Here is a 56,614-nt window from a genome sequence, read left to right as displayed (position 1 = left end):
GAAGATCAGCAAGGCCGTGCGGCGCCGCGGCTGATGCGGTAACCCCGACCACCATCGTCGAGTCGCAGGCCAGCCGCTTCGAGGCGCTGCATCATCGCGCGCCCGCCGCGCTGTTCCGTGCGTGCGCGGCGGCGGGCGTCGCACGCGTGATACAGGTCTCGGCGCTCGGCGCGGCCACCGGCACCACGCCGTACTTCCGCAGCAAGCATGCCGCCGATGAGGTGTTGCGCGGATTGCCGGTGCCGTGGCAAATCCTCTATCCATCGCTCATCTATGCCGACGATGGCGACTCGGCCGCGATGTTCCGCAGCCTGGTCACGCTGCCCGTCATTCCCGTCCCCGACCTTGGCGACGCGCAGTTCCAGCCCGTGCATATCGACGACGTCGCCGATGCGGTGGTCGCGGCCATCGATCCCGCCACGCCGGCCGGGCAATCGTTCGAGCTCGTCGGCACGCGCCGCGTATCGTATCGGGCGATGCTTGCGGCCTACCGCCGCGCCATGGGGCTCTCCCGCGGGGTCTGGGTCACCATCCCGTCCCCGGCGATGTCCATCGCCGCCCGCATGGCGGGACGGATTTCCGGCTCGACGCTCACCCCCGACAACTGGCGCATGCTGCGTGCCGGCAGCAGCGGCGATCCCCGCGCGATCACCGCACTGCTCGGCCGCGCACCGTTGCCGATCGAACGGTTCATCGCGCCCGCCGACGCCGCCGACCTGCGCCAGCGTGCGCTGGCCACGTGGCGCACGCCACTGCTGCGCGCCGTGCTCGCGATCGTCTGGCTGGCCACCGCGCTCACGCTGTTCGCGTATCCGCGCGATGCCAGCCTCGCCCTGCTCGCGGCGGTCGGGTTGCAGGGCGATGCGGCCAACGTCGCCCTCTACGGTGCCATTGGCGTGGATGCCGCCATCGGCATCGCGTGCCTGGTCTGGCCGCGTCGCGCGGGATGAAGCCCACGTCGCGGTGAGGGCATTGATAGGGACGAAACTGGCTCTGATAGTATACCCCCCTACCCTATTTTCGATGCCCCATGAGCCACACGATCCACGACAAGCAGAAGCTGCTCAATCGCGTCCGCCGCATCCGCGGACAGATCGATGCCATCGAGCGTGCGCTCGAGGAGGAGAAGGGCTGCATGGACGTGCTGCAGCAGATCACGAGCTGCCGCGGGGCGATGAATGGGCTGCTGACGGTGGTGCTCGAGGACCATATCCGCACGCATCTGACCGATGCCGAGCCCGCCGAAGACGGTGAGGCCAACGCGCGCGAGCAACTGATCGAAGTCGTTCGCAGCTACTTCAGGTAAGCAGGATTTCGCCATGCATACGCACGACCTTTCCCCCTGGACGCACACGCACGTCTTCGACGCCGGCAACCGCGCGGCCGAGCGCGGCACACGGCTCGTCATGGTCATTACCGCGGTCACGATGTTCGTCGAGATCGCCGCGGGCCTGTGGTTCAACTCCATGGCGCTGCTCGCCGACGGCTGGCATATGAGCTCGCATGCGCTGGCCATCGGCCTCAGCGCGTTCGCGTATGCGGCCGCCCGCCGTTATGCCGGCGACGCGCGCTTCACGTTCGGCACGTGGAAGATCGAAGTGCTGGCCGGCTTTGCGAGCGCCATCTTCCTGCTGGGCATTGCCGCGCTCATGGTGTTCGGCTCCGTCGAGCGCATGATCAGTCCGCAGGCCATCCACTACAAGGAAGCGATGGCCGTGACCGCCATTGGCCTCGTCGTCAATCTGGCGTGCGCGATGATCCTTGGCGGCGCCCATGGCCACGATCACGGGCACGCTCATGGCCACAACCATGGCCACGGGCACCATCACGACCACGCGCACGACCTGAACCTTCGCTCGGCCTACGTCCACGTGCTGGCCGACGCGGCCACGTCGGTGCTCGCCATCCTTGCCCTCGCGGGCGGCTGGCTGTTCGGGTGGGGCTGGCTCGATCCGGTCATGGGCATCGTCGGCGCCGTGCTGGTCGGCGTGTGGGCCTTCGGCCTGCTGCGGCAGACCGGCGTGGTGCTGCTCGACCGCGAAATGGATCATCCCGTCGTCGCCGAGATCCGCGAGGTGCTGGCGTCGTTCAACGTCGGCCCCGAAGGCACGCAGGTCGCCGACCTCCATGTGTGGCGCGTGGGCAAGGACAAGTTCTCCTGCGCGATCAGCCTCGTGACCCATGACGCCGACCTGTCGCCGGCGCGCGTGCGGAACGCCCTGCGCATCCACGAAGAGATCGTCCACGTGACCGTGGAGATCCATCGCTGCGCCGACTGACGCAAGAAAAAATGGCCCGTCGCGGATGACGGGCCATCTTTACTACCCCTGCGTGACGTCCGCAGTTACTTCCTCAGATCGAACCGGTCCAGGTCCATCACCTTGGCCCACGCGGCAACAAAGTCCTTGACGAGCTTGTCCGCCCCATCCTCGCTCGCATAGACCTCGCTCAACGCGCGCAACTGCGCATGCGAACCGAATACGAGGTCCACGCGCGAGGCCGTCCATTTGACCGCGCCGGTCTTCCGATCCTTCCCTTCGTACACATCGCGCGACACGGGTTTCCATTCCACGTTCATGTCGAGCAGGTTGCGGAAGAAGTCGTTGGTCAGCGTACCCGGACGATCGGTGAACACACCGTGCTTGTCGCGTCCCACATGCACATCGAGCACACGCAGGCCGCCGATCAGCGCCGTCATCTCCGGCGCGGTGAGCGTCAGCAGCTGCGCCTTGTCGATCATCATGTGCTCGGCCTCGACACGCACCCGCGGATTGATGTAGTTGCGGAACGCATCGGCCAGGGGTTCCAGCGCGCCCATCGAATGCGTGTCGGTCTTGTCCTGCGACGCATCCATGCGGCCCGGCGAGAACGGCACGGTCACCTTGGTACCCGCGCTTTCCGCGGCCTTCTCGATACCCGCCGCGCCCGCGAGGACGATGAGGTCGGCCAGCGAGACCTTCTTGCCGCCCGACTGCGCGCCATTGAAGTCCCGTTGCACACCTTCGAGCGCCTGCAGCACCTTGCCGAGTTCGTCGGGCTCGTTGGCGATCCAGTCCTTCTGGGGTGCCAGACGAATGCGCGCGCCATTGGCACCGCCGCGCTTGTCGGAGCCGCGGAACGTCGAGGCCGAGGCCCACGCGGTCTTCACGAGCTGCGAGACCGACAGGCCCGTCGCGAGGATCTTCTGCTTGAGTGCCGCCACGTCGCCGTCATTGACGAGCGGATGATCGACCGCGGGAATCGGGTCCTGCCACAGCATTTCCTCGGCGGGGACTTCCGGACCGAGGTACCGCGCGCGCGGCCCCATGTCGCGATGCGTCAGTTTGAACCACGCCCGGGCAAACGCATCGGCAAAGGCCGCCGGATCGTCCTTGAACTTGCGCGAGATCGGCTCGTAGACCGGATCGAAGCGCAGCGACAGGTCGGTCGTCAGCATCGTCGGCTTGAGCTTCTTCGACGGATCGTAGGCATGCGGCACGGTTTCGGGGCCGTCCTTCGCGACCCACTGGTGGGCACCCGCCGGGCTCTTGGTGAGTTCGTACTCGTAGCCGAACAGGTTCTCGAAGAAGCCACCGCCCCACTTGGTCGGTGTGGTCGTCCACGTGACTTCGAGCCCGCTGGTGATGGTGTCGGCGCCCTTGCCCGTGCCGAACGAACTCTGCCAGCCAAGCCCCTGCAACTCGAGCGGCGCGCCCGCGGGTTCGGCTCCGACGTTACTGGCCGGGCCGGCACCGTGCGTCTTGCCGAATGTATGGCCGCCGGCGATCAGCGCCACGGTCTCCTCGTCGTCCATCGCCATGCGGCCGAACGTCTCGCGGATATCGTACGCGGCTGCCAGGGGGTCCGGATTGCCGTCGGGTCCTTCCGGGTTCACGTAGATCAGGCCCATCTGCACCGCGGCGAGCGGATTCTCGAGATGGCGTCCCGGATCGTTACGGCTGACTTCCTGCCCGTGCATGTCCTTGTCGGCCACGAGCACGGCCGCGTCGTCGTACTTGCCCGCCGCGCCCTTGCCATAGCGCACGTCACCGCCGAGCCACGTCTTCTCGTCGCCCCAGTTGACGTCCTGATCGGGTTCCCACGTATCCTCGCGGCCGCCGGCAAACCCGAGCGTCTTGAAGCCCATCGACTCGAGCGCGACGTTGCCGGTCAGGATCATCAGATCGGCCCACGAAATCTTCTGCCCGTACTTCTGCTTGATCGGCCATAGCAGGCGCCGTGCCTTGTCCAGGCTGACGTTGTCCGGCCAGCTGTTGAGCGGCGCAAAGCGCTGCTGCCCGCGTCCGCCGCCTCCCCGGCCGTCACCGATCCGATAGGTACCGGCGCTATGCCAGGCCATGCGAATAAACAACCCGCCGTAGTGGCCGAAATCCGCCGGCCACCAGTCCTGCGAATCGGTCATCAGCGCGGTCAGGTCTTTCTTGACCGCCGCGAGGTCGAGGCTCTTGAACGCCTCGGCGTAATTGAAATCCTTGCCCAGGGGATTGGACTTGTCGGAATGCTGGCTCAGCAGGTCCAGCCGCAATTGTTTTGGCCACCAGTCCTTGTTGGTGGTGCCGCCACCGGCGGCATGGTTGAAGGGACACTTTTCGTCAGACATGCTCTCTCCTTTGGGGGACTACCGCACGTAGTTCTGATGATTCCGCGTCAACGCAAAATATAGGTGAGATGCCGCGTCAACAACATGTGAGGATAGCAATCGCCTCGATAGCGCATTGCTATGACGCCTGTTTGAATGCGTGCCCGTGGTGGGGTTAGTCCCCACCGAATGCTGCGCGGCACCTGACCTATAGTGGGCTTACGCAAGACAACTGCAGCGATCACGCTCGGAGGTTGCGTCATGACCATGGCCACCACGCTGGCGCGGAGCCTTACCCGCAAGCAGGTCCGCTTTGAAACCGTGCGCCGCGCCCGCGGCCCGGATCCCGTGCAAGACACGCATATTCCGGGCGATCGGCTGGCCCGGGCCGTACTGCTGGAGGACGATCGCGGCTACGTCATCGCGGTGCTGCCCTCCACGCATCGATTGCGATTGTCGGAAATCTGCGCGCAGAGCGGCCGCGCGCTCCGGCGTGTGCATGGCGACGGCGTGCGCGAGGTGTTCCGCGACTGCGCGTTCAATGCCCTGCCCCCGATCGGCATGCTGCATCGCACACCGACGTGGGTCGACGACAGCCTGCTGCTGCATGGCGACGTCTACTTCGAGTCCGGCGACCGGGAAGAAGTCGTGCATATGACCACCGCGGAGTTCGGCGCGCTGCTGGCCGATGCGCGGCACGGGCATTTCTCGCATCGGTCGATGTAGACCGCGCCGCACTCCGTAACTTTCAATAAAACACGTTGAAGGTTACGTTGGCGGCGAACGGGAATACAATGGTGCGCTCTTCCTGGAGGCACCATGGCATCTCACGCCCCCCACGCCCATCCCGCGCCGCACGCCGATGACGTGCACACGCTTCCGCGCGTGCTCGCGGACCACGTCGCCCTCGACCTCATCAACACGGTGGGACTCGTCGATGGCGCACCCGTCGACTATTGGCAATCCGATGCCGATGTCATGCACTGGCTCGGCCGCACGGGCCTGCTGCCGGAAGGCGCGCCCGCCAGGACGCCACCCAGGGGCCTGCTGGACGCCGCGCGCGCATTGCGCGAACCGCTGCGGCAGGCAATCGCGCGCCGCAAGGCAGGCAAGAAGCTCGACCTTGCCTGGCTCAACGGCGCCCTTTCCGCCGGGGGCAGTCACCTCGCCACGCAGATCGACGCGGACGGCAGCGTGATCATGACGCGCGTCTATCCGATGGAAACCGCCGGTCACTATCTCGTCCCGCTCGCCGAGGCCATTGCCGACCTGTTTGTCCATGGCGATTTCGACCTCGTCAGAAAATGCGAAAGCGACAACTGCATCCTCTGGTTCTATGACCGCACGCGCTCGCATCGTCGACGTTGGTGCAGCATGGCGCTCTGCGGCAATCGCCACAAGGTGGCCGCCTTCAGACGCCGCGAGGCGGGCGACGCCGAGGGCTGATCCAGTGTAACCTTCTAAAAATGATTTGACAGGTTACGCAAAGTCTCTAGAATTCGTTCCCAAGCGGCAACGACGCCGTCCCACGAACCCATTCCGGAGCGAGCCATGCGCACGAACGTACAACCCGATTCGACCGTGCAGTATCGATTTGCCGACGCCGACGGCGTCCGCGTGTTCTATCGCGAGGCCGGCGACGCCAGCCTGCCCACGATGCTGCTGCTGCACGGCTACCCGAGCTCGTCGCACCAGTTCCGCCACCTGATTCCGCAGCTTGCGCAGCGCTTCCACGTGATTGCGCCGGACCTGCCCGGCTTTGGCTTCACCGAAGTGCCGGCGTCGCGCGGCTATCGCTATACGTTCGACGATCTGGCAAAGACGCTGGAAGCGTTCGTGGACGCCGTTGGCCTGCAGCGCTATGCAATGTATGTGTTCGACTACGGCGCGCCGACGGGCCTGCGGCTGGCGGTTGCGCATCCGGAGCGCGTGACGGGCCTCGTGTCGCAGAACGGCAATGCGTATCTGGAAGGGCTGGGCGATGCATGGGCACCGATCCGCAACTACTGGGCGGACCCGAGCGCGCCAACCGCAAGATCGTGGCCGACGCGGTGCTGCATTTCGAAGGGACCAGGTGGCAGTACGTGCACGGCGTGGCAAACCCGGACAGCGTCGCGCCCGAGTCCTATGCGCTGGACGCGGCGCTGCTGGAGCGCCCCGGCAACAAGGATATCCAGCTCGACCTGTTCCTCGATTACGCGAACAACCTCAAGCAATACCCGGCCTTCCAGGCATTCTTCCGCGACGCACAAATTCCGACGCTGGTGATCTGGGGCAAGAACGATCCGTTCTTCATCCCGCCCGGCGCGGAAGCCTATCGGCGCGACAATCCCAATGCCGTGGTCGAATTGCTCGACACGGGCCACTTCGCGCTGGAGACGCACGGCGAGTACATCGGCCGGCGCATCATCGACGTGCTAGGCAAGTAAGCTCAGGCGCCGTCGCGTGCCATTCGCGCGCGCCGTGCGAGCTCCTTCTCGCTCGGCGCGACGGTCTCGAACGTTCCGACCTTCACGCCGCCGGACGGTTCGTAGGTGCTCATCACCACGCCGGTCGTGGATGCCAGCGAATGCACGAGCCGCAGGCCGGCGGGCGTCGCGGTGGATTCGAACAGCCGTTTGCCTCGGCCGAGCACGACCGGAAACGTCCACACGTTGTACTCGTCGATGAGGTTGGCCGCCTGCAGGGTCTGGATCAGGTTGCCGCTGCCGATGATCTGGAGGTCCTGCCCCGCCTGCGCCTTGAGCGCGGCCACGGCCGTCGCGACGTCGCCGCGCAGCAGCGTCGAGTTATTCCAGCCGACTTCGGAGAGCGTGTGGGATGCCACGTACTTGCGCGCGGCGTTGAGCGTCCGCGCGATCGGGTCATCCGCCGATTGATACGGCCAGTAGCCGTCGAAGATTTCGTAGGTCTTGCGGCCCAGGAGCAGTTCGCGGTCCTTGCCGTCGAAGCCGCGCATGTCGCGGCCCATGACCTCGTCCCAGAACGGGAAGGTCCAGCCGCCGTGGGCAAACCCGCCGGTGGGATCTTCCTCGGGGCCGCCCGGCGCCTGCATGACGCCGTCCAGCGAGACGAAAGTGGATGCGATGAGTCTTCTCATGGTGCAACTCCGCTTCGATCGAAGAGCGCACCATTCTACATGCCGTCTATTGGAGCAACGCGAGCAGTCCGTCGGGCCTCCTTCCCGCGATGGTCGCCTCCGCGGACATCGTCGTCTTCCCCGTGGACTGCATCGACCACGATTCGGTCGGCATGCTCAAGCGCATCTGCCAGAAGCAGGGCATCGACTACCACCCGGTGCGCAGCGCCAGCGTGGCCAGCTTCGTGGAGTTGCTCGCGCGATTGCCGTGAGCTGGCGGGACCGTTGCGGGTCTCTGTCACAATGTTTCCACTCGGCCGCGATGCAGCGTTTCGAGGCGCGCGCGCGGACCAATCTGCGGCGGGGCATCGCGGCGCTGGAAACCCTTTCGGAATAGTCGGGCACTCTCAATGTCCCGGAACAATTGAATTGCGACGGACCCCGATGATCATTGGCGGTCCGTTGACCAGAATGACAGGCATCCCATCTCGCTCCAGGAGCCTGTCATGCTGACCGCCGCCGCTGAAAGACCGCCGCAATCGAACCCCGGGTTCTCGCGCATGTTCGCCCCGGGCCAACTGACGCTCGGCGTGCTGTTCGCGATCGAGTCGTATCCCGGCGATGCGCCCACGATGAAGAACCAGATTCGCCTTGCGCGTCTTGCCGAGTCGGCCGGCTTTGCATCGCTCGGCGTGCGCGACGTGCCGTTGCGCGATCCGTCGTTCGGCGACCTCGGGCAGATCTACGATCCGTTCTCGTGGCTGGGTTATGTGGCAGGACAGACCTCGTCGATTGCGCTGTTCACCGCGGCCATCGTGCTGCCGCTGCGCCATCCGCTGCATACGGCCAAGTTCGCGGCGAGCATCGACCGGCTATCCGATGGCCGCCTCGTGCTCGGTATCGCCTCGGGCGACCGCGCCATCGAGTTCCCGGCGTTCGGCGTCGATCATGCGAACCGCGGCGCGCTGTTCCGCGAACAGGTGGCGTTCCTCGAGACCGCGTGGGGCCAGAACTTTCCGCGCATCAGCAGCCCGTATGGTCTGCTCGACGGCGCCGATCCCGTGCCCAAGCCCGTGGCACGGCGTGTGCCGCTGATCGTGACCGGCAACAGCCAGCAATCGGTGGATTGGATCGCGCGCAAGGCCGATGGATGGATCACCTATCCACGCCGGCTCGATATGCAGACCGAACTCATCCGCAACTGGCACGATACGGTGGAGACGGTCGCCCCCGGCGCGTTCAAGCCCTTTGCGCAGCCCTATCACATCGACCTCGTCGCCGACCCCGACGTGTCGCCCACGCCGATCCACGGCGGACACCGGCTCGGGCGCAGCTGGTTGATGCGCCATCTGGAAGCGCTCGAACGCGCGGGCGCCAATCACGTGCTGTTCAACCTCAAGTACGGCAGCCGTCCCGCCGAAGCGGTACTCGAGGAGATCGCGACGCACGTGGTGCCGCGATTCCCCGCGCTGGCCGATGTCAGCCAGCCTTGACCTGCGCGATCACGACCAGGATCACGGCGGCGTTGCCGGGCTGTTGCGTCTGCGAGTACGCGGCGCGCGCATGCCCCGCCTTCTCGCCAAGCACATCGGCGAACAGGTCGGATGCGCCGTCGAGCACGGCCGGCTGATCGAACGAGCCCGGCGCGCTGGTCACGTGCCCCTCGAGGCGAACGATATGGTCCAGCCGATCGAAGCCGCCGAGATGCGCGTGGATCTGCGCAAGGACATTCAGCGCCGCCAGTTCCGCGGCCTGCTTTCCCTGCTCGACGGTCAGATCCCTGCCGACCTGCCCCTGCCAGACCACCTTGCCATCGCGCAACGGCAGCTGGCCGGAGACGAACAACAGATCGCCGGCACGGCTGACGGCGGTATAGCTGCCAAGTGGCTGCGGCGGGGCGGGCAGCGCCAGTCCGCGCGCCGCGAGTTTCGATTCGACCGACATGATGTTGCTCCTCGATGATGGTTGGCTTTCGCCTTGTCACGAACTATAGAAGGAGCGCCCGGTGCCGATAAATGGGAAAGCGCGCACAGGAATTGATACATCGCGGAACAACTCCGGCGCGCCGTCGTGTTGGGCAGGCAGGCCGACCCATACCAAAGTGTGTGCGGTATGCCCCGCAGAGATCATTTCGCGGCGGCCGCCAATGGCCTACATTGGCAGTAACGCGCGGTGACGGCGCGGGCGTCTATATTTGTCGAGGATCACCATGCAGGAGCTTGCAAACATCGGAACCCGCCGCGTGCGCGCGGGTGCCACCGCCAATATCCAGGACGCGGCGCTCTGGCGCTGGTATGCGGACCTGATGGAGGACAACCGCGTGGCCTGCGTGCGCAAGGAAGGGACGTGGTCGGTATGGGTCGATGGCCGGCTGCTGGCGTCCGATCGGTCGTACGATCTGACGCTGCGCACCGCCTTCGTCATGCAGCGCGCGCTCAAGGCGATCTGACCCTCGCCTGGCCGGTCGGGAACCCACCTATTCTCCGCCCGGCGCTTTGCTGATATGTTCTGAACGTCCCGCCGCGCCTCCGCGCGACGCATTGCGTGCGCGCCGCAGAAGGGCGCTTCCATCACGCGAGACGAACAGAACATGTCGAGACAGATCCCTCCCCTGAATCCCCTGCGGGCCTTCGAGGTCGCCGCCCGGCATCTAAGCTTCACGCGCGCCGCGGAAGAACTGTTCGTCACGCCGTCCGCGGTCAGCCATCAGGTGAAGACGCTCGAGGAAAACCTCGGCGTCCAGCTGTTTATCCGCGAGGCCAAGGCGCTCGTGCTCACGCCGGCCGGCACGGCCTACCTGCCGAGCGTCCAGCTGGCATTCAGGCAACTGGCCGAGGCCACCCAGCGCCTCCAGAGCAAGGACCGGCCTTCCCTGAAGATCAACATGCCACCGACCTTCGCGGTCAAATGGCTGATTCCGCGCATGGACAGCTTTATGCGCGCGCACCCGGACATCGATCTGAAAGTCTCGACGTCGAACCATCGCATCGATTTCGAGCGCGACGACTTCGACATGGCGATTCGCTATGGGCGCGGCGACTATCCCGGCCTGCATGCCGAGCTGTGCCTGCCGGTCGAGGTCATTCCGGTGTGTGCGCCGTCGCTGCTCAACGGCGACCGGCCACTGGAGACGCCGTCGGACCTGCGCCATCACACGCTGCTGCACGACGACAGCACGTATACCGACGTCAGCAATCCCGACTGGTCGATGTGGCTCGAACACGCGGGCGTGACCGACGTCGATGCCACGCGCGGCCCCTCGTTCTGGCCGAGCCACCTCGTCATCAACGCGGCCATCAGCGGACTGGGCGTCGCGCTGATCAAGAAGAACTGGATCGAGCAGGATCTGGCCGAGGGCCGCCTCGTGCGGCTGTTCGAGTCGATCCGCCTGCCGGTGGAGTTCTCCTATTTCGTGGTCTTTCCGACCGACCGGCTCGACGACCGCCGCGTCCGCTGCTTCACGGAGTGGATCCGCGCGGAAACGGCGGCAACGCGTCAGCCTGCCGCGCCCGCCGCCACGCCAGCCTGAGCGTTACGACACGGCTAGGCCGCCGCGCGCACCGCGTCGGTCTTCTTCTGCACGCGCGCCGCCAGCTTGCCGATATCGACGACAAAGCGCTTGTGCGTGCCGGTGCAGATCGTCTCCACACGGTCCGCCGCGCTGACGCGAAACGTCACGCTACGCCCATCGATGGCCGTGATCTCCGCGTCGATGCGCACATCGCCGCCCAGCGGCGTGGCGCCGGTATGGGCGATCGACACCTCGGTGCCTACCGAACTCTCGCCTTCGCCGAGGAAAGCCTGCAGATGATCGAGACACGTCTGCTCGATATCGCGTACGAGTTCCGGCGTCGCGTAGATACGCAGCGCTTCGCCAAGAAAGTCGATGGTCCGCGCGCGATCCACGTTCAGCGTGCGGGAAAAGGCGGTGCCGGTCTTGAGTGCGTCCACGTGTCGTTCTCCGAAAGAAGTTGTCATGCCATGCGATAGATGCGCACGGCGTTGTCATGCAGGAGGCCGCGCCGTTGCGGCGCGCCATAGATGTCGATCGCCGCGACGAAGCCGGCAAGAATCGCCTCGTAGGGAGCCACGAGGCTGTCCACCGGATAGTTGCTCGCGAACATGCAGCGTTCGGGGCCGAAGATATCGATCGCGTCGCGGATCACCGGCACGTTGTCCGCCTGCGTCCACGCACGCCCCGGCAACCCGAGCCCCGAGATCTTGACGGCCACATTGGGCTCGCGCGCCAGACGCGCCATCGCCTCGCGCCAGGCCTGCAGCCCCGCCTCGCTCCGGTCGGACGGCAGCCCCGTGTGATTGAGCACGAGCTGGATACGCGGAAAATCGCGCGCGAGATCGGCGGCCTGGTCGAGGTTCCACCACGGCGCCTGCAGGTCGAACGACATGCCATGGCGCTCCAGCAGCGCATAGCCCCGGCGCCAGCGCTCGTCGTCCATCGACCCCGGCGCCCCACGCCGTGCGTCGTCCCGGCGCGCGGCGGTCGCCGGCTTGTTGCGGATGCCCCGCATCCGCGGCGATGCCGCGTGCCCGGCCAGCACCGCCTCCACCTCGGCCAAATCGCCGCGGTCGAGCTGCGCATGGCCCACGATCACGGTCGGCCGGCCGTGGGCGTCGGCCACGTCCATCAGCCAGCGCGTCTCGGCGACGGGATCGTCGCGTGCCCATTCGGCCTCGACGTGCACCGTCAGCGCTGGCGCACAGGCCGCCGTGTCCCGCGTGTAGTCCTCAGGCAGATAGTTGCGGCGCAGCGCGCTGTAGTCGCCGTAGCGGAAGTTGGGCACCGTCTCGCCCTGGAGCCACGGATAGGGATTCACGTCGAGGTTCCAGAAATGCTGGTGCGCGTCGACGAACGGCTCGTTGAGCATATGACTCATGGCATGTCATGCATGGCGGGGCGGCTCACTGCTGCGCGGCAATGCGGGTGGCGAGCTGCCGGAACTGCGCGGACTCGCGCACCATCTGCGCCTGCAGCGCCGCGTCATCGGCGTACGTGTCCGTGCTGAAGTGCAGCTTCTCCAGCGTCTGCACCATGATCGGCTCGCGCACCGACTTCGCGATGGCGGTCTTGAGCACGGCCAGCACCTCGGGCGGCGTGCCCTTGGGCGCCGAGATGCCGCGCCAGATGCCGATGGACAGATCGATATTGCGCTCCTTGAGCGTCGGCACCTTGTCGTAGCCCGGCACGCGCTGGTCCGCCATGACCGCGAGCACCTTGAGCTTGCCCGCTTCCACATACGTGGCCACTTCGGCGGTGCTGACGGTCACCGCGTCGATATGGCCGCCGAGCAGCGCGAGCGTGGCCGGAGCGCCGCCCGCAAAGGGGATGTAGTTGAAGCGCGCGCCGGTCTTCTCCGCGAGCGCGGTGGAGGCCATATGCCACGTCGAGCCCTGCCCCGCGTTCCCGACGCGGATATTGCTGTCCGGCTTGCGCGCGTCCGCGATGAACTCCTCGATGGTCTTCCATGGCGCATCCGCGCGGACCGCCACCGCGGCGGGGTCGGCATTGAGTCGCGCGATCGGCACGAGGTCCTGGTACGTGAACTTGGCGAGCCCCATGTAGTTGAGGAAGGTCAGTTCGCTCGACGACAGCACGAGCTTGTAGCCATCGGGCTTGGCGTGCACGACTTCGCCGAGGCCCACGGCGCCTGTGGCGCCCGGCTTGTTGATCACGACGATGGGCTGCGGAAGATGCTTTGCCGCCGCGGCGGACAGCGCGCGCGCCACCACGTCGGCGCCGCCGCCCGCCTGCCACGGCACGACCAGTTCGATGCGCTTGCTGGGATAGGTGTCGGCCGCCACGGCCTGCTGCGCGCATGGCATCAGCGCGAGCGCCGCGAGCCCCATCGACGCGGCGAGGGTTCGCCACGTCATCGGTACGTAGTTCATGGTTGTCTCCTGCTTTTTTCTTTCTGGTGCCGCTTAACTTGTCACGCGGTCTTGCGCTGCGGCACGGGCGCGGTCTGCTCGGGCGGCCGGCCGAATGCGCCCTGCCCGCGCAGCCGGGCAATGGTCGCCGCATCGAAGCCGAACTCGCCAAGCACCTGATCGGTATGCTGCCCGAGCAGCGGCGCCGGATGGCGAACCTGCTGCGGCGTGCCGTGCAGCTTCACCGGGAAGCCGAGCACCTTCACCGGGCCCTCCACCGGATGCTCGATATCGAGCACCATCTCGCGCGCCACGGCCTGTTCGCTGACCAGCGCCTCGTCGTAGGTATAGATCGGTGCCGCGGGCACGCCGGCCGCCAGCAACGCCTCGACCCACTCGTCGGCCGGCTTCCGCGCGAACTCGGCTTCGATCGCCTCGATCAGCGCATCACGATGCCTGATGCGCGCCGCGTTGTCGACAAAGCGCGGATCGGCAACGAGGTCCGGCCGGCCGATGACGTCGCACAGCGCGGTCCACAGTTTCGGATTCGCGGCGCCGATCACGAAATGGCGGTCCGACGCGCGCACGGCCTGATACGGCGCGCTCATGCGGTTGGCGCTGCCAATCGGCACCGGCACCTGCCCCGTGCCCCAGTATTCGGCGGACTCCCACACCGACAGCCCGAGCGCGGTCTCGAACAGCGACGCGTCGACATACTGGCCCTGCCCCGAGTGCTCGCGGCCCATCAGCGCGCTGAGCACACCGTACGCGGTGAACAGCCCCGCGCCCAGATCGGCGATCGGCACGCTGGACTTCACCGGCGGCGCGCCGGGATGCCCCATCACGCTCATCACGCCCGACATCGCCTGCGCAATCAGGTCCAGCCCCGGCCGGCGCGACCATGGGCCGGTCTGCCCGAACCCCGAGATGCTCGCGTACACGAGCCGCGGATTGATCTCGCGCAGCGTGGCGTAATCGATCTTGAGCCGCGCGGCCACGCCGGGGCGATTGTTCTCGACCAGCACGTCCGCGCCGCGCACGAGTTCGTAGAACGCTTCGAGCCCGGCAGGATTCTTGAGGTCGATCTCGACGCTGCGCTTGTTGCGGTTGAGCGCCAGAAAGCCGCCACTATCGTCGCCCTTGAGCCGGAAGCCCATCGCCTTGCGGGTCTGGTCGCCGACGCCCGGCGTCTCTACCTTGATGACGTCGGCGCCCATGTCGCCCAGCAGCATGCAGCAGAACGGGCCGGCCATGATCTGGCTGACATCGAGCACCTTGATTTTCGACAACGGCAAAGTCATGAGTACACCTTTGAGTAAGCGCCCGGAGGGATCAGCGTCCGGAAAATTGCGGCTTCGTCTTGCCGACGAAGGCTTCGAAGCCGATATGGAAGTCCTGGGTATCGAAGCACGCATAGGCTTCGTCGGCTTCCTCGGGACGCAGCGGCGTCGGGTCCAGCAGACGGCGCACGAACTGCTTGTGCCAGCGCGCGACCAGCGGCGCGCCTTGTGCAATGCGGCGAGCGGCCGCGTAGGCCTCCTCAGGCACATCGGCATCGGCCACGATGCGCGTCACGAGCCCCTTCTCGCGTGCCTCGGCGGCATCGAACACCCGGCCTTCCAGCACGATCTCGATCGCGGCCGCCGGCCCGGTCAGCGCCATCAGCCCGCCGAGCTCGCCATACGACATCACCAGGCCCAGGCGGTTGACGGGCACGCCAAAGCGGCTCGACTGCCCGCAAATGCGCAGGTCGCACATCGATGCGATTTCCAGCCCGCCTCCCACGCACGCGCCCTGAATCAGCGCGATGGTCGGATGCCGGCAGTCCTGGATCGCACGCATCGTGGCGTGGGTGATCTCGCCGTACTCGCGCGCCTGGTCCCGGGTAAAGCGCCGCGTGCGGAATTCCTCGATATCGGCGCCGGCCGCAAAGGCCTTGTCGCCCGCGCCGCGCAGCACCACGCAGCGGACCGAGTCGTCGGCGGAAAGCGCCCTCATGGTCTCGGTCAGGCCTTGCCACATGCCGAGGTCCAGCGCATTGAGCTTCTCGGGGTTGTTCAGCGTGACGGTGGCGATCTGCCCCTCGCGCTCGGTCAGGATCGGTTGTCTCATGGTTGTCATAGGTATCGGTGTTCGGGTCCCGGCGACGTGCCGTCCGGCCATCCAGAGTCTAGGGCCCGCGCCGCGCGTGGCAAAACGAGAAAATCTCGGGGGCGCTTCAAGAAAAACTGGGCCGTGGCTGCTGTGAGTTTTTTTCGGTGGCCCTTCAAGTAAATCCACGTTGTGACCTGTGGCCGTTGTTTCCTAGACTTCGTCACCAATTACATCGATGCCGCGTGGAGACAGCATGGCCCTCATCAACTACATCACCCAGATCCAGATCGACTTTGGCGCCGTGGCGCTACTGGCGCAGGAATGCGAGCGTATCGGCATCACCCGCCCCCTCGTCGTCACGGACGCCGGGGTCAAGGCGGCCGGTATCGCCAAGCGCGTGCTCGAGCAGCTGCCGCCAGGCATGGAAGCGGTGATCTATGACGGCACGCCGTCCAATCCGACCGAACGCGCGATGCGCGAGGCCGTGGCGCTCTATCGCGACTACCGCTGCGACGGCATCGTCGCGGTGGGCGGCGGTTCGCCCATCGACCTCGCCAAGGGCGTCGCGATTTGTGCAACGCACGATGGCCCGCTGCGCCAGTTCGCGGCGATCGAGGGCGGCGTGGCGCGCATTACCGCAGCCACCGCGCCCGTCATCGCCATCCCCACCACGGCCGGCACCGGCAGCGAAGTCGGCCGCGGCGCGGTGCTGATCCTCGACGACGGCCGCAAGGTCGGCGTGCTGTCGCCGCATATCGTGCCCCGCGTGGCCATCTGCGACCCGGAACTGACGTTTGGCCTGCCTCGCTCGCTCACCGCGGCCACCGGCATGGATGCGATCGCGCATTGCATGGAAACGTTCATGGCGCCTGCATTCAATCCGCCCGCCGACGGCATCGCGCTCGACGGCCTGCGCCGCGCATGGCGCCATATCGAACGCGCCGTCAACGAGCCGCAGGACCGGGAAGCGCGCCTGTCGATGATGAGCGCGTCCATGCAGGGCGCCCTGGCGTTCCAGAAGGGCCTTGGCTGCGTGCACAGCCTGAGCCACGCGCTTGGGGGCCTGATGCCGACGCTGCACCACGGCACGCTGAACGCGGTGCTGCTGCCCGCGGTCATTCGCTTCAACGCGGAGGCGCCTTCGGTACGCAACGACGAACGGCTCGAACGGATGGCGCAGGCCATGGACCTGCCCCGGGGCGAAGACCCCGGTGCCGCCATCGCGGACATGAGCCAGCGGCTCGGCCTGCCGTCCGGCCTTGCCGCCATGGGGGTGGATCCGGAGATCTTTCCGCGCGTCATCGAGTATGCGCTGGCCGATCACTGCCACAAGACCAACCCGCGTGTGGCGAGTGCCGAGGATTACCTCGCCATACTGACGGCATCGATGCAGGTATGACCGCGAAACGCAGAAGTACCAGGTAGCAGGTAGCAGCACGCAGGGGGCGACGCAGATCGCCGTCACGATACAAGAGGAGACCACCATGCAACGTCGCACCTTCCTGCGCGCGGGCACCGCCACGCTCGCCGCCGCACTTCCCGCAGCCTTCTCCACGCGCCTGTTCGCGCAGGACCTGCCCACACAGCCCATCCGCATCGTCGTCGGCTTCCCCCCGGGGGGCGGGACCGATGTCATGGCGCGCGTGCTGGCGGAGAAACTCTCCACGCTGTGGCAAACGACCGTGCTCGTCGAGAACCGCCCCGGCGCGGCAGGCGTCGTCGCCGCCGAATATGCGGCGCGCCAGCCCGCGGACGGCACCACGCTGCTGATGACCAATATCAGCAACCACGCCATCGCCCCGAGTCTGTATCCCAAGATCAGCTATTCGGTCGAGAAGGACTTCACGCCGATCATGCTCGTCGGGGTCACCCCCAACCTGCTCATCTGCCGCACGGGCGGTCCGGCCAAGACCGTGGCCGACGTCATCGCGCTATGCCGCGCCAATCCCGGCAAGATCACGTTCGGCTCGTCGGGTGCCGGGGCCTCGCAGCACCTCACGCTGGAAATGTTCAAGCTGCGCGCGGGCGTCGATGCGCTGCATGTCCCGTACCGGGGCTCCGCGCCGCTGCTCACCGACCTCATCGGCGGACAGATCGACCTGTGCTTCGAGACCATGACCTCGGCCACGCCACAGGTGCAAGGCGGCAAGGTGGTACCGATTGCGCAGACGCGCACGCACCGCGCGAAGAACTTCCCCAACGTCCCGACGCTCGCGGAGTCCGGCTTCCCGGGTTTCGACGCGGGCACATGGTATGGCCTCGTCGGCCCCGCCCGCATGAATCCCGCCATGGTCGCCCGCATGAACGCGGATATGAATCGCGTGATGGCGATGCCCGACGTTGTGGCCAAGCTCGAAGGCTTTGGCGCCGAGGATGGCGGCGGCACCGCGGCGCGCTTCGCCGAGTTCATCGCGACGGAGCGCGTCAAGTGGGCGCGCGTGGTGAAGGAAGCCAACGTGAAGGTATAAGCCATGACCCGGCATATCGACATGGACACCATCCTGCCGGCGGACGCCGACCGTGCCGTGCTGGTCGGCCGCGTCTGGCAGCCCGCCAGCGCGGCCGGCGTGGGCGGCGTGGGCGGCCCGACGCTCGTCACCGTGCGCGACGGCATGCTCGTCGATATCGGCGCGCTGGCACCGACGGTCTCGGCGCTGCTGGCCTTCGACGACTGCGCCGAACGCGTGCGCCGCGCGCGAGGCCCGTCGCTCGGGCCGCTGCGCGCCTGGCTCGACGACACCTGCGCACATGGCGCGGACCCCGCCCATCGTCATCTGCTGGCACCGAACGATCTGCAGGTCGTCAAGGCAGCCGGTGTCACGTTCGCCAACAGCATGCTCGAGCGCGTGATCGAGGAGCGCGCGCGTGGCGATGCGGGCAGCGCCGCGGCGATCCGCGAAAGCATTGCCGGCATCGTCGGCGACAGCCTCGCCGCGTTGCGCCCCGGCTCGCCCGAGGCCATGCGCGTCAAAGCGGTACTGGTCGCGCAGGGCCTGTGGTCGCAGTATCTGGAGGTCGGCATCGGCCCCGACGCCGAGATCTTTACCAAGGCCGCGCCACTCGCCTCGGTCGGCGCCGGTGCCGATGTCGGCCTGCATCCGATGTCGACGTGGAACAACCCCGAGCCGGAGATCGTCCTCGCGGTGGCGCCCAATGGCCATATCGTCGGCGCGGCACTCGGCAACGACGTCAACCTGCGCGACGTGGAAGGCCGCAGCGCGCTGCTGCTCGGCAAGGCGAAGGACAACAACGCCTCGTGCAGCATCGGCCCGTGGATACGCCTGTGCGACGCGCACTTCGGTATCGCCGATATCGAAGCCGCCGACCTGACCCTGCGCGTGGAAGGCGACGACGGCTTCGTGCTCGATGGCACCAGCACGATGAAGCAGATTAGCCGCTCGCCGCACGAACTCGTGGCCAACGCGATGGGACCGCATCACCAGTACCCGGACGGCATCATGCTGTTCTGCGGCACGCTGTTCGCACCCGTGAAGGATCGCGACGCGCCCGGCGCCGGCTTCACGCATCACCTCGGCGATCGCGTCGCCATCGCTTCCCCGAAGCTCGGCGCGCTCGTCAACTGGGTCGGCGACTGTACGCAGCTGCCGCCGTGGAATTTCGGCATCGGCGCGCTGATGACCAACCTCGCGCAACGCGGGCTGCTGCATCCGCCCCCCTGAAGCCGCCCCCGACGCCACCGAGACCCGAGCCCGCGATCCTCACGCGGGCCACCCCTTCCGATTTCAGGAGACACCATGAAAACCACGATCGCACGCATCGTGCTGGCCACCCTTTTGTCCGCCGCCAGCACCTCCCCCTTCGCGCAGAGCGTCAAGCTGCGCTTTGCCCATACCGTCCCGGAGAGCGACTCCCAGCATCAGGCCGCGCTGCAGTTCGCCAAGCAGGTCAAGGCACGCACCAACGGCGATGTCGAGATCCAGGTCTTCGCCAACAGCCAGCTCGGTAACGATACGACCCTCGTGACCGGCGTGCGCAGCGGCACCATCGACATCGGCGCCACCGGCAACCCCTTCGTCACCGGCCTCGTGCCCAAGCTCAACGTGCTGGACCTGCCCTATCAGTTCGAAGACGGCCCCAGCGCCTATCGCACGCTCGATGGCCCCGTCGGCCGATCGCTGCTCGACGAGCTCGGCGCGCACCGCATCAAGGGCCTCGCGTTCTGGGAGATCGGCTTCCGCAGCCTCGGCAACAACAAGCGGCCGATCAACAAGGCGGACGATATCCGCGGACTCAAGATCCGTACGACGCCGAATCCTTCGCATATCAAGGCATTCCAGCTGCTGGGCGCGAGCCCGCAGCCAATGCCGTTCGCCGAGGTCTTCGGCGCGCTCGAGTCGGGTGCCGTCGATGGCCAGGAGAACCCGCCCACGCTGATGGTTTCCGCCAAGCTGTACGAAGTGCAGAAGTACGTGTCCATGACGCGGCATGCCTACACCGCGCTCGTCGTGCTGATGAACAAGACGAAGTTCGATGCGCTGAAGCCCGAGTACCAGAAGATCCTGCTCGAAGAGGCCGCGGCCGCCGCCACGTTCCAGCGCAAGCTCAATGCCGACAACGAACGCTCGGCCATCGCGCAGTTGCGCGCCAAGGGCGTCCAGGTCAACGAGCAGCCGGATGTGGCGAGCATCCGCAACGTGGTCCGCGAAGAGACACGCCAGCTCTACGTGCAGAAGAACGGCGACGCGGTGCTGCGCGCCATGGAAACCGCGCGCTGAGTGCCGAACCGACCGGAGTCGCCAATGAGTACGTCGCCCCCCGCACTGCCCACCGCCGTCGTCGATACGCACCACCATCTGTGGCGCCTGGAAACCGGCCACTACCCATGGCTGCAGGACCGCTACGACGCCGCTGCCTTTTTCCTCGGCGACTACGCGTCCCTGCGCCGGGATTTCGATACCGCCGACTACCTCACGCAATGGCGGCGCGTACCGGGCGTGACGCTGGCCGCCACGGTCCACGTGGAAGCCGAGCGCGACCGCGCCGAATCGCTGGCCGAGACCGCATGGCTGCACGCGGTGCATCGGGAAGCGGGCTTCCCGAACGCCGTGATCGCACACGTGGATTTCCTCTCCCCGACGCTGGATGACGACCTGCGCGCGCAGCTCGACTATCCGCTCGTGCGCGGCGTACGGTGCAAGCCGCTTACGGCGGCAAGCGCCGACGCCGCGGCCGCGCTCGCGGGCCAGTCCGGCACGCTGCAGGATCCGCAATGGCGCGCCGGCCTGCGCGCGCTGGCCGATCGGGGCCTGATCTACGATCTTCGCGTCCCGTACTGGCACCTCGAAGAAGCCGCCGAGGCGATCGCCGCCGTCCCCGAACTCGACGTCGTCGTCGAACACGCGGGCCTGCCGTGGGACCGCTCGCCCGAAGGCCTCGCTCGCTGGCGTCGCGGCCTGGCCGCGCTGGCCAGCCTGCCCCGTGTGTCCATCAAGCTGTCCGAGTTCGGCCTGCCGCAAACCCCGTGGCAGCGCGAGAGCAACGTCGCCGTGATCCGCGAGGTCCTGTCCCTCTTCGGCGCGCACCGCTGCATGTTCGCGAGCAACCTGCCCGTCTCGGGCCTGCGCGCCAGCCTGCCGGAGATCGTCGCCACGGTCGGCGCCGCGCTCGAGGGATTGCCCGCATCCGACGCCCGTGCCGTCTGGCACGACAACGCGCTACGCATCTACCGCATCACGCAACAAGCAGGAGCAAGTTCATGAACTCCCTATCCGTCCGCATCGTGCGCGCGCTCATGGTCGCGATGATGACCGCCATGATCGTGCTGGTCTTCGGCAACGTCGTGTTGCGCTATGTCTTCAACTCCGGCATCGCCTTCTCCGAGGAGGCATCGCGTTTCCTCTTTATGTGGCTGACGCTGATCGGCGCGCTGCTCGTCATGCATGACAAGGCCCACCTCGGGATGTCCACCGTGGTGTCCCATCTGGGCGAGAACGCCCAGCGCGCGTGCCGCCTGCTGGCCGATGCCGGCGCCCTTGCCTGCTGCCTGCTGCTCGCGCACGGCGCCTGGCAGCTCGTCGAGATCGGCATGGACGATCGCGCGCCCGTCACCGGCGTGCCGCTCGGCATCGTCTATGCCTCGCTCCTCATCTGCAGCCTCGGCATGGCCGCCATGCTGCTGCATTCGCTGTGGCGCCTGATCAGCGGGCGCATGGCGCAGCACGAACTGGTGCCGCAGTCCGGCACGAGCGGCGAATAAGCGCGCAGGAGTCCCATCATGACCATCTTCGTCTTTGTCGGCTCGCTGCTCGGCGCCATGTCGCTGGGCATGCCCATCGCGTTCGCGCTGCTCGCATCGGGCGTTGCCCTGATGCTGCATCTCGGCAACTTCGACACGCAGATCCTCGCGCAGAACATGCTCGAGGGCGTCAACAACTATCCGCTCATGGCGGTACCGTTCTTCATGCTCGCCGGCGAGCTCATGAACGCGGGCGGCCTGTCCCAGCGCATCGTGCGCGTGGCCGATGCGGCCGTCGGGCACGTTCGTGGGGGCCTCGGCTACGTGGCCATCATTGCCGCCACGGTGGTAGCCAGCATCTCGGGCTCCGCCGTCGCCGACACGGCCGCCGTGGCCGCGCTGCTGATCCCGATGATGCGCAAAGCCGGGTACAACGTACCGCGCGCGGCCGGATTGATTGCCGCCGGCGGCATTATCGCTCCCGTGATTCCTCCGTCGATCGCGATCGTCGTGTTCGGCGTGGTCGCGCAGATCTCCATCACCAAGCTGTTTCTCGCCGGTATCGCACCGGGCGCGATGATGGCGGTCACGCTTGCGGCCACGTGGTACGTCTGCGCGCGCAAGGAGACGCTCGGCCCTGTGCAGCCGTTCTCCGCCCGCAAGCTGCTGCAGTCGCTGCGCGAGGGCGTCTGGGCGCTGGTGCTGCCTATCGTGATCATCGGCGGCATGAAGATCGGTGCGTTCACGCCGACCGAGGCCGCCGTGGTGGCCGTCGTCTACGCCATGGCGATCGGCCGCTTCGTCTATGGCGAGCTCAAGCTGCGCGAACTGCCGTCGCTGATCGTCACCGCGTCCAAGACCTCGAGCACCGTGCTGTTCCTCGTCGCCTGTGCGCTGGTATCGGCATGGCTCATCACCATCGCGAACATTCCGGCGCAGGTCACCGCCCTGCTCGACCCGTTCGTCGATAACAAGATCCTGCTCATGTTCATCATCATGGTGCTCGTGATCATCGTCGGCACCGCGCTCGATCTGATGCCCACGATCCTGATCATGACGCCGATCCTGATGCCCGTGATCACGAAGGCGGGGATCGACCCCGTCTACTTCGGCGTGATGTTCGTGCTCAACAACGCCATCGGGCTGCTCACGCCACCGGTCGGCACCGTGCTCAACGTCGTCGCCGGAACCTCGCGCTGCAGCCTCGACAGCGTGATCGGCGGCGTCTGGCCGTTCCTGCTGAGTCTTACCGCGCTGATGTTCCTGTTCGTGCTGTTCCCCCAGCTGATCCTGGTGCCGGCCACCTGGCTGCGTTGAATAACTGGAGACCCAACATGACCCCTGCGATGAAATCTGCCCCCGCGCTGCTGGCCACGGCCGTCGCGCTCGCCGCACTGACGGCCCTCACGGCCCTCACGCCCCTCACGCCCGCACACGCGCAAACGCGCGCCGACAGCCACGCCGCCGCATGCAAGGCCGCGCACGACACGCGCCCCGACAACCGCAACTACCCGCGCGACACCGTGCCGCGCTACATCAAGACGCCCACGGGCTATCTGATCGTCCTGCGCATGGGCGACAATGTATTCGAGCAACTCGAGTCGTTCGCGATCTGCGAGAACGTGCCGGCCGCCAGCCTCTCCGCCATCGGCTTTGCCAACGTCACGTTCGGCTTCTGGGATGCGGGCAAGCAGGATTTCAATCCCAAGACCTACCGCAATGTCGAGATGGCAAGCATCGTCGGCAGCCTCGCATGGAAGAATGGCAAGCCTTCGATTCATGCGCACGGCGTGGCGGGCGACTCGCAGTTCGACACTTACGGTGGCCATATCCTTTCGATGGAGGTCGGCACCGGCTCGCTCGAAGTCACCGTGACATTGATCCCGGAGAAACTCGAGCGCGCGGTCGATCCGCGCATTGGCGCAAACGTGCTGCAATTGTCGAGTTCGCACTGAAATGCCTCACCGGCCACCCTCCGCCTATCGCGCTGATTGGAAATCGGTATTGGAGTGAATCCACGATGCGGGACTACATTTCCACTGCTCCGTCGCACGACGCTGCATTCCCAATGTCGAGTCCCCATCGAACGGAAACTCCATGCAAAGCCGAAAAAAAACATCACTGCGTGCCGCACTCTCCCTCGCACTTGTCGCCGCCGTTCCCCTGGCCCACGCGCAGCTGACGCGCGATAACGGATCGCCCGTCGGCGACAACCAGAACTCGCAGACCGCAGGCCCCAATGGCCCCGTGCTGCTGCAAGACTCCCACCTGATCGAGAAACTCCAGCGCTTCGACCGCGAACGCATCCCCGAGCGCGTGGTGCACGCGCGCGGCACGGGTGCCTTCGGCGAGTTCGTGCCCACCGCGGACCTCAGCGATCTCTCTGTGGCACAGGTCTTCACGCCCGGCAGCAAGACGCCGGTGTTCGTACGCTTCTCCACGGTCATGGGCTATCGCGGCTCGCCCGAGCAGGCCCGCGATCCGCGCGGCTTCGCCATCAAGTTCTATACGCAGCAGGGCAACTGGGACATGGTCGGCATCAACTGGCCGATCTTCTTTATCCGCGATGCCATCAAGTTCCCGGACTTCGTGCATGCGAACAAGCCCAGCGCGGTCACCGGCGTGCAGGATGCCGATCTCGCCTTCGACTTCTTCGCGCATACGCCCGAAGCCACCAACATGCTGACGCACCTGTACAGCGTGGCGGGCATGCCCGACTCCTATCGCAAGATGGATGGCTTCGGCGTGCATGCGTTCAAGCTGGTCAATGCACGCGGCGAGGTGCACTACGTCAAGTTCCACTGGAAGAGCCAGCAGGGCATTCACGGCCTGCGTCCCAACGAGATTGCCGCGTCGATCGGCAAGGACTGGAACGTGACGACCAACGATCTGTACGGCGCCATCCGCAATGGCGACTTCCCGAAGTGGGACCTGTATATCCAGGTGCTCAAGCCCGCCGATCTGCAGCAATTCGACTTCGACGCGCTCGACGACACCAAGGAATGGGTCGGCGTTCCCGAGCGCAAGGTCGGCACGATGGTGCTGAACCGCGTGCCCGACAACTACTTCGAGAGCACGGAAGAGTCGGCCTTCGCGCCGTCACGGCTCGTGCCCGGCATCGAACTGTCGGAAGACCGCATGCTGCAGGGCCGCGGTTTCTCGTATGCCGATACGCAGATGTACCGGCTCGGCGCGAACTTCAATTCGCTGCCGATCAACAAGCCGCTCGTTCCGGTGCGCAACAACAACCAGGACGGCGCGATGAACGCGAGCGGCCGCACGGGCGACGTCAACTACGAGCCTTCGACCATCGCCGAAATCGGACAGGACGCCAGGTACAAGTACTCGAACCTGCCGCTGTCGGGCACCACGCAGCAGCGTGCCATCGACAAGAAGCAGCCGTTCAAGCAGGCCGGCGTCTATTTCCGCTCGCTGTCGGAGCAGGACAAGGCCGACCTCGTCACCGCGCTCTCCGCCGATCTGCGTCACGTGCGCAACCAGGGCAATCTGTACACGATGCTGTCGTACTTCAACAAGGCCGATAGCGGCTTCGGCGCGCGGCTCGTGAAAGCCCTCGATGCGGATGGCGCGAAGGTCAAGGCGCTGTCGGACAAGCTGACGGACGATTGACGTCATGCGCGCAGAGACTCGGCTACTGTTGTCGGCCGCCGCGCTCTGCGCGACGCTCTGGCTCGGCGGGTGTGCAAGCTCCAGACCCGTCGAGGCCCCACCGCTCGTCCCCGGCGAACGCGTCAGTGCCAGCCAGTTCGACGGCTACTGGTTCGACGCGGCGCGCCAGGGCCGCTGGGATGTGCTGGACAGTTTGCTGCAGGCCGGCTATCCGGTCGATCGTGCCAATCCACGCGGTTTCACGGCCGTCATCCTCGCGGCGTACAACGGCCATCCCGATACCGTTCAGCACCTGATGCAGGCCGGCGCGGATGCGTGCCTCGGCGACAACAGCGGCAATACGGCGTTGATGGGAGCCCTGTTCAAGGGCGAGATGGATTCGGCCAGGGTGCTGCTGGATGCGCGCTGCGACCCCAATCAGGAGAACAACAGCGGCGAGACCGCGCTGACGTTCGCCACGTTGTTCGGCCGCTATGCCATCATGCCGTCGCTGATCGCGCACGGTGCCGATCCGAACCACCAGAGCGCGCGCGGCAATACACCGATGCGCACCGCGCAGACGCAGGGCAACCGGCAGGCGGAAGACGTGCTGAAGCGGCTCGGGGCGGATTGAGTTACCTGAGCAATATCAGTTGCGGCACGGCATCCGCGCCGCTCCATACGATCGCGTTCTGGCCGAACCGCACGCCGAGCGCGCGCGCCACGTCGAGCGCAAGACCGGGCACGAGACAACTCTCTTCGCCCGGCCAGTCATTCGCCGGATGCTGCCCCACGCCGGGCACCCACGACAACCCCTTCTCCGCCAGCCACGACACCAGCTCACGCTGGCGTGCGGCGTTACGGGCGGGCGTATCGGCTTCGCTGAACGGATTCCACGCGGTCACGAATGCGCTGCACCCCACACCATGGAGGCGATGCAATGCGGCCAGCGTTGCGGACGCTTCACCCACCTTCAGCACGCATGGCATCTCCCCGCCGACGCGATAGTCGGTCTCGAGATAGGCATCGATGATGTCGCGCGGAATCGCGGTATGCGGGTCGTGAGGGTTCATGCGCCGAGCGTGTCATGGCCGACAGCCATGCGTCAAGCATGCCCCGCCACAATTCTTTGCAATTGCGACTATCAGGATCGGCGGCGCCGCGCCGTTAGGCAGTGTGTCCCAGGTGCCCGGAAAGAGCATCGGCACCATCGATGCCCCGGCTACCGGGTGCCGCGCCATGGGACATCCCTCCCCCTTTACATCCCTCCCCCTTCCGATCGGCCGCGGGCGCGTTACGATGCCGCGCCGCCGCTGTTGCGCCAGACCAGTGGCGGCCGACCCACGAAGCGCTTGAAGACGGTGGTGAAGTGCGCCTGCGAGCGAAAGCCGCAATGCATGGCCACATCGAGTACCGAGCACTGCTCGCGGCGCAGGATTTCCTGTGCCCGTTCCACGCGCCGCCGCTGCACGAACTCCTGCGGGCGCACGCCTGTCGCGCGCCGGAACTGCGCCGCGAAGTACATGCGCGTCAATCCGACGCTGCGCGCGATCTCCTCGAGCGTCAGCGGCCGGGAAAGATGCGCATCGATGAACTCGATGGCCCGGCGCAGCCGCCACTGCGGCAATGGCGACAGCTGCCGCGCGGGCAGCGGGCCCGCCATCGCTGCCTGCGAGAAATGCTGCGCGACCAGCCGCGCGACGATCGCCATGGTGACACTCTCGCAGAACATATGGCTAAGGTGGGCGTCGTTCGCATGCGCGAGCGCGAGGGCCTGCGCCAGCCGTTCCACGGTGGGATCGCCGAACGGCCGTGGGTCGTCGAGCACGATCGGCCCTTCGTGAGGATGTCCGAAGCGCGCCTCGTAGCACGTTGCCAGCACCCGTTGCGGTACGAACAGATGCAGCACGTCGTAGGCCGTGTGGAATGTCACGCTCACGGGTGTGCCCGGCGCGGTGATCTGGATCATGCCCGCGGGCACGCGACCATCGCACAGCACCTGCTCCCGCGATACGAAGCGCAGATTCGCGCCGCGCAGCGTCAGGGCCACGCAATGCAGATCCTTGTGCCCGGCGTGGGAGACCGCCACGGGTTCCGGCACCGCCGCATCGGTCCATCGCGAGACGATGACCCGGCCGGCATCGCCTTCCTTCCCGTCGTGCCGCGCGGCACGCACGTCACGCCAGCCATCGGCCTGAACGATCGGATCGGTGTTGAGAGCACTCATTGCGTCATATCCTCTGATCGCACGCGCCGGACCCGCCAGCGCAACAGTGCAAAGGTACCCATGGCGGCGGGGCCGCGCCATTCTGCCTTGGGTCGCCGAACTCATGCCTTGGCGTAACGTACTCATACCTCGGCAGCAGGCGTCCCCACGGCGCGTTTCATACGCGAAATCCGGGCTGCGAATACGAAAGCCGACGCAGTACGCTCGCCATAGCCTGAGCGCACTCTCAGTTGCGACCCCTACCTGCCCAGAAAGGTGTAACCATGGCTTCGTCCAGACCGGAAGGCGCCTATGTGCGCGGACTTCCCCAACAGACCGCCATCGTCACGAGCGCCGCGCGCGGCATCGGCGCCGCGATGGCGCGCAAGCTCGCGACGCAAGGCTTCAACGTCGTGGTCAATCATCCCGTCGACGATGCCGCCGCGCAGCATGTGGTGACGGCCATCCGCGCGGCGGGCGGACGAGCGATCGCCGTGCGCGCGGACGTATCCCGCCACGACGCGTTCGCGCAACTGTTCGACGCCGCCACCGCGGAATTCGGCGGCGTCGATGTCCTCGTCAACAACGCCGGCCTTGCGAGCAACATGCCTATCGGCAGCATCGACGAACTCACGTTCGACAGGATGTTCGCCATCAACGTGCGTGGCGTGCTCAACGGCCTCAAGCTGGCCGCCCAGCGCATGCGAGACAACGGCCGCATCGTCAATATCTCCACCAGCGTCGCGGGGATGTCGCCAGCGGGCTACGGCTCGTACTGCGCATCGAAAGCCGCCGTGGAAGCGCTCACGCGCAGCCTGTCGAAGCAACTCGGGCCACGCGGCATCCGCGTCAACGCCGTGGCACCCGGGCCCACCGGAACGGGCCTCGTCACGCATATGCGCGACCTGACCACGCCGCTCGGGCGCATCGCCGAACTCGAGGATATCGCCGAAGTCGTGGCGTTCCTCGTCAGCGACAGCTCGGGCTGGATCAACGGCCAGTCCGTACGCGTGAACGGCGGCATCCTGTCGTAGGCGCCGCTCAATGCGGCTGGCGAGACAGGAACGTATCGACCCGTTGCGCGATCTCGTCGGGCCTGTCGTTGATCGCAAAGTGGCCGCCGTCGAGCACATGTACCTCTGCCTTCGGCACATCGCGCTGGAACGCGGCCACTTCCGCCACCTCGAACGACGGGTCGTACTTGCCCCAGAGCACGAGCGAACGCGGCTGATGATCGCGCAGCCACTTGCCCCACGCCGGATAGCTGGCGACGTTGGTGCGATAGTCGTAGAACAGGTCGGCCTGGATGTCCTGCTGACCGGGCCGCGAGAGGAACGCAAACTCGTCGGTCCAGCGGTCGGGGTCCACGGTTTCCGGATGCGGATTCGAACCGACATGCCGCTGCTTCGTGGTCGCGAGCGAGAGGAACGCCGCCCGCAGCGCCGCCTCATTGGCCGCGCGATTGGCCCAGTACTCGCGGCGCTTGACCCACAGCGGCCCCAGCCCATCCTCGTGCGACACCGCGTTCTGCACGATCAGCGCCTGCACGCGCTCGGGATGCGCAACCGCGAGGCGCATCCCGACCGGACCGCCGTAGTCCTGCATGAACAACACATACCGTTGCAGCCCCACCGCCTCGGTAAAGCCATCCACGACTCTCGCAAGGTTGTCGAACGTGTAGGCGAACTCGGTCGCGGCCGGTGCATCGCTATGGCCAAACCCGGGATAGTCTGGGGCAATCAGGTGATACTGCGTGGATAGCCGTGCGAACAGCGGCTCGAACATGCGCGACGACGACGGAAAGCCGTGCAGCATCAGCACGGTGGGCGCATTCGCGGGCCCCGCCTCGCGGTAGAAGATGCGCAGGCCGTTGACGGTGACGGTACGGTACTGGGTCACGCCGGCCTCGGTGGGCGCCGGGGCAGCCGGCGCCGCGGCGTGGCCATTCGCCACGACGGCCAGCGAGGCCGACGCGATCAGCAGGGAGAGAATCGATTTGAGCATGGGGGCTCCTCGTTGGAAGTCCTGCTCAGAGTAGTCGCCCGAAGCTAACCCGTCAAACTAAATTTTGAAGGTTACGTATAATCCGAGGCGACTGCTCTCCCTCAACCCGCGCGCAGGGCACTTCGCACTATAGATAGGATTGCGTTTTGGCAGGCCATGGATAGGCACCCCCGAGGGTAAATCCGCCAAAGAAAGGAATCCCTTTCGCTTCGCCTTCGTGGAAGCAACGCACTACCGAGCCTTGCACGACAGTGCATCGCGTCTTCATATCGATGATCTCGCTTTTCCCCTGCGAGTCCACCAGCATCATGGCATCGGTGCTGAGCCGCTCGAACGGGAGTTTGTCGTCGAGCGACAGCAGTTGCGCACGTAGTTCGTCGGGCATGCTGACCAGCGAGAAATCTGCATCGAGCACGGCGTCGCTGTTCGCGAACGGTCGCGCGGGACGCGGTGGCGCGGACGGTGCAGCGCCACCGAGCGCGTAGACGAGGGCATCGTTCCTGGCACGGTGAAGGAGGGTATGTTGTGGAGGGGCAACGGCGAACGCTTCACCCGACATCGCGCAACGCCAGTCCCAGAAAATCGCGCAGCATGCGCACGGTGTCGTTCGCTTCGGCGCCGTGCTTCCACACCACGCCGACGTCCATCGACGGGACGCGGTCCGCGAGGGCGCGTCGTACGATGCGCTGGCCCTCCAGCGACCACGGGCGGTAGACGAGGTCCGAGAGGATGGCCACGCCACGGCCCGAGGCGACGAGGCTGCGTACCGCTTCGATCGAGCAGCTCTGGTAGCGGATGGCCGGTGCCAGCCCGTATTGGCCCCAGTACTTGATCACCGTGGAGATATGCTCGTCCATGTCGAGCAGGATGTAGTCGTGCCGCGCCACATCCGCCAGGTGAATCTCCGCGCGCTGCATCAGCGGATGATCGGGATGCCCCCATAACTGGCGCGGCGATCGCAGCAGCGTCTCGCAGCCGATATGGTCCATTTCCGGCAGGTTCGACACCAGCAGCAGCGCCAGATCGATCTCGCCCGCGTGGATGCCGCGTTCGACATCGTCCCGCTCGCGCTCGACGATCTGCAGCTCCAGCCGCGGAAACTTCTGCTCCACGGCCTGCAGCAGCCGCGGCAATACATACGCGGTGATGGTCTCGGTCACCCCCACCCGCACCACGCCCGCCAGCGGCATCGGCCGCACGCTCGCCGCGGTCACCGCCTCGTGCACCGATTGCTCGATCTGCTGCGCGTGCCGCAGAAACCGGATACCGGCCTCCGTCAGCCGCACGCCCGATGCATGGCGCGTGAATAACGCCGCGCCAACGATCTCCTCGAGACCCTTGAGCGCCGCCGTCATCGACGATTGCGAAACATGGCATCGAAGTGCCGCACGGGATACCTGCCCGGTCTCCGCGATGGCCACGAAGTACTGAAGTTGCTTGAGCGTGGGAAGCATCGAAAAAATCGATATTGCGATTTCAGAACTATGAATTAGAAATACCTGCCCATGCTAGCTAGCATCGAACCCGGAAACAAGTTATCGATCGAGAGGCAGCGGGTCCGGGATGACAATCGAGGAAAAGAAGGGGTTCTGTACGCTGTGCCGTTCGCGATGCGGAACCATCAACGTGGTCGATGGCGACACCCTCGTCGAGGTGCGGCCGGACCCCACGCACCCCACCGGACGCGCCATGTGCCTCAAGGGCAAGTCCGCGCCCGAGCTCGTGCATAGCGCCGACCGCGTCCTCCACCCGATGCGCCGGACCCAGCCCAAGGACGCTGCCGACCCCGGCTGGCAGCAGATCTCTTGGGAAGAAGCGCTGACCGAAGTCGCCGCGCGCCTCGGCGCCGCGCGCGAGCGCGGGCACCCGGAATCGGTGGCGTTCGCGGTCACCACGCCCAGCGGCACCCCGCTCACCGACAGCATCGACTGGATCGAACGCTTCGTACGCGGCTACGGCAGCCCCAACATCATCTACGCCACCGAGATCTGCAACTGGCACAAGGATTTCGCGCACGTCTTCACGTTCGGCTGCGGCATTCCCACGGCCGACTACCGGCAGGCCGAGCTGATCCTGCTCTGGGGCCACAACCCGACCAACACGTGGCTCGCGCAGGCGGAGGCCATCGGCACGGGCCGGGCCGCCGGCGCGCGCATGATCGTCGTCGATCCCCGCCGTACCGCGCTGGCCGGCCAGGCCGACCAGTGGCTGCGCGTGAAGCCCGGCACCGACGCCGCGCTGGCCATGGCCATCGCCAACCTGCTGATCGAAGCCAATGCGTTCGACGTCGAGTTCGTGCGGCGGTGGACCAACGGCGCCCTGCTCGTGCGCGGCGACAACGGCCATTTCGTGCGCGGCCGGGACGTGGGATTCTCCGGCACCGATGCCGACGCCTTCGTGGCGTGGGACGCCGTGGCCGGGCGGCCCGTCGTGCATCCGCTTGAAGACGGCCTCGAGCGGATCGCACTGCGCGGCACGTTTGCATTGCGCCTCGCGGATGCCGAGGGAGACATCGCGTGCGAGCCCGCGTTCGAACGCTATGCCCGCGCCTGCGCGCAATACCCCGTCGATGTGGCCGCGCGCCTCACATGGATTCCCGAGGGCGATATCCGTCACGCGGCCAGCCTGCTCGGCTCCGCGCGCCGCGTCGCCTATCACGCATGGTCGGGCGTGGGCCAGCACGAAAACGCCACGCAGACCGAACGCGCGATCGCATGCCTGTACGCGCTGACCGGAAGCTTCGACGTCGACGGCGGCAACCGCGTGCACCGCAAGCCGCCGCACCGCGCCGTCAATGGCCTCGATCTGCTCTCCGGCGCGCAGCACGCCAAGGCCCTCGGCATCGACGAACGCCCGCTCGGGCCGGCCGCCAATGGATGGGTGACAGGTCGCGATTTCTACCACGCGGTGCTCGACGAACGACCGTACCGCGTCGACACGCTCGTCGCATTCGGCACCAACCTTCTGCTCTCGCAACCCGATGTGGAACTCGGCGATCGCGCCTTGCGCGCGCTGGACTTCCACGTGCATTGCGATCTGTTCATGACGCCGAGCGCGCAGTACGCGGACATCTTCCTGCCGATCAACACGCCGTGGGAACGCGAAGGCCTGCGCATCGGCTTCGAGATCACCGCGGAGGCGGACGAACTCATCCAGCTGCGGCAGCGCATGGTGCCGCCCCGCGGCGAATCGCGCGCGGACAACGACATCGTGTTCGACCTCGCCACGCGCATCGGCATGGGCGACCTGTTCTTCGACGGCAGCCTCGAGCGCGGATGGAACCATATGCTCGCCCCCGCCAACGTCGATGTGGCGGCCTTGCGCGCGCACCCCGAGGGCATCCGCGTTCCGGTGGCGTCCGCCGAGCGCAAGTACCGCACGCAACCGAAGCCGTTCGCCACGCCGACCGGCCTCGTCGAGCTGTACTCCGAACGCCTGCTGCAGCATGGCTATCCGCCCCTGCCCACGCACGAGGATCGCACCGAAGCCGACCATGCCGACTTCCCGCTCGTCATGACCTCGGCCAAGAGCGGCTACTACTGCCACAGCCAGCATCGCGGCAACGCCTCGCTGCGTCGTCGCGCACTGCGGCCTTCGCTAGACGTCTCCGATGCATTGGCGCGATCCATCGGCATCGAAGCCGGCGATCTCGTGCGCGTGACCACGCCAGGTGGCATGGCCACCTTCAGCGTGCGCATCGACGCCGCACTGCATCCGGCCGTGGTCGTCGGCGAGTACGGCTGGTGGCAGGCGTGCGACGCGCTGGGCCAGCCCGGCATCGATGCGCTGGGCGGCCGCCATAGCAACTACAACGCGCTCGTCGGTGGCGAACGGCAAGACCCCGTCAGCGGCTCCACGCCGCTGCGCGCCTATCGCTGCCGCGTGGAGATCGACCCCGCGTTCGACCGCCGCCGCGCATGGGACGGCTTCCGCCCGTTCCGCGTGGCCGCGCTGACGAAGGAAGCCAGCGACGTCACCACGGTCCGCATGGAAGCGCTCGACGGCGGGCTGCTTCCCGACTTCTCGCCGGGCCAGCACATCACCATCCGCCTGCGCACGCGCGCGGGCACGGAAGTCGTGCGCTCGTACTCGCTGACCGGCCCGGCCGCCATGGCCAGCCGACGCCACTACAGCATCTCGGTACGCCGCGCGACCGGCGTGGCCGCCGACGGCATGCGCGTCGATGGCATCGCCTCGACGCATATCAACGGCACGCTCGCCATCGGCGATGTCGTCGATCTGCGCGCGCCGTCGGGCACGTTCGTCATGCCGCGTCAATCGCGGCGCCCGCTGATCCTCGTGGCCGGCGGCATCGGCATCACGCCCTTCATGAACCTGCTCGAATCGCTGGCCGACGAGCCCGCGCCGCCGCGCATCGTGCTGCTCTACGCGAATCGCAACCGCGCGGCGCATGCGTTCCGCGAGCGCATCCGCACGCTGCAGTCTGCACTGCCGTCGCTCTCGGTCATCGACTACTACGAGCAGCCGGGCCCCGACGATATCGCCGGCAAGGACTATGACGTCCACGGCCGCATCTCGCCCGCGCATATCGACGACGCGCTGCTCGCCCTGCGCCCCCTGATCTACATGTGCGGTCCGCCGGCGATGATGGATGCGTTTGCGCAAGGCATGATCGCGCGCGGTGTGCCACGCTTCGACATCCTGCGCGAGGTGTTCCGCTCGCCGGTAACCGCGAAACTCGCGCCTGGACAGCAGTACCGCGTGCATTTCGCGCGATCCGACCGCGCACTCGAATGGAAACCCGAGGACGGCTCGCTGCTCGGCTTCTCCGAACGCCATGGCGTGCAGTTGCCGAGCGGCTGCCGCGTGGGACAGTGCGAAAGCTGCGCCGTGAAGGTACTGAACGGCACGGTCAGGCATCTGCACGGGCAGGAGCCCGACGACGCCGATACGTGCCTGGCCTGCCAGGCGATTCCCACGAGCGACCTCGTGCTCGACGCCTGACCGATTCCTTTTCAACCGAAACGACGACATGCTCATTCTCGACGCCGCCACCACCCGGTCCCGCCTGCCCTTCGACACGCTGATTCCTTCGCTGCGCGCCGCGTTCGTTGCCGGTTGCGAAGTGCCGCTGCGCCATCACCACACGGTCGGTGACGGCACGGTGCTGCTGATGCCGGCCTGGAGCGATCGCTATATGGGCGTGAAGACCGTCTCGATCTTTCCCGGCAACGCGCAACGCGGCCTGCCCGGCCTGCATTCGACGTACATGCTCTACGATGCATCGACGGGCGCACCGCTCGCGCTCATCGACGGCAACGAGATCACGTCGCGACGCACGGCCGCCGCCTCCGCCCTCGCGGCCTCGATGCTCGCGCGCGCCGATGCGCGCAAGCTGCTCGTCATCGGCGCGGGCCGCGTCGCCAGCCTGCTGCCCCACGCCTATCGCGCGGTGCTGCCGATCGAGCAGATCCATATCTGGGACATCGACGCCGCGCAGGCGGAGCGGCTGGCCGGCAGCCTGCGCGACGAAGGCATCGACGCGCGCGCCACCGCGTGCGTGGAAGACGTGCTTGGCAACGTGGACGTCGTGACGTCGGCCACGCTGTCCACCGTGCCGCTGATCGAGCGCCAGCATATCGCGCCGGGCACCCATATCGACCTCATCGGCGGCTTCACGCCGCAGATGCGCGAAGCCGACGACGCCTGCTTCGCGGACACGTCCGTGTTCGTGGACACCGCGGAAGCCACCATGAAGGCCGGCGACCTGCTGCACCCGATTGCCGCCGGCGTGTTCCGCGCGGAAGACGTGCGCGCGGACCTCGCGGCGCTCTGCCGTGGCGCGCACGCGGGCCGCGCATCGAACGACGAGATCACCGTATTCAAGGCCGTGGGGACGGCACTGGAAGACCTCGCGGCAGCAGCGATCTGCTTCGAAGTTCACAACTGAGAGATCCAAACCCCGAACGAGAATCGACACGCACCCAGGAGGTTTTGCCATGAAAGACACACCGCTATCCGCCCCAGCCTACGCGCCACCCGCGCGCGGGGGCCTCGAACGCCTTGCCGTCCGGGTCACGGACTGGTCCGAACGCTGGTTTCCGGACTCCTACATCTTCGCGGCCATCGCGGTCGTCGTCGTGGCCATCGGCGCGATGCTCATCGGCGCTCCCGCGCAAGGCGTGGCACGCGCGTTCGGTGACGGCTTCTGGAGCCTCATTCCGTTCACGATGCAGATGGCGGTCGTCGCCATCGCAGGCTACGTCGTCGCCGTATCGCCGCCCGCGTCCATGCTCATCGCGCGGCTCGCGTCCATGCCGCGCACGGCACGGGGCGCGGTAGCGTTCGTCGCGCTGATCAGCCTCGGCACGTCGCTGGTCAACTGGGCCATCAGCCTGATCTTCAGCGGCCTGCTCGTGCGCGCCATCGCGCGCCGCACGGACCTGCGCATGGACTACCGCGCGGCCAGCGCGGCCGCCTACCTCGGCATGGGCGCCACGTGGGCGCTCGGCCTGTCCTCGTCGGCCGCGCAGCTGCAGGCCAACCCGGCCAGCCTGCCCAAGTCGCTGCTCGACATCACGGGCGTGATTCCGTTCTCGGAAACCATCTTCCTCTGGCAGTCGATGGCGATGACCGGGGTGCTGATCGTCGCCTCGCTCGTGGTCGCGTACTTCTCGGCACCGACCGGCGACCGCGCGCGCACGGCCGCGGACATGGGCGTCGATCTCGACGACAGCGACGACGCCATCACCAGGCCGACGCGTCCCGGCGAATGGCTCGAGTACAGCCCGCTGCTGACGCTGCTGCTCGTCGCGCTCGGTGCCGGCTGGCTCTATCACGAGTTCACCACCAAGGACCCGATCCTCGCGATCTCGAACCTGAACACCTACAACTTCCTGTTCCTGATGCTGGGCATGCTGCTGAACTGGCGTCCCCGCCGGTTCCTGCGCGCCGTGGCCCGCTCGGTGCCTTCCACGGCAGGGGTGCTGATCCAGTTTCCGCTGTATGGCGGCATCGCCTTCATCCTGACCAAGGCCACCGGTGGCGACGGCGCCACGCTGTCGCACCACCTGGCTTCCGCGTTCGTCTCGATGGCGACCACCGAATCGTTCTCCGCGGTCATGGGCATCTACTCGGCGGTACTGGGCTTCTTCGTCCCGTCGGGCGGCGGCAAGTGGATCATCGAGGCACCGTACGTCATGCAGGCGGCCAACGAACTGCACGTCCACCTCGGCTGGGCGGTACAGGTCTACAACGCGGCGGAAGCCCTGCCGAACCTGATCAATCCGTTCTGGATGCTGCCGCTGCTCGGCGTACTGGGCATCCGCGCCAAGGACGTGGTGGGCTTCACGTTCACGCAGCTGATCGTGCATACGCCACTGGTGCTGTTCATGCTGTGGGCGTTCGCGATGACGCTGGAGTATCGGCCGCCGGTCATGCCATGACCTGACGGTTTGCTGCTCCCTTCATGGGGGAGAGGGGGCAAGAGAACCAACCTATTATGGAAGCATCCCATCCAAGGAGCTTCCATGAAACCCATCCAGCTGATAGGAGCCCCCACAGACGTCGGCGCAAGCATTCGCGGTACGTCGATGGGCCCCGAAGCGCTACGCGTTGCAGATATTGCCAGCGCTCTGGCGCGCAACGGGCTCCAGGTCACCGACCTCGGCAACCTCGCCGGCCCGGGCAATCCGGGCCATGCTCCGGTCAACGGCATGCGCCATCTGGAAGACGTCGTGGCGTGGAACACCGCGGTGTTCACGGCGCCTATGAAATTCTTGCAAACGGCCGTATGCCGCTGCTGATGGGCGGCGACCACTGCCTGGCCATCGGCTCGATCAGCGCGGCCGCACGGCATTGCCGCGAATCGGGCAAGCAGTTGCTGGTCCTGTGGCTAGACGCCCACGCCGATGCCAACACCGGCAGCACGAGCCCCACGGGCAACATCCACGGCATGCCGGTCGCCTGCCTCTGCGGCGACGGCCCCGAGCCGCTGACCACACTCTCGGGCACACGCCCCGCGATGCAGCCGAACGATATCCGCCAGGTCGGCATCCGCAGCGTCGATCCCGAGGAAAAACGCCGCCTGCGCCAGCTCGGCCTGCCCGCATTCGACATGCGCTTCATCGACGAAAACGGTATGCGCGAAACCATGCGCCAGGCATTGGCCGGCGTGGACGCCAACACGCACCTGCACGTGAGCTTCGATGTGGATTTCCTGGATTCGCAGATCGCGCCCGGCGTCGGCACGCCGGTGCGCGGCGGTCCCACCTACCGCGAAACCCACCTCGCGCTGGAGATGATCGCGGACACCAAGGCACTGGGCTCGCTCGACGTACTGGAACTGAACCCCGCCCGCGATATCCAGAATCAGACCGCGGAACTCGTGGTGGACCTGCTGGAAAGCCTGTTCGGCAAATCGACGCTGCTGCGTTGACGCCGGCAGGCCCGGCGTTCAGCGCCGGCCTGGCAACGGCGGCATCGCGGGCACATACGCGGCATCGGTCAGCGTGCGCAGGAATGCCACGATGTCGTCGATGTCTGCTTCTGTCAGCGCAGCGGGCATGCCGGGCTTGCGGTTCATCGGCGGCGAATTCACGTTGATGTTGTCGCGATACGCGGCGGGGACATCGTCGAAGACCTTGCCATCGGCATACCACTTGCCCGGATCGATCGTCCGCGTGTTGTAGAACGCCACGGCGTCACGCAACGACGTGAACACGCCGTTGTGCATGAAGCGCTGGCGTACCGCCACGTTGCGCAGGCCCGGGGTACGCAGATAGCCGCACCACTGCGTGGGTTCGGGCCAGCGCAACCGGCGTGCGGTGTCGCACAGGCCGTTGTCGAAATGCGTCGCGTCACGGTTCGCGGGCAGTGCCCGGTTACGCGGCACCGCGATGGCGTCGTAGCCGAAGTCCGTGAACAACGAGCGCTCGGGGCGGCTCGACGTATCGGACAACGTGTGGCAGCTCATGCAGTTGCCCTTGTCCGGATTCTTGAACAGCGCCAGGCCGCGGGTTTCCTGCGGCGTCAGCGGCGCGCGCCGGCGCAGGTAATCGTCGAAGCGCGACGTGAATGGCGCCATCTCGTCGCTCTGCATATAGGCTTGCAGCGCGGCACCGAGCGCGCGCAGCATCGCCTCGGGGTCCTTGCGCACGCCCGGTCCGAATTGCGCGGCCAGCACGGGAGCGAGGTCGGTGCCGTTGATATTGCGCAGCAGCCCGGCCGGCGTGCCGTTGTTCATTTCATTCGGATCCAGCAGCGGACCGCGCACCTGCTCGGCCAGCGTATCGGCGCGGCCATCGGCGAACAGGCCGCCGAACGGCGAGGCGGCGGGCGCATCGTCGTCCTGGTAGAAGTGCCTGCGCGGTACGTAGCGGACGTACAGCAACGAAGGCGGATTACGCAGGCTGAAGTGTCCGGGGCGGCTGCCCTGCGTCACCCCCGGTGTGCTTGCGGGCAGCGTGGCGGCAAACGCGCGCGCGGGATCGTGGCAGCTGGCGCACGACTGCCCGCGCGGCATCGACAGACGCGCATCGAAGAACACGCGCCTGCCCAGCGCCACCAGCGCCGGGTCCGGACGGAATACCGCGCCGGTGACATCCACCTTCGCCGTGACCTTGGGGGTCCCGTTACCGATCGTCGCCACGACCGTCGCGGGGGGCGCGCCCGGCAGCAGCATGGTCTCCGCCGCCAGCGCGGGGAATGCTACCGCCCACGCCAGCAGCGTGGCGCGGGCGGCGATACGGCGGCATGCATATGGCATCAGGGCATCAACGCATCAGGGCGTCAGGAAGCCGGTCTTGTCGCAGGTGAGCGTGTTGCCGGTCTGGTCGCAGGTGGCCAGCAGCTTGCCGGCCTTGGTGTACGCCTTGAACTGCCAGCCCGTGGCTGGCGATGCATGACGGTCCATCACCAGAAAGCCGAAGCTTGCGTGATGCGTGATGCGATCGATGGTCGTACCGGGTGCGGGCACGCTGCCGGCAGGCAACGGATCGGGCAATGCGACATCGAGATTGTCGCCGCCGTTGCCGGAGACGATCGTGGCCGGGTGCGCCGACGCGAAGTTGATGGCCTGGAAGTCATGCACGTGGCCGTGCAACGCGAGCTGGATGCCGGTCGGATAGTAGGCCTGCGCATTCAGGTTCGACATCACCGACTGCAGGGCCAGATTGCCCGGCGCGGGATTCGCGCCAGCCACCGGAGCGAACCCCAGGATCGGATGGTGATTGGTGAAGATCGTGGTGGTCATGCCCGTCTTCGCGGCCAGCGTCGCCACCGTCTGGAACTGCTTCTGGTAGGCGATGAACTGCGGGTCGTTGGTGGCCAGCGCGGCCTTGCCCGCCTTGGCGGAGTCGAACACGATGACCTGCGAGCCGCCGCCGAGCGACACCGCATACGGGTCCGCATAGTTGGCGATGGCGTCGTTGGCCGGATCGTCGCACGAACGCGTGGCGTCATACGGACGCGTATCCAGGAAGCGGGCCCAGCCCTGACCGGCACGCGCGCACTCCTCGTGATTGCCGCGCACCACGACCCACGGTGCCTTGGCCAGCAACGGCGCGGCCGGCTTGAACAGATCGGCCTGCCAGGTATCCCAGCCATAGCCCCACGGGCTGCCCTGGCAGCCGGCGATATCGGGCGGGCAGGCGTTCTCGCGATAGTGGTAGTCGCCGATATGCAGCACGAGGTCGGGATTGAAACCGGCCGCGGTGGCGGCCAGCGACGCCAGCGGCCAGGCCTCGGTATCGGAGCAGGCCTGCCATGCGTTGTCGGCCTTCTTCAGGCGGCAGCCGGTATCGGCCAGCACCACGATACGTTGCGGCGTGGCCTTCGGCAGCGGCAGCACCTGCGCCCCGATGGCGGCGCTGGCGGCGCCGGCCGGCAGCGTGGCTTCGCAAACGGACACCGGAAACTCCGATGGCTTGGAGTCGGCCGCCGCGCTGGCCGTGGTACGCAACGGCGCCGTGGCGGGGCCGACGCGCAGCGTCATGCGCGCGGCCTTGCCATCGACCGTCAACAGCGGGCACTGGGCGTTCGCGCCGGCGCCGGCCTCGGCCGTATAGCGCGTCACCACACGCGCCAATGCCTGGTTGCCATCGCCGATCTCGACCCATGCGGCCTGGATATTCGCGCTCGCCGTGGCCGCGTCCGGCGCGGGCGTCGGCGTCGTGGCGGGCGGATTGTTGCTGGCGGTATTGCTGGAACTGCTGCTGTCGTCGCTGCCGCAGCCATGCAGCGCCGCCATGATGGCGATCGCAGCCGTACCTGCCATCCAGACGATGGTGTTCTTTTTTTGTGGGCGCATATGGTTCTCCCCTGTGTGGGTGGCCACCCTACCCCACCGATATGAAAGAACCATGACGCCGGGCGGGAACAAAAAAAGCCGAGCCCTGTGCGAGACAGGACTCGGCCCTTACTTGGCCCTTACTTGGCCCTTACTTGGCCCTTACTTGGCGCTTACTTGGCGCTTACTCGGCCCTTACTCGCCCCTTTCGTGCTGCCGGGCGCTCAGGACTGCGGGATCAGGACTGTGGCTTCGCCGTGGGCGATTCGCCCGCCGCCGCCGCCGGCGCCGTGGTCGTCTCGTTCCAGCCACCACCCAGCGCCTTGTACAGATTCACCTCGCTGGTCAGCTGATTCAGGCGATCGGTGATCAGCGTCTGCTGCGCGGAGAACAGCTGGCGCTGCGCATCGAGCAGCGTCAGGTAGTTGTCCACACCGGTGCGATAACGCTGGTCGGCGAGCTTGTAGTAATCCTGGCTCGCCGCGACGAGTCGCACCTGTGCCTGCAGCTGGTCGGTGTACGTACCGCGCGCGGCCAGCCCGTCCGCCACTTCGCGGAAAGCCGACTGGATCGTCCGCTCGTACTGCGCCACCGTCACGTCCTTCTGGATGCGCGAGTAGTCGAGGCTGGCCTGCAGGCTGCCCGCCGTGAAGATCGGCACATTGATCTGCGGATTGAACAGCCACGTGCCGGATCCCCCTTCGAACAAGCCCGACAGCTGCCGGCTCGCCGTGCCGGCCGAAGCCGTCAGGCTGATGCTCGGGAAGAACGCCGCGCGCGCCGCACCGATCGTCGCATTGGCCGCCATCAGCTGATGCTCGGCAGAGAGGATGTCCGGCCGGTTCCGCAGCAGATCCGACGGCAGACCCGCCGGCACTTCGGCCACGAGCTTGTCGTCGAGCGACAGGCCCTCGGGCAGGTCGCCCGGCACCGATGCACCGATCAGCAACGACAGCGCATTCCTGTCCTGCGCCACCTGCCGCGTGTATTGGGCCAGGGTCGCACGCGCGTTCTCCACGCTCGTCTGCGCCTGACGCAGGTCCAGCCGCGACGAAATGCCTTCCTCGAAGCTGCGGCGCGTCAGGTTGAACGTACGCTCGTACGTGCCGAGCGTGTCGCGCGTGAGCTTCAGCTGCTCCTCATCCGCGCGCATCGTCAGATACGCATTGGCAACGCTCGCCACCAGCGCGATATGGGTGCTGCGGCGCGCTTCCGCGCTGGAGAAGTACGTCTGCAGCGCCGCCTCGTTCAGGCTGCGCAGGCGGCCGAACAGATCGATTTCCCACGCGGTGATGCCGAGCGCCACACCGAACTGCCTGCCGACGATCCCCGTCGATGCGGACGACAGGGGCGACAGCACGCGTTGCGCCGTGTACTGGCCGGTGGCATTGAGCTCCGGGAACAGTTCCGCGCGCTGAATGCGGTACTGCGCGCGATAGGCGTCCATGTTCAGCGCGGCAATGCGCAGGTCGCGATTGTTCTCCAGCGCCACCTCGATCAGCCGGCGCAGCCGCGGATCGGTGAAGTAGTCGCGCCAGCCGAGCTCCGCCGCGGCCACCTGCCCGCTGGCGGCGTCGCCGCCAACCGGATAAGCATCCCCGGTCGGATAGGCGGCATCCACGGGCGCGGCCGGCTGCTCGTATTTCGGAATCAGGCTGCAGCCGGCCAGAAAGACGCCGGCTGCAAGGCTAACTAGTGTTTTTCTCATGAGAGGGCTCCCTTCTCGAGGGAGGTGTCATCCTTGGGCTTTCGGCCCTTGAACAGCGACGTCACCGCGACGAAGAACAGCGGCACCCAGAAGATCGCAAGCACGGTCGCCGTGATCATGCCGCCGATCACGCCGGTACCGATCGCGTGCTGGCTGCCCGAACCGGCGCCCGTGGACACCGCCAGCGGGAACACGCCGAGCACGAAGGCCAGCGACGTCATGATGATCGGCCGCAAACGCATCCGGCACGCCTCGATCGCGGCTTCCACGAGCCCCTTGCCCTGCTCGTGCAGCTCCTTCGCGAACTCCACGATCAGAATCGCGTTCTTCGCCGACAGGCCCACGGTCGTCAGCAGACCCACCTGGAAGAACACGTCGTTGGACAGCCCGCGCAACAGCGTCGCCATCAGCGCGCCGACCACACCGAGCGGCACCACCAGCATCACGGAGAACGGAATCGACCAGCTTTCGTACAGCGCCGCCAGACACAGGAACACGACGAGCAGCGACAGCGCATACAGCGCAGGCGCCTGGGCACCCGACAGGCGCTCTTCATACGACAGGCCGGTCCACGAATAGCCAATGCCAGGCGGCATCTGCTTCATGATGTCCGCCACCGCGTTCATCGCCTCGCCGGTACTCTTGCCCGCCGCCGGTTCGCCGAGGATTTCCACCGCCGGCACACCGTTGTAGCGCTGCAGCTTCGGCGAACCGTAGCCCCAGTGCCCCGTCGCGAACGCCGAGAACGGCACCATGTCGCCATTACCATTGCGGATGAACCACTTGGTCAGGTCTTCCGGCGACATCCGCGAATTCGGACGCCCCTGCACGTACACGCGCTTCACGCGGCCGCGATCGATAAAGTCGTTCACGTAGCTGGAACCCCACGCGATCGACACCGTGCTGTTGATGTCGGCCAGCGACAGCCCCAGCGCGCGCGCCTTCTCGTCGTCGATATCGAGCAGATACTGCGGCTCGTCGTTCAGGCCGTTGGGCCGCACGCGCTGCATCGCCGGATTCTGTCCCGCCAGCTGGAGGAACTTGTTGCGCGCCTCCATCAGCTTCTCGTGACCGAGACCGGCCTGATCCTGGATATAGAAGTCGAAACCGGTCGCGTTACCAAGTTCCTGCACCGCGGGCGGCGCGAAGGCAAAAGCCAGCGCATCGCGGAAGGTGAAGAACTTGGCCTGCGCCCGCTTGGCCAGGTCGAACACGCTCGTGGCATCGCCGCTACGCTCCTTGAACGGCTTGAGCAGGATGAACGCGAGACCCGAACTCTGGCCACGGCCGGCGAAGTTGAAGCCGTTCACCGTGAACAGCGATTCCACCACCCCGCCTTCGTCGCCCAGCAGATACTCGCGCATCTGGTCGAGGACCTGCTGCGTGCGCTCCGCGGTCGAACCCGGCGGCGTCTGCACCTGCGCGTAGAGCACGCCCTGGTCTTCTTCCGGCAGGAACGAGGTCGGGATCTTCGTGAACAGGAACGCCATCCCCGCGACGATCGCGATATAGATGATCACGAACGGCATCCGGCGCCGCAGAATCCCCTGCACGCCACGCTCGTACCGGTGCGTCGTCTTGATAAAGCCCCGGTTGAACCAGCCGAAGAAGCCCTTCTTGTGCTCGCCGTGGTCGCCCTTCTCGATCGGCTTCAGCATCGTCGCGCACAGCGCGGGCGTCAGAATCAGCGCCACCAGCACGGACAGCACCATCGATGCGACGATCGTGATCGAGAACTGACGATAGATCACGCCGGTCGAGCCGCCGAAGAATGCCATCGGCAGGAACACCGCGGACAGCACGAGCGCGATACCGACCAGCGCGCCCTGGATCTGTCCCATCGATTTTCGAGCCGCCTCCTTCGGTGGCAACCCTTCTTCGGCCATCACCCGCTCGACGTTCTCCACCACCACGATCGCATCGTCAACAAGCAGACCGATGGCCAGCACCATCCCGAACATCGTCAGCGTGTTGATCGAGTAACCGAACGCGGCCAGCACGCCGAACGTGCCCAGGAGCACCACCGGCACGGCGATCGTCGGGATCAGCGTGGCGCGGAAGTTCTGCAGGAACAGGTACATCACCAGGAACACCAGCACGATAGCTTCGAGCAGGGTCTTGATCACCTCGTGGATCGAGTCCGCGATCACCGGCGTGGTGTCGTACGGGAACACGATCTTCATGCCCGGCGGCATGAAGCCCTCGAGCTGGCCCAGCGTCTGGTGAATGGCCTTGACGGTGTTCAGCGCGTTGGCGCCCGTCGCCAGACGAATGGCGATACCGGAAGCCGGCGCGCCGTTGTACTGCGCGTTGATGGTGTAGTCCTGGCCGCCGAGGCCGATATCGGCCACGTCGCGCAGGCGCACCTGCGAACCGTCGGTGTTGACCTTCAGCAGGATGTCGCCGAACTGCTCGGCGGTCTGCAGACGGGTCTTGCCGATGATCGTCGCATTGAGCTGCTGGCCACGCACCGCGGGCAGGCCGCCCAGCTGGCCGGAAGCCACCTGCACGTTCTGCGCCTTGACGGCGTTGCTCACGTCGAGCGGCGTCAGCTGATAGCTGTTGAGCCGCGCCGGATCGAGCCAGACACGCATCGCGTACTGCGAACCGAACACCTGGAAGTCGCCCACGCCGGACGTCCGCGACAGCGGATCCTGCAGGTTCGACACGATGTAGTTCGACAAGTCCTCACGCGTGACGCTCTTGTCCGTCGAGACCAGACCCACGATGACCAGGAAGTTCCGTACGGACTTGGTCACGCGGATACCCTGCTGCTGGACTTCCTGCGGCAGCAGCGGCGTGGCGAGCTGCAGCTTGTTCTGCACCTGCACCTGCGCGATATCCGGGTTGGTCCCCTGCTCGAACGTGACGGTGATGGTCATGCTGCCGTCGGAGTTCGATTCGGAGAAGATGTAGCGCAGGCCGTCGAGGCCGTTCAGCTGCTGCTCGATCACCTGCACCACCGTATCCTGCACGGTCTGCGCGGACGCACCCGGGTAGGTCACGGAGATGGCGATCGTTGGCGGCGCGATCGCGGGGTACTGGTTCACCGGCAGCGCGCGAATCGACAGCACGCCAGCCAGCATGATCACCAGCGCAATCACCCACGCGAAGATCGGCCGCTCGATAAAAAAGTTAGACATGGCGAATCCTTATGCTTGCGGTCGCGCTCAGGACTTGGCCGCGGGCGCGGACGCAGCGGCCGGCGCGGAGGCACCGCCCGCCGGCGCGGCGGAGGCTTCCACGGCCTTGACCTTGACACCCGGACGCACGAACTGCAGGCCCTCGACGATCACGCGGTCGCCAGCCTTCAGGCCGTCGGTCACGAGCCAGTTGTCGCCGATGGTGCGCGTGGTCGTCAGCTGACGCAGTTCCACTTCTTCCTTGCCATTGACCACGAGCGCGGTCGCCGCACCCTTGAGGTCGCGCGTCACGCCACGTTGCGGCGCCAGAATGGAGTTGGCGCGCACGCCTTCCTGCAGGCGCGCGTGCACGAACATCCCGGGCAGCAGGTCATGGCGCGGGTTCGGGAACACGGCACGCAGCGTCACGGAGCCCGTGCCTTCGTCCACCGAGACCTCGGAGAACTCGAGGCGGCCCGGTTCCGGATACGGCGTACCGTCCTCGAGGAACAGCGTCACCTTGGCGGCATTCGCGCCAGCCGATTCGAGCTGGCCGGCCTGAAGCTCGCGCTTCAGGCGCAGCAGCGACGACGACGGCTGTGTCACGTCCACATAGATCGGATCGAGCTGCTGCACCGTGGCCAGCGCGTTGGTCTGGCCGTTGGTCACGAGCGCGCCTTCGGTCACGAGCGCGCGGCTGATGCGGCCCGTGATCGGCGACAGCACCTTCGTGTAGCGCAGGTCGATCTTCGCGCGGTCCACGGCAGCCTGCGCCTGTTCGTAGGCGGCCTGAGCCTCGGCGTATTGCTGCTTGCTCACGGCTTCGTCGCCGACCAGCCGGCCATAACGCTGTGCCAGCAGCTTCGACGATTCGAGCGTGGCGGCGGCGGTCTTGTAGGCAGCCTCGTACGTCGACGGATCGATCTGATACAGCTGCTGCCCTTCCTTGACGTCGGTGCCCTGCTTGAACATCCGCTTGAGGATGATGCCGTTCACCTGCGGACGCACCTCGGCGATGGCGTAAGGATTGGTCCGGCCCGGCAATTGGGTTTCCAGCGTAACCGACTGCTCCTTGAGCGTCACGACCTGGACCTGTGGGGTCTGGGGTGCGGGAGCTTCGGCCTTCTTGCCGCAAGCGGCGAGCACCGCGACGGCAATGCCCAGCATGGCCGGAATCAAAGCACGCCTTGCGCGCATTGGTTGCATAGCGATTTCCTCGAGGATGAAACTGAAACAAATATGGGAGCCTGGTGCGATGCCAGGCGGGTGGTCCACGGTGCCGTACCGCATGCACGCGCATGAACGGTGGGGCGGGCATCGTGGCCCATCGCTTTTGTGTGTGAACAGCCGGTCAGGGGCATGGGTGCCGCACGAAGCAACAGCCATGCCCATGACCGGACGATTGCGGTCGGGCTCAGTCGGGGTTTCAGCGGATCGTGACCATTACCCCTGCTTTCGCCAGTGCCCTGGCCTCGAGTGGTACGCATCGCGGGCACGCATCGCGCGCGCCGAACCGCTCCCCGTTTTCAGAAAAATAGGCTTCGATCATGGCTTCTCAGTATTACCGTTCCATGCGCGAGGCTCGTGCACCGATCTGGTGTGGGCATCGACTCGCAATTCACGCCAGGCGCGGCGTCAATATCTGACGCTTCGCCGTGACATGCGCCTCCGGCAATGTATGCCACGCAGGACAAGACCTCAATGACTAAGTCAGCCGACCTCCCCCCTCCGGCAGGTCGGTATGTCCGTGCGTTTTTTCGCGGCGCTGCAGCATTTGAGGCACGCGGTGCGAAGTTGTTCCACTTGGCCTAAATGTTCGCAGCACGCCATGCTACCAGTTTGCTGAAATGTTCGGTTATGAGGAATTGGCGTGTAATCCGCTGAAATACGTCATTGCAGCCCCCGAAATGGCGGCATATGCATGCTACACGCGGGCTTGCAGCGTGCAATCACCAATGAGGCACCGGATTTTCTGAACAAATCGTTCAAATCTGATCACCGATCGCGGCGTCAGCCATCGAGCTGTGCGCGAAGGAAATCGACGAGCGAGCGTTGCCCGGCGTTCAGCGCACTGTCGCCCGCCACCAGCGCCAGTTCGGTGGGGGCCAGCGCAGGAAAGCCCTCGCACAGGCGGTGTTCGGGCAACAATGCGGTCGTCGGCAGCACCGACACGCCCAGCCCGGACGAGACCGCCGCCTGAATGCCGGTCAGGCTATGGCTGCCGAACGCCGTGCGCCAGCGCCGCTGCGCCTGGTCGAGCCCCCGGATCGCACGCTGCCGGTAGACGCACCCCTGGGGGAATAGCGCGAGCGGCACCGGTTCCTCCGCGCGGTCGTCACGATCCCATGCGCTGTCCGCGGCGGTCGCCCACACAAGCGTCTCGGGCCAGGCGGCAAGACTGGGCCCGCTGCCCGGCTCGCGCTTGACCAGGGCGATCTCGATCTCGCCACCTGCGAGCTTTTGTCGCAGGTCGCTGCTCATGCCGGCGACGGTTTCCAGCCTCACTTCGGGACGCGCCGCCACGAAACCGGACAGCATCGCCGACATGCGTCGCGCATCGAAGTCCTCGGGCACGCCGATCCGGACCGTCGAGACGCGCCCATCGCTGGCCAGCGCATCCGCGGCCTCCTGCGACAAGGCCAGCAGCCGCCGCGCATATTGCGCGAGCAGTTCACCATGCGCGGTGGCCGTGACCTGTGTGCCCGAGCGGTCTCGCAGCAGCAGCGGACGCCCCACGACCTCTTCGAGCTTGCGAATTTGCTGGCTGACCGTCGATTGCGTACGGTGCACCCGGTCTCCGGCGCGCGTAAAGCTGCCTTCGTCCACGACCGAAACGAGTGTGCGGAGTAGAACCAGATCGTCGAACATCGCGGCGCCTCTTATTTGAAAATCCACTGACGTGGATATCATAATTTCATTTTCAAATGGAGGCCAGACTCACTACGCTTCCGGTCAACGCAAACCGCTCCGGAGACCGCCATGTCCCTGCAATACACCCCCCGCCCCAAGTGGCTCACCTTCGACTGCTACGGCACGCTCATCCAGTGGGACGAAGGGCTGCAGCGGGCCGTCGACACCATCCTGCGCAACAAGGGCAATCCGGCGTCCATCGACACCGGCCGCCTGATCGAGGTGTACGACCGGCACGAGCATCGCCTCGAGCAAACGCCGCCGCATCGCAATTTCCGAACGGTCGCGGGCGAGGGATTGCGGCTCGCGCTCGAGGAATTCGATCTCGAACCCGCGCCCGACGATATCGCCGTGCTCACGCAGGGCATCTCGGCCATGCCGCCGTTCCGCGAAGTCGTGCCGGCGCTGCGCCGCCTCCAGGCCATGGGCTTCCGCACCTGCATCGTCTCCAATACCGACGACGACATCATCGCGGGCAACGTCGCGCAACTCGCCGACGCGACTGGCCCCTGTATCGACAGGGTGATCACCGCGCAGCAGGCCGGCGCGTACAAGCCCGCGCGCCGGCTCTTCGACTATGCTCACGAACAACTCGGCGTGACGAAGGAGGAAGTCGTTCATATCTGCGCAAGCCCGCACCTCGACCACGCCGCCGCGCGCGATATCGGCTTCCGTTGCGTGTGGGTCGACCGCGGCACCGGCCGCAGGCTATTGCCGGATTACACGCCGGATGCGATCGTACACACGCTCGACGAAGTTCCCACCCTGTTCCAGACACTCGACTGGTAAAGTCGGCGATCCCCAAGAAAGGAAACCATCGTGGCCCACACACTGACCTCTCTCCGCACGGAACGCGCGCAGACGCGCGCCGGACTCGACGCCGACGCCGTGCACGAGGCCCGCATCGAACTCGCGGCATGCTTCCACCTTGCCGCGCAACACGGCTTCGCGGAAGGTGTCTGCAACCATTTCTCCGCGGTCGTGCCGGGCCACGACGATCTGTTCCTCGTCAATCCGTTCGGCTATGCCTTCGACGAACTCACGGCCTCGCATCTGCTCATCTGCGACTACGAAGGCAACGTCATCGCGGGCGAGGGCAAGCCGGAGGCCACCGCGTTCTATATCCACGCGCGGCTCCATCGTGCACAGCCGCGCGTGCGCGCCGCGTTCCACACGCATATGCCCAACGCCACCGCACTCGCATTGCTCGATGGCGAGCCGCTCGTGTGGGCCGGACAGACCGCGCTCAAGTTCTACGGCCGCACCGTCGTCGATGAGGACTACAACGGTCTTGCGCTCGACGAGACCGAAGGCGATCGCATCGCCGCCGCCATGGGCAACGCCGATGTCGTCTTCCTGAAGAACCATGGCGTGATGGTGGTGGGTCCCACCATCGCCGAGGCCTGGGACGATCTCTACTATCTGGAACGCGCAGCCGAGGTCCAGCTCAAGGCCATGAGCACGGGACGCACGCTGAAGCCGGTGCCGCATGACATCGCGCAGCGTACGTACGAACAGATGCGCGTCGGCGATCCCGACAGTGCGCGTGCGCACCTCGACAGCGGCATGCGCCGCCTGCGCGCGCAGCACGTGCCGTTCGACCGGTAGGCTGCATCGCGCCACTGGCACGCTTCATGCACCACCCTCCGATAAAACGACCACATGGAGGGCAAGATCATGAAGGTCCGTCTATTCCCGGGTGCGGTGATCGCCGCTACCGCCATGATCGTCGCCGTCACCGCGACGCCTATTCTCGTGAACGCCGCCGGTGGCGATGCCGATACGCCATCGTCCACCGGCCGCACCACGGCGCCACGCGACACGGCGGCCACGACCGACCGCACCATCACTACCGCGGTGAAAGCCAGGCTGGCCACGATACCGGGCGCCGACGCCAGTCGCATCGACGTGAAGACCGTCGATGGTGTGGTCCGCCTCGAGGGCAACGTGCGCGATGAATCGCAGCGCGCGGCCGTTCTCAAAGCCGCCAAGGATACGAGCGGCGTGACCGCCGTCTCGGACGAGTTACGCGCCGCCGGCCAGTGAACTTCGGAAAAGATCGAAGTACCGCCGCGGCAGTTTTTACATGGAACGCCACGCCATCCCAACCATGGCGTGGGCGCTTCGTTTAACTCTGCATTAGGAACACATGCCCGGTAGCCGCGATGCCGACAAGGGCATCCGCGGACGTGCGCGACATCTGGCATAGCATGGCCCGCTCCATCGTCACGACCCATGGAGCGCGCATGCCAGGGAATGCCGGCCACACATCCATCGCCCGCACCTTCATCGTCCACCGTCGTCACCTTCTTTGCATTGCCACGCGTATTCTCGGCTGCCCCGTGCAGGCCGAAGACGTCCTGCACGATGCCTACCTCAAGCTGATCTTTCATACGCCCGATGGGCCATGGCGCAGCGAACTGAGCTACATCTGCCGCGTGGTGCGCAATCTCGCCCTCGATGGCTATCGGCGGCAGCAGATCGAACGGCGCCTCTTCGCATCGGAATTCGCTGAAGCCGATGCCCCGCTCGACACCAACTCCCCCGACCGCATTGCCAGCGCCCGCGAACGCGAACGTTCGTTACGCGATGCGATGCGCGCCCTGCCGCCACGCACGCGCGACGCGCTCACGCAGTATTACTTCGAAGACCAGTCGCAGCGGACCATCGCCGCGCGGCTCGGTATCTCGCCCGCGATGGTGAGCTTCATTCTCCAGGATGCGCGCGACACGCTCGGCACACTGTCGTTGTAGTTGTTGTTTCCGATCGCTGGTTCGTCTTGATGAATGTCGGCTGCGGCAACGCGGCCCATTTCTCCCAAATCACGCGAGCCATCATGACCAACACGACTACCAGCGCGGATGACACACCCTACGATTTCATCGGCATCGGCCTCGGCCCCTTCAACCTGAGCCTCGCATGCCTCGCGGATCCCCTCCCGGGCATGCGCTGCCTCTTCCTCGAAAAGAAAGAAGCCTTCGGCTGGCACACCGGCATGCTGATCGACGGCACCATCCTCCAGAACCCCTTTCTCGCGGACCTCGTCTCGCTCGCCGATCCCACCAGCCGCTTCAGCTACCTGAACTTCTGCAAGCAGCAGGGAAGGCTGTACACGTACTACGTGCGCGAGAACTACTACCTCACGCGGCAGGAGTACGACCGCTACTGCAAATGGGCCGCCGCGCAACTGCGCAACGTGCGGTACCGCCGCAACGTGCTCGATATCCACTATGACGCCACGATGCCCGGCTACGTCGTAACGGGCGTCGATACGCATAACGGCACCCCGTTCCGTTATCGCACCCGCCGCCTCGTCGTCGGCATCGGCAGCGAGCCACGCCTGCCCGACTGCTGCGAAGGGCTGCGCGCCGGCTCGCGCGGGCCCATCCACTCGGCCCACTACCTTGCGCACAAGGCATGGCTGCAACAGCAGCGCGTGATCACGATCGTCGGCAGCGGCCAGAGCGGCGCCGAGGTCTACTACGACCTGCTGCGCGAATGCGGCCTGTATGGCTACACGCTCAACTGGGTCACGCGGGCACCGCGCTTTTTCCAGATGGAAACGGCCAAGCTCACGCTCGAGTTCCTGCTGCCCGCGTATATCGGGCACTTCCAGAAACTCGGCGATGCCGCGAAACACCGCGCGACGCAGGGGCAGCGCGCCGTCTACAGCGGCATCAACAAGACGCTGATCGACCGCATCTACGACCAGCTCGACGAGACGCGCCACCAGCCCGGCCTGCGCACGCAACTCATGCCGAACCTCGCGCTCACGGCGTGCTCGCTCGACGATGCGGGCAAGCGCTTCGCGCTCACATTCGCGCACAACGAACTCGGCGAGCGCTATCGCCACCTTACCGACGGCCTCGTCATGGCCACGGGCTACACGCATCGCATCCCGCCATTCGTGCGCGGCATCCGCGACCGCATCCGATGGGATGCGCAAGGACACTACGTGCAGGCCGACAACTATGCCGTCGATATCGCGGGCGACGAAATCTATGTGCAGAACGCGGGCTTCGAGGGCGGCATCACGAACCCCGACCTGGGCCTTGCCTGCCATCGCAATGCGCGACTGCTGCATGCGCTGACCGGTGTCGATCACTATCGCGCCGAGGCCCGCACCACGTTCCAGGATTTCGCCCCGCGCGCGGACAGCGGGTTCACGAGACTCGGCGCATCGCCCGACGCCGACGCCGCGCTCCTCCGCCAGACAGCGCCTCGCCCCCGGGACGCGGACGTCGCGGTGAACGACGCGCTCGACGACAACATCGACGCGCCCCGCCCATGACGCTGCGCCTCGCCATTCTCGTCATGACCGCCTGCGGGGTGGTCAGCGACGCCATTCTCATCGCGTTCTATCCGCAGTTCTTCGCCATGCGCTATGGCGTGACCGACCCCATCCACGTCGGCGCCTATGTCGCCGCGATCTCGATAGCGGTCATGCTCACGCTGCCGCTATGGGCCCGCGTCGCCCGCCATGTGGAGACGATGCACCTCGTCGTCCTCACGCAGGGCATCGCGGGCCTGCTCGGCCTCGCGAGCCTTGGCGCGGAGACGGTCGCCGCCTACTGGGCGGTGACGCTGCTCATGTTCATGACCAAGAGCAGCTACCTGCTGATGTTTCCGTACCTGATGCGCGTCGAACCTCCCGACACGCACGGCGCCACCGTCGGACTGCTCGCGGTCGTGGTCCATCTCGGCGGGATCTTCGGCGCGATGGCGGGCGGCTCGCTGCTCCAGCATCTGGGACCCGACGCCTGCCTGCTGGCCACGGCCGCCGGAGACTTCGTGCAGATGGCGCTGTGCATCCACCTGATACGCGCGGGCAAGATCGTCGGCATGCTCGGCGCGGACCCGCCCCCGTCGATGACAGACGCGCGCCGTCCCACGCTGCCGCGTGTGCTGCGGCTGAGCGCGCTGATGCTGGTCTTCGATTTCAGCGCCTATCTGGTGCGCCCGTTCTTCTCGGTGTACTGGGAGGCCGCGACGGGTATCGGCAGCCAGACGCTCACGGGCCTCGTGTTCGCCATTCCGGGGCTGATGGCACTGCTCGTGCTGTCGATGGACCGCCGCGCGCGCGGCGACACGGCCTCCACTGCGCTGCATCTGTTGCTCGGCACGGCCGGGCTGATGCTGCAGGCCGCTCCATGGCCACCGGCCATGCTGATCGGCCGCTGCCTGTTCGGCATTGCATTGTTCCGCGTGAGCGTGCGGCTGGACGTCACGCTGTTTCGCGTCAGCACGCCGCACGCCTATGCGCGCGACTTCAGCATTGCCAACGGCTTCCAGAACCTCGGCGTGCTGCTGTCGTCGTTTTGCGCGGGTGTCGTCGTCGACCGGTTCGGCACGGCCATGCCGTTCCTGATCGCCGCGGCGGGCCTGCTGCTGACCGCGATGCTGAACCATCGGCTCTTTCGCATCGACCGCTTCCGCACGCCCCGTCATCGTCCACCCACCTGCCGGACCGAACATGTCACCTGACCGCTGGCACACCGATCGCCCCGCCCGCGAGGATATCCCCGCCATCGTGCGCGCGGTGCTCGCCCCGCGCTTCGCCATACGGGCCCTGTCGCTCGACGACGATATTGCCACGCTGCACCGCTGGTTCGTGATGGACTATGCGCGCTACTGGAACATGCAGCATCTGAGTCTCGCGGAAACCCGGCAGTTCTATGCCGACCTGCACACGGCCGGCCACGGCTGCGCATGCGTCGGGTCGCACGACGGCCAGCGGGCCTTCGTCGCCGAGTTCTACGACCCCACTCACGAGCCGCTCGCCGGTCACTTCGCCGTGCATCCCGACGATATCGGCATGCACTTCCTCGTGGCGCCGGTCTCGGTACGCATTCCCCATTTCACACGCGACGTCCTGCGCCATGTCATGGCCTTCGCGTTCTACACGCTGGGCGCGCGGCGCGTGGTCGTGGAGCCCGACGTCCGCAACGAACGCGTTCACGCCCTCAATCAAGCGGTCGGTTTCCGCTACGACCGTCAGATCCAGCTGCCGCAGAAAACCGCGTGGCTGGCCTTCTGTACCCGATCGGATTTCGAACGATCGCTCTCTGGAGACGTTACCGATGCATACACCGCCTGATGTATCGCTGCCCGCGCGACGCGCGCGCGAGCCGCAACATGTCGTTGATCACCTCGACCCGAGCGTCTGGGCCACGGTCAACCGGCTGCTGGTCCGCAAGGCACTCGCCGAGTTCGCCCACGAGTCCGTCATCGCCCCGGCACCGGCCGGCAAGCCCGATGCCGACAACTGGCGCGCATATCGCGTCGATGCCGACACCGCGGGATGCCACTACCGATTTCGCGCGCGGATCATGGCCCTGCACCACTGGCGCATCGATCCCGCGTCCATCGAGCGCATCGCCGACAGCCCGAAGTCCGGCGATCCGCTCGATGCGCTGACGTTCGTCAACGACTTCCGGCGCACGCTGGGGATTCCCGCGGACAAGCTCCCGATCTATCTCGACGAAATCAGCAGCACGCTCTTCGGCGCGGCCTACAAGCACACGCGCCCCTACCTCACCGCCGACGAGCTCGTGGAGCAGGACTATCAGGTCTACGAAGCCGCCATGACCGAAGGACACCCGTGCTTCGTGGCCAACAATGGCCGCCTGGGGTTCGATGCGGACGAATATCGAACCTATGCGCCCGAGACGGGTTCGCGCTTCGCCATCGTCTGGCTCGCCGTGCATCGCGACCACGCGCATTTCGCGAGCGTGCCCGGACTCGACCACGACACGCTGCTGGCCCGCGAGCTAGGCGCCGACCGTCTGGCTTCGTTCCGCCAGACGCTGCATCGGCTGGACCTCGATCCGTCGCGCTACCTGTTCATGCCCGCCCACCCGTGGCAGTGGTTCAACAAGCTGAGCATCGCATTCGCCGCCGATGTGGCCAATCGCAGGATCGTCGCACTCGGTTACGGCGAGGACCTCTACGCGGCGCAGCAGTCGGTGCGCACCTATTTCAACACGTCGCACCCCGAGAAGTGCTACGTCAAGACTTCGCTGTCGGTACTGAACATGGGCTTTATGCGCGGTCTATCGCCGCACTATATGGCGGGAACACCGGCCATCAACGCCTATCTCCACGAACGGATCGCGAGCGACGGTACGCTGCGGGACTACGGATTCTCGATCCTGCGAGAAGTCGCTTCGGTCGGCTACCGCAACCGGTACTACGAAGCGGCGCTCGAGAGCGATAGCCCGTACAAGAAAATGCTGTCGGCCCTCTGGCGCGAGAGTCCGATCGGCAAGCTGCAACAGGGCGAACGATTGATGACGATGGCGGCGCTGCTGCATGTCGATCCCGCGGGCCGGGCGCTGCTGCCGGCGCTGATTCGACGCTCGGGCATGCCGGCGCTGGCGTGGCTGCGCAGCTACCTGCGCGCGTATCTGGAACCGCTGGTCCACTGCTTCTACGCGCACGATCTGGTGTTCATGCCGCACTGCGAGAACCTGATCCTGGTCCTGTCGGCGCATCGCGTCACGCGCGTGTTCATGAAGGATATCGCCGAAGAATCCGCGATCCTCGACAAGGATGCGGCGCTGCCGGACGACGTCGCCCGTCTCGCGGTGGATGTGCCCGACGACTACAAGCTGCTTGGCCTGTTTATCGATGTGTTCGACGGCGTCTTCCGGCACCTGAGCCATCTGCTCGTCGAGCATGGCGTCTGCACCGAGGATGCATTCTGGCAACTGGTTGCCGATACCGTGCACGAATACCAGGCCGCGCATCCCGCGCTGCAACACAAGTTCAGGCGGTACGACCTGTTCCAGCCGGAATTCAGGCATTCGTGCCTGAACCGCCTGCAGCTGCGCAATAACCTGCAGATGGTCAACCTCGCCGATCCGGCTTCGAGCCTGACGATGGCGGGGACACTGAGAAATCCGCTGGCGAAATATCGGCGCAACTGACGTAATGAAATCGGCAGCGTAAAAAACAAAACCCCTCAGCGGGAA

The 56,614-nt window shown here is 66.3% G+C and carries 54 protein-coding genes and 2 pseudogenes (1 of these 56 cut by a window edge); 36 read left to right on the top strand and 20 right to left on the bottom strand.

The window, feature by feature from the left end; translation table 11 throughout:
• The 5 genes and pseudogenes from AAHB16_RS24520 to dmeF form a co-directional block, all read left to right on the top strand.
• Positions 1–34, top strand: partial view of a GbsR/MarR family transcriptional regulator gene (locus AAHB16_RS24520; RefSeq protein ID WP_150375110.1) — the final stretch only. 494 nt of this gene lie to the left of the window's left edge; only the last 34 of its 528 coding nucleotides appear in the window; its start codon lies off the left edge, out of view; its stop codon occupies positions 32–34.
• A 13-nt stretch (positions 35–47) separates the two neighbouring features.
• Positions 48–398 (top strand): annotated as a pseudogene (locus tag AAHB16_RS24515) (NAD(P)H-binding protein); the annotation flags it as partial.
• A gap of 78 nt (positions 399–476) precedes the next feature.
• Positions 477–950 carry a DoxX-like family protein gene (locus tag AAHB16_RS24510; RefSeq protein WP_342052248.1) on the top strand — a complete coding sequence of 158 codons (474 nt, stop codon included), beginning with the start codon at positions 477–479 and terminating at the stop codon, positions 948–950.
• Positions 951–1,030: 80 nt separating this feature from the next.
• Positions 1,031–1,306 carry a metal/formaldehyde-sensitive transcriptional repressor gene (locus AAHB16_RS24505; RefSeq protein WP_150375111.1) on the top strand — a complete coding sequence of 92 codons (276 nt, stop codon included), beginning with the start codon at positions 1,031–1,033 and terminating at the stop codon, positions 1,304–1,306.
• 13 nt (positions 1,307–1,319) lie between these two features.
• On the top strand, positions 1,320–2,279 hold the full coding sequence (gene dmeF / locus AAHB16_RS24500) for a CDF family Co(II)/Ni(II) efflux transporter DmeF (protein WP_342052207.1): 960 nt from the start codon (positions 1,320–1,322) through the stop codon (positions 2,277–2,279).
• Between the two features lie 65 nt (positions 2,280–2,344).
• Here dmeF and katG read toward each other — a convergent pair whose 3' ends face one another.
• Positions 2,345–4,600 (bottom strand): catalase/peroxidase HPI, encoded by a 2,256-nt coding sequence (katG, locus tag AAHB16_RS24495; protein ID WP_150375113.1) that lies wholly within the window; start codon positions 4,598–4,600, stop codon positions 2,345–2,347.
• Positions 4,601–4,840: 240 nt separating this feature from the next.
• Here katG and AAHB16_RS24490 point away from each other — a divergent pair, with 240 nt between their 5' ends.
• The 4 genes from AAHB16_RS24490 (at position 4,841) to AAHB16_RS24475 (ending at position 7,008) form a co-directional block, all read left to right on the top strand.
• The gene (locus AAHB16_RS24490; RefSeq protein WP_150375114.1) at positions 4,841–5,305 is read left to right on the top strand and encodes an aminoacyl-tRNA deacylase; all 465 of its coding nucleotides are present in this window, start codon (positions 4,841–4,843) and stop codon (positions 5,303–5,305) included.
• Positions 5,306–5,398: 93 nt separating this feature from the next.
• Complete coding sequence (locus AAHB16_RS24485; protein WP_342052206.1) at positions 5,399–6,025, top strand: CGNR zinc finger domain-containing protein; 627 nt, start codon at positions 5,399–5,401, stop codon at positions 6,023–6,025.
• A gap of 105 nt (positions 6,026–6,130) precedes the next feature.
• Positions 6,131–6,847, top strand: a complete 717-nt coding sequence (locus AAHB16_RS24480; RefSeq protein WP_342052205.1) for an alpha/beta fold hydrolase — start codon at positions 6,131–6,133, stop codon at positions 6,845–6,847.
• On the top strand, positions 6,844–7,008 hold the full coding sequence (locus tag AAHB16_RS24475) for an alpha/beta fold hydrolase (protein WP_342052204.1): 165 nt from the start codon (positions 6,844–6,846) through the stop codon (positions 7,006–7,008). Before AAHB16_RS24480 ends, AAHB16_RS24475 begins: the two co-directional genes overlap by 4 nt.
• A gap of 2 nt (positions 7,009–7,010) precedes the next feature.
• Here the strand turns inward: AAHB16_RS24475 and AAHB16_RS24470 are convergent, their stop codons facing one another.
• Positions 7,011–7,679, bottom strand: coding sequence for a dihydrofolate reductase family protein (locus AAHB16_RS24470; RefSeq protein ID WP_342052203.1), 669 nt, complete (start codon positions 7,677–7,679; stop codon positions 7,011–7,013).
• 17 nt (positions 7,680–7,696) lie between these two features.
• Between AAHB16_RS24470 and AAHB16_RS24465 the strand changes: the two genes are divergently transcribed.
• Both AAHB16_RS24465 and AAHB16_RS24460 read left to right on the top strand, forming a co-directional pair.
• Positions 7,697–7,930 (top strand): DUF2325 domain-containing protein, encoded by a 234-nt coding sequence (locus AAHB16_RS24465; RefSeq protein WP_342052247.1) that lies wholly within the window; start codon positions 7,697–7,699, stop codon positions 7,928–7,930.
• A gap of 234 nt (positions 7,931–8,164) precedes the next feature.
• Positions 8,165–9,151 (top strand): LLM class oxidoreductase, encoded by a 987-nt coding sequence (locus AAHB16_RS24460; RefSeq protein WP_342052202.1) that lies wholly within the window; start codon positions 8,165–8,167, stop codon positions 9,149–9,151.
• On the opposite strand, the gene AAHB16_RS24455 is transcribed toward AAHB16_RS24460, so the two are convergent.
• Entirely contained in the window at positions 9,138–9,602 is a 465-nt protein-coding gene (locus AAHB16_RS24455) for a RidA family protein (RefSeq protein ID WP_342052201.1), read from the bottom strand. The genes AAHB16_RS24460 and AAHB16_RS24455 overlap by 14 nt on opposite strands.
• 265 nt (positions 9,603–9,867) lie before the next feature.
• Between AAHB16_RS24455 and AAHB16_RS24450 the strand changes: the two genes are divergently transcribed.
• On the top strand, positions 9,868–10,107 hold the full coding sequence (locus AAHB16_RS24450) for a hypothetical protein (protein WP_150375127.1): 240 nt from the start codon (positions 9,868–9,870) through the stop codon (positions 10,105–10,107).
• A 141-nt stretch (positions 10,108–10,248) separates the two neighbouring features.
• The gene (locus tag AAHB16_RS24445) at positions 10,249–11,187 is read left to right on the top strand and encodes a transcriptional regulator GcvA (RefSeq protein WP_150375128.1); all 939 of its coding nucleotides are present in this window, start codon (positions 10,249–10,251) and stop codon (positions 11,185–11,187) included.
• Between the two features lie 14 nt (positions 11,188–11,201).
• On the opposite strand, the gene AAHB16_RS24440 is transcribed toward AAHB16_RS24445, so the two are convergent.
• From AAHB16_RS24440 to AAHB16_RS24420, 5 genes are read right to left on the bottom strand one after another with little or no spacing between them, the layout of a single operon-like run.
• Positions 11,202–11,609, bottom strand: coding sequence for a thioesterase family protein (locus AAHB16_RS24440; RefSeq protein ID WP_223851773.1), 408 nt, complete (start codon positions 11,607–11,609; stop codon positions 11,202–11,204).
• 23 nt (positions 11,610–11,632) lie between these two features.
• Positions 11,633–12,553 carry an amidohydrolase family protein gene (locus AAHB16_RS24435; protein WP_342052200.1) on the bottom strand — a complete coding sequence of 307 codons (921 nt, stop codon included), beginning with the start codon at positions 12,551–12,553 and terminating at the stop codon, positions 11,633–11,635.
• 25 nt (positions 12,554–12,578) lie between these two features.
• Entirely contained in the window at positions 12,579–13,565 is a 987-nt protein-coding gene (locus AAHB16_RS24430) for a Bug family tripartite tricarboxylate transporter substrate binding protein (protein WP_342052199.1), read from the bottom strand.
• A gap of 41 nt (positions 13,566–13,606) precedes the next feature.
• Positions 13,607–14,845, bottom strand: coding sequence for a CaiB/BaiF CoA transferase family protein (locus AAHB16_RS24425; RefSeq protein WP_150375131.1), 1,239 nt, complete (start codon positions 14,843–14,845; stop codon positions 13,607–13,609).
• 31 nt (positions 14,846–14,876) lie between these two features.
• Entirely contained in the window at positions 14,877–15,656 is a 780-nt protein-coding gene (locus tag AAHB16_RS24420) for an enoyl-CoA hydratase/isomerase family protein (protein ID WP_342052198.1), read from the bottom strand.
• 235 nt (positions 15,657–15,891) lie between these two features.
• Here AAHB16_RS24420 and AAHB16_RS24415 point away from each other — a divergent pair, with 235 nt between their 5' ends.
• The 10 genes from AAHB16_RS24415 to AAHB16_RS24370 all read left to right on the top strand — a co-directional run bounded on the left by AAHB16_RS24415 (position 15,892) and on the right by AAHB16_RS24370 (position 26,077).
• The gene (locus tag AAHB16_RS24415; RefSeq protein ID WP_150375133.1) at positions 15,892–17,037 is read left to right on the top strand and encodes an iron-containing alcohol dehydrogenase; all 1,146 of its coding nucleotides are present in this window, start codon (positions 15,892–15,894) and stop codon (positions 17,035–17,037) included.
• 85 nt (positions 17,038–17,122) lie between these two features.
• Positions 17,123–18,106, top strand: coding sequence for a Bug family tripartite tricarboxylate transporter substrate binding protein (locus AAHB16_RS24410; RefSeq protein ID WP_150375134.1), 984 nt, complete (start codon positions 17,123–17,125; stop codon positions 18,104–18,106).
• A gap of 3 nt (positions 18,107–18,109) precedes the next feature.
• On the top strand, positions 18,110–19,318 hold the full coding sequence (locus tag AAHB16_RS24405) for a fumarylacetoacetate hydrolase family protein (RefSeq protein ID WP_150375135.1): 1,209 nt from the start codon (positions 18,110–18,112) through the stop codon (positions 19,316–19,318).
• A 75-nt stretch (positions 19,319–19,393) separates the two neighbouring features.
• A complete protein-coding gene (locus AAHB16_RS24400; protein ID WP_150375136.1) occupies positions 19,394–20,374 on the top strand; it encodes a DctP family TRAP transporter solute-binding subunit in 981 nt (326 codons plus the stop codon).
• A 24-nt stretch (positions 20,375–20,398) separates the two neighbouring features.
• A complete protein-coding gene (locus AAHB16_RS24395; RefSeq protein ID WP_342052197.1) occupies positions 20,399–21,358 on the top strand; it encodes an amidohydrolase family protein in 960 nt (319 codons plus the stop codon).
• On the top strand, positions 21,355–21,855 hold the full coding sequence (locus AAHB16_RS24390; protein WP_150375138.1) for a TRAP transporter small permease: 501 nt from the start codon (positions 21,355–21,357) through the stop codon (positions 21,853–21,855). Before AAHB16_RS24395 ends, AAHB16_RS24390 begins: the two co-directional genes overlap by 4 nt.
• Before the next feature lie 18 nt (positions 21,856–21,873).
• Complete coding sequence (locus tag AAHB16_RS24385) at positions 21,874–23,151, top strand: TRAP transporter large permease (protein ID WP_150375139.1); 1,278 nt, start codon at positions 21,874–21,876, stop codon at positions 23,149–23,151.
• Positions 23,152–23,168: 17 nt separating this feature from the next.
• A complete protein-coding gene (locus AAHB16_RS24380) occupies positions 23,169–23,789 on the top strand; it encodes a PPC domain-containing DNA-binding protein (protein ID WP_223851775.1) in 621 nt (206 codons plus the stop codon).
• 142 nt (positions 23,790–23,931) lie between these two features.
• Entirely contained in the window at positions 23,932–25,464 is a 1,533-nt protein-coding gene (locus AAHB16_RS24375) for a catalase (protein ID WP_342052196.1), read from the top strand.
• A 4-nt stretch (positions 25,465–25,468) separates the two neighbouring features.
• Positions 25,469–26,077, top strand: a complete 609-nt coding sequence (locus AAHB16_RS24370; protein ID WP_150375141.1) for an ankyrin repeat domain-containing protein — start codon at positions 25,469–25,471, stop codon at positions 26,075–26,077.
• 1 nt (position 26,078) lies between these two features.
• Here the strand turns inward: AAHB16_RS24370 and AAHB16_RS24365 are convergent, their stop codons facing one another.
• Together AAHB16_RS24365 and AAHB16_RS24360 are read right to left on the bottom strand one after the other, a co-directional pair.
• A complete protein-coding gene (locus AAHB16_RS24365; RefSeq protein WP_342052195.1) occupies positions 26,079–26,516 on the bottom strand; it encodes a DUF3293 domain-containing protein in 438 nt (145 codons plus the stop codon).
• A gap of 221 nt (positions 26,517–26,737) precedes the next feature.
• Positions 26,738–27,670, bottom strand: coding sequence for an AraC family transcriptional regulator (locus tag AAHB16_RS24360; protein ID WP_342052194.1), 933 nt, complete (start codon positions 27,668–27,670; stop codon positions 26,738–26,740).
• Between the two features lie 263 nt (positions 27,671–27,933).
• Here AAHB16_RS24360 and AAHB16_RS24355 point away from each other — a divergent pair, with 263 nt between their 5' ends.
• A complete protein-coding gene (locus AAHB16_RS24355) occupies positions 27,934–28,683 on the top strand; it encodes an SDR family oxidoreductase (protein ID WP_342052193.1) in 750 nt (249 codons plus the stop codon).
• Between the two features lie 7 nt (positions 28,684–28,690).
• Here the strand turns inward: AAHB16_RS24355 and AAHB16_RS24350 are convergent, their stop codons facing one another.
• The 3 genes from AAHB16_RS24350 to AAHB16_RS24340 form a co-directional block, all read right to left on the bottom strand.
• Positions 28,691–29,653: an alpha/beta fold hydrolase gene (locus tag AAHB16_RS24350; RefSeq protein WP_342052192.1), complete on the bottom strand. Its 963-nt coding sequence runs from the start codon at positions 29,651–29,653 to the stop codon at positions 28,691–28,693.
• Positions 29,654–29,780: 127 nt separating this feature from the next.
• On the bottom strand, positions 29,781–30,212 hold the full coding sequence (locus AAHB16_RS24345) for a hypothetical protein (RefSeq protein WP_342052191.1): 432 nt from the start codon (positions 30,210–30,212) through the stop codon (positions 29,781–29,783).
• The gene (locus AAHB16_RS24340) at positions 30,202–31,107 is read right to left on the bottom strand and encodes a LysR family transcriptional regulator (RefSeq protein ID WP_342052190.1); all 906 of its coding nucleotides are present in this window, start codon (positions 31,105–31,107) and stop codon (positions 30,202–30,204) included. The genes AAHB16_RS24345 and AAHB16_RS24340 overlap by 11 nt, the downstream gene beginning before the upstream one ends.
• A 109-nt stretch (positions 31,108–31,216) precedes the next feature.
• Here AAHB16_RS24340 and AAHB16_RS24335 point away from each other — a divergent pair, with 109 nt between their 5' ends.
• The 4 genes and pseudogenes from AAHB16_RS24335 to rocF all read left to right on the top strand — a co-directional run bounded on the left by AAHB16_RS24335 (position 31,217) and on the right by rocF (position 38,051).
• Positions 31,217–34,618 (top strand): molybdopterin-dependent oxidoreductase, encoded by a 3,402-nt coding sequence (locus tag AAHB16_RS24335; protein ID WP_342052189.1) that lies wholly within the window; start codon positions 31,217–31,219, stop codon positions 34,616–34,618.
• A 28-nt stretch (positions 34,619–34,646) separates the two neighbouring features.
• A complete protein-coding gene (locus AAHB16_RS24330; protein WP_150375148.1) occupies positions 34,647–35,564 on the top strand; it encodes an ornithine cyclodeaminase family protein in 918 nt (305 codons plus the stop codon).
• Between the two features lie 49 nt (positions 35,565–35,613).
• Positions 35,614–37,059: a short-chain fatty acid transporter gene (locus tag AAHB16_RS24325; RefSeq protein WP_150375149.1), complete on the top strand. Its 1,446-nt coding sequence runs from the start codon at positions 35,614–35,616 to the stop codon at positions 37,057–37,059.
• Between the two features lie 84 nt (positions 37,060–37,143).
• Positions 37,144–38,051 (top strand): annotated as a pseudogene (gene rocF, locus AAHB16_RS24320) (arginase).
• Positions 38,052–38,069: 18 nt separating this feature from the next.
• Here rocF and AAHB16_RS24315 read toward each other — a convergent pair.
• The 7 genes from AAHB16_RS24315 to AAHB16_RS24285 all read right to left on the bottom strand — a co-directional run bounded on the left by AAHB16_RS24315 (position 38,070) and on the right by AAHB16_RS24285 (position 48,599).
• Entirely contained in the window at positions 38,070–39,380 is a 1,311-nt protein-coding gene (locus AAHB16_RS24315; protein ID WP_342052188.1) for a cytochrome-c peroxidase, read from the bottom strand.
• A gap of 15 nt (positions 39,381–39,395) precedes the next feature.
• Positions 39,396–40,889 (bottom strand): metallophosphoesterase family protein, encoded by a 1,494-nt coding sequence (locus AAHB16_RS24310; RefSeq protein ID WP_411859895.1) that lies wholly within the window; start codon positions 40,887–40,889, stop codon positions 39,396–39,398.
• Positions 40,890–41,139: 250 nt separating this feature from the next.
• Positions 41,140–42,609 carry an AdeC/AdeK/OprM family multidrug efflux complex outer membrane factor gene (gene adeC, locus AAHB16_RS24305; RefSeq protein ID WP_150375152.1) on the bottom strand — a complete coding sequence of 490 codons (1,470 nt, stop codon included), beginning with the start codon at positions 42,607–42,609 and terminating at the stop codon, positions 41,140–41,142.
• Positions 42,606–45,752: an efflux RND transporter permease subunit gene (locus tag AAHB16_RS24300; RefSeq protein WP_150375153.1), complete on the bottom strand. Its 3,147-nt coding sequence runs from the start codon at positions 45,750–45,752 to the stop codon at positions 42,606–42,608. Before AAHB16_RS24300 ends, adeC begins: the two co-directional genes overlap by 4 nt.
• 27 nt (positions 45,753–45,779) lie before the next feature.
• The gene (locus tag AAHB16_RS24295; protein WP_150375154.1) at positions 45,780–46,937 is read right to left on the bottom strand and encodes an efflux RND transporter periplasmic adaptor subunit; all 1,158 of its coding nucleotides are present in this window, start codon (positions 46,935–46,937) and stop codon (positions 45,780–45,782) included.
• Positions 46,938–47,157: 220 nt separating this feature from the next.
• The gene (locus AAHB16_RS24290; protein WP_263364836.1) at positions 47,158–47,280 is read right to left on the bottom strand and encodes a hypothetical protein; all 123 of its coding nucleotides are present in this window, start codon (positions 47,278–47,280) and stop codon (positions 47,158–47,160) included.
• A 461-nt stretch (positions 47,281–47,741) separates the two neighbouring features.
• On the bottom strand, positions 47,742–48,599 hold the full coding sequence (locus AAHB16_RS24285; RefSeq protein WP_342052187.1) for a LysR substrate-binding domain-containing protein: 858 nt from the start codon (positions 48,597–48,599) through the stop codon (positions 47,742–47,744).
• 111 nt (positions 48,600–48,710) lie between these two features.
• On the opposite strand from AAHB16_RS24285, the gene AAHB16_RS24280 reads away from it, so the two are divergent.
• From AAHB16_RS24280 to AAHB16_RS24245, 8 genes are all read left to right on the top strand, one after another.
• Positions 48,711–49,430 (top strand): haloacid dehalogenase type II, encoded by a 720-nt coding sequence (locus AAHB16_RS24280; protein WP_342052186.1) that lies wholly within the window; start codon positions 48,711–48,713, stop codon positions 49,428–49,430.
• Positions 49,431–49,460: 30 nt separating this feature from the next.
• Complete coding sequence (locus AAHB16_RS24275; RefSeq protein ID WP_150375157.1) at positions 49,461–50,249, top strand: aldolase; 789 nt, start codon at positions 49,461–49,463, stop codon at positions 50,247–50,249.
• 69 nt (positions 50,250–50,318) lie between these two features.
• On the top strand, positions 50,319–50,687 hold the full coding sequence (locus AAHB16_RS24270; protein ID WP_223851778.1) for a BON domain-containing protein: 369 nt from the start codon (positions 50,319–50,321) through the stop codon (positions 50,685–50,687).
• Positions 50,688–50,887: 200 nt separating this feature from the next.
• On the top strand, positions 50,888–51,394 hold the full coding sequence (locus tag AAHB16_RS24265; protein ID WP_191002395.1) for a sigma-70 family RNA polymerase sigma factor: 507 nt from the start codon (positions 50,888–50,890) through the stop codon (positions 51,392–51,394).
• Positions 51,395–51,477: 83 nt separating this feature from the next.
• Positions 51,478–52,932, top strand: coding sequence for a lysine N(6)-hydroxylase/L-ornithine N(5)-oxygenase family protein (locus AAHB16_RS24260; RefSeq protein ID WP_342052185.1), 1,455 nt, complete (start codon positions 51,478–51,480; stop codon positions 52,930–52,932).
• Entirely contained in the window at positions 52,821–54,125 is a 1,305-nt protein-coding gene (locus tag AAHB16_RS24255) for an MFS transporter (RefSeq protein WP_342052246.1), read from the top strand. Before AAHB16_RS24260 ends, AAHB16_RS24255 begins: the two co-directional genes overlap by 112 nt.
• The gene (locus tag AAHB16_RS24250; RefSeq protein ID WP_342052184.1) at positions 54,115–54,738 is read left to right on the top strand and encodes a GNAT family N-acetyltransferase; all 624 of its coding nucleotides are present in this window, start codon (positions 54,115–54,117) and stop codon (positions 54,736–54,738) included. The genes AAHB16_RS24255 and AAHB16_RS24250 overlap by 11 nt, the downstream gene beginning before the upstream one ends.
• Positions 54,722–56,569, top strand: a complete 1,848-nt coding sequence (locus AAHB16_RS24245; RefSeq protein WP_342052183.1) for an IucA/IucC family protein — start codon at positions 54,722–54,724, stop codon at positions 56,567–56,569. The genes AAHB16_RS24250 and AAHB16_RS24245 overlap by 17 nt, the downstream gene beginning before the upstream one ends.
• Positions 56,570–56,614: the final 45 nt, after the last annotated feature.

This window comes from Cupriavidus sp. OTU4054, assembly GCF_038440175.1.
In the GTDB taxonomy this organism is placed as follows: Bacteria; Pseudomonadota; Gammaproteobacteria; order Burkholderiales; family Burkholderiaceae; genus Cupriavidus; species Cupriavidus pauculus_D.
Note: the sequence above shows the minus strand (reverse complement) of the source record. Positions and strands in the feature narration are given on the sequence as shown.

Coding starts and splice junctions, on each gene's coding strand:
- AAHB16_RS24510 (WP_342052248.1), top strand. CDS start 477: ATGCTTGCGGCCTACCGCCGCGCCATGGGGCTCTCCCGCGGGGTCTGG.
- AAHB16_RS24505 (WP_150375111.1), top strand. CDS start 1,031: ATGAGCCACACGATCCACGACAAGCAGAAGCTGCTCAATCGCGTCCGC.
- dmeF (WP_342052207.1), top strand. CDS start 1,320: ATGCATACGCACGACCTTTCCCCCTGGACGCACACGCACGTCTTCGAC.
- katG (WP_150375113.1), bottom strand. CDS start 4,600: ATGTCTGACGAAAAGTGTCCCTTCAACCATGCCGCCGGTGGCGGCACC.
- AAHB16_RS24490 (WP_150375114.1), top strand. CDS start 4,841: ATGACCATGGCCACCACGCTGGCGCGGAGCCTTACCCGCAAGCAGGTC.
- AAHB16_RS24485 (WP_342052206.1), top strand. CDS start 5,399: ATGGCATCTCACGCCCCCCACGCCCATCCCGCGCCGCACGCCGATGAC.
- AAHB16_RS24480 (WP_342052205.1), top strand. CDS start 6,131: ATGCGCACGAACGTACAACCCGATTCGACCGTGCAGTATCGATTTGCC.
- AAHB16_RS24470 (WP_342052203.1), bottom strand. CDS start 7,679: ATGAGAAGACTCATCGCATCCACTTTCGTCTCGCTGGACGGCGTCATG.
- AAHB16_RS24460 (WP_342052202.1), top strand. CDS start 8,165: ATGCTGACCGCCGCCGCTGAAAGACCGCCGCAATCGAACCCCGGGTTC.
- AAHB16_RS24455 (WP_342052201.1), bottom strand. CDS start 9,602: ATGTCGGTCGAATCGAAACTCGCGGCGCGCGGACTGGCGCTGCCCGCC.
- AAHB16_RS24450 (WP_150375127.1), top strand. CDS start 9,868: ATGCAGGAGCTTGCAAACATCGGAACCCGCCGCGTGCGCGCGGGTGCC.
- AAHB16_RS24445 (WP_150375128.1), top strand. CDS start 10,249: ATGTCGAGACAGATCCCTCCCCTGAATCCCCTGCGGGCCTTCGAGGTC.
- AAHB16_RS24435 (WP_342052200.1), bottom strand. CDS start 12,553: ATGAGTCATATGCTCAACGAGCCGTTCGTCGACGCGCACCAGCATTTC.
- AAHB16_RS24430 (WP_342052199.1), bottom strand. CDS start 13,565: ATGAACTACGTACCGATGACGTGGCGAACCCTCGCCGCGTCGATGGGG.
- AAHB16_RS24425 (WP_150375131.1), bottom strand. CDS start 14,845: ATGACTTTGCCGTTGTCGAAAATCAAGGTGCTCGATGTCAGCCAGATC.
- AAHB16_RS24420 (WP_342052198.1), bottom strand. CDS start 15,656: ATGAGACAACCGATCCTGACCGAGCGCGAGGGGCAGATCGCCACCGTC.
- AAHB16_RS24415 (WP_150375133.1), top strand. CDS start 15,892: ATGGCCCTCATCAACTACATCACCCAGATCCAGATCGACTTTGGCGCC.
- AAHB16_RS24410 (WP_150375134.1), top strand. CDS start 17,123: ATGCAACGTCGCACCTTCCTGCGCGCGGGCACCGCCACGCTCGCCGCC.
- AAHB16_RS24405 (WP_150375135.1), top strand. CDS start 18,110: ATGACCCGGCATATCGACATGGACACCATCCTGCCGGCGGACGCCGAC.
- AAHB16_RS24400 (WP_150375136.1), top strand. CDS start 19,394: ATGAAAACCACGATCGCACGCATCGTGCTGGCCACCCTTTTGTCCGCC.
- AAHB16_RS24395 (WP_342052197.1), top strand. CDS start 20,399: ATGAGTACGTCGCCCCCCGCACTGCCCACCGCCGTCGTCGATACGCAC.
- AAHB16_RS24390 (WP_150375138.1), top strand. CDS start 21,355: ATGAACTCCCTATCCGTCCGCATCGTGCGCGCGCTCATGGTCGCGATG.
- AAHB16_RS24385 (WP_150375139.1), top strand. CDS start 21,874: ATGACCATCTTCGTCTTTGTCGGCTCGCTGCTCGGCGCCATGTCGCTG.
- AAHB16_RS24380 (WP_223851775.1), top strand. CDS start 23,169: ATGACCCCTGCGATGAAATCTGCCCCCGCGCTGCTGGCCACGGCCGTC.
- AAHB16_RS24375 (WP_342052196.1), top strand. CDS start 23,932: ATGCAAAGCCGAAAAAAAACATCACTGCGTGCCGCACTCTCCCTCGCA.
- AAHB16_RS24370 (WP_150375141.1), top strand. CDS start 25,469: ATGCGCGCAGAGACTCGGCTACTGTTGTCGGCCGCCGCGCTCTGCGCG.
- AAHB16_RS24365 (WP_342052195.1), bottom strand. CDS start 26,516: ATGAACCCTCACGACCCGCATACCGCGATTCCGCGCGACATCATCGAT.
- AAHB16_RS24360 (WP_342052194.1), bottom strand. CDS start 27,670: ATGAGTGCTCTCAACACCGATCCGATCGTTCAGGCCGATGGCTGGCGT.
- AAHB16_RS24355 (WP_342052193.1), top strand. CDS start 27,934: ATGGCTTCGTCCAGACCGGAAGGCGCCTATGTGCGCGGACTTCCCCAA.
- AAHB16_RS24350 (WP_342052192.1), bottom strand. CDS start 29,653: ATGCTCAAATCGATTCTCTCCCTGCTGATCGCGTCGGCCTCGCTGGCC.
- AAHB16_RS24345 (WP_342052191.1), bottom strand. CDS start 30,212: ATGTCGGGTGAAGCGTTCGCCGTTGCCCCTCCACAACATACCCTCCTT.
- AAHB16_RS24340 (WP_342052190.1), bottom strand. CDS start 31,107: ATGCTTCCCACGCTCAAGCAACTTCAGTACTTCGTGGCCATCGCGGAG.
- AAHB16_RS24335 (WP_342052189.1), top strand. CDS start 31,217: ATGACAATCGAGGAAAAGAAGGGGTTCTGTACGCTGTGCCGTTCGCGA.
- AAHB16_RS24330 (WP_150375148.1), top strand. CDS start 34,647: ATGCTCATTCTCGACGCCGCCACCACCCGGTCCCGCCTGCCCTTCGAC.
- AAHB16_RS24325 (WP_150375149.1), top strand. CDS start 35,614: ATGAAAGACACACCGCTATCCGCCCCAGCCTACGCGCCACCCGCGCGC.
- AAHB16_RS24315 (WP_342052188.1), bottom strand. CDS start 39,380: ATGCCATATGCATGCCGCCGTATCGCCGCCCGCGCCACGCTGCTGGCG.
- AAHB16_RS24310 (WP_411859895.1), bottom strand. CDS start 40,889: ATGGCAGGTACGGCTGCGATCGCCATCATGGCGGCGCTGCATGGCTGC.
- adeC (WP_150375152.1), bottom strand. CDS start 42,609: ATGAGAAAAACACTAGTTAGCCTTGCAGCCGGCGTCTTTCTGGCCGGC.
- AAHB16_RS24300 (WP_150375153.1), bottom strand. CDS start 45,752: ATGTCTAACTTTTTTATCGAGCGGCCGATCTTCGCGTGGGTGATTGCG.
- AAHB16_RS24295 (WP_150375154.1), bottom strand. CDS start 46,937: ATGCAACCAATGCGCGCAAGGCGTGCTTTGATTCCGGCCATGCTGGGC.
- AAHB16_RS24290 (WP_263364836.1), bottom strand. CDS start 47,280: ATGATCGAAGCCTATTTTTCTGAAAACGGGGAGCGGTTCGGCGCGCGC.
- AAHB16_RS24285 (WP_342052187.1), bottom strand. CDS start 48,599: ATGTTCGACGATCTGGTTCTACTCCGCACACTCGTTTCGGTCGTGGAC.
- AAHB16_RS24280 (WP_342052186.1), top strand. CDS start 48,711: ATGTCCCTGCAATACACCCCCCGCCCCAAGTGGCTCACCTTCGACTGC.
- AAHB16_RS24270 (WP_223851778.1), top strand. CDS start 50,319: ATGAAGGTCCGTCTATTCCCGGGTGCGGTGATCGCCGCTACCGCCATG.
- AAHB16_RS24265 (WP_191002395.1), top strand. CDS start 50,888: ATGCCAGGGAATGCCGGCCACACATCCATCGCCCGCACCTTCATCGTC.
- AAHB16_RS24260 (WP_342052185.1), top strand. CDS start 51,478: ATGACCAACACGACTACCAGCGCGGATGACACACCCTACGATTTCATC.
- AAHB16_RS24250 (WP_342052184.1), top strand. CDS start 54,115: ATGTCACCTGACCGCTGGCACACCGATCGCCCCGCCCGCGAGGATATC.
- AAHB16_RS24245 (WP_342052183.1), top strand. CDS start 54,722: ATGCATACACCGCCTGATGTATCGCTGCCCGCGCGACGCGCGCGCGAG.